A 48,124-nucleotide genomic window follows, 5' to 3' on the forward strand; every position below is an offset into this window, starting at 1 on the left:
TGCGCGATCCAGAGGCCTTTCGAGAACCAAAGATGTGCGAACTGCTCACGAAACGCAATTGGGGGCTGGTGGCTATACTTGCAGGGTTAGGGGCTGTAGCTGTTTATTGGATGGCCTTCGCCGACTGATCACGCCGCCGGAGTTCATTTATGATTTCCACTGTCCGAACTAGTTTTGAACGATCAAAACGAGTTGCGGTAAGTTGGCAGAACCCGCTGGCAACCGCCCGTTGCCATGGGGTATGGCGGCCCCAATTGCATCGCCAGGCGCGCTGGGGCCGCCGCCTTCGCGGCTAATACAAGACGCAGGCCCCGCCGCTTTTTCCCAACTTTCAGACTCGACTTTTGATGGAATGTGTCGATGGGCAGGCGCTGCACTGACGAAGATATTCGGGACCTAAAACAACTGGCGCAGCAACACTCTGTTCCGAAAATTGCTGAGATTATGGACCGAACGGTGGCCGGTATTGTTCTCAAGGCCCATAAACTGAAGGTCTCGATGAGAAGCCGCAATCAGGACAAATGCGAGAATTTCGTGCGTCGATCCAAGAGCCGCGGGCTTTGAGTTGGCCAACCAAGATTTAGCTGGGTCATCAGGAGAACGCATCCTTGGCCCGCAATAGGGCGGGAGAGGCGGGGTTTTTGACTTTCACCCAGTTAGGTGACCTGCCGGGCCGGTACGGTCGATCATCCAGCTTGGACACCAAACCCTCTAGGCCCATCATGCAGGCGTGCCGGAAGAGTTCGGGCCCGATCTCGCCGCGCTCGAAGTCGGATATGAAGATGCCGTCAACGCGCCGCGCCAGCAGCCTTGCAAGGTTAGCCTTCCTCATGGTGAGCGGTAGTTTCCCGATATCGTCACCGTCCGTCACCAGCATGTCGAAGGCGAAGAACTGCACCTCGTCATTGTGCTTGCGACTGTGCAGCTCGTCAAAGTCGGAGATGCCATCCACGCCAAGCAGGACCGCTTCGCCGTCGATCGCGAATGAGGTGTTCCGGATCCGGAGCGCAGCGTCTGTAATCAGCGGGTAACGGTCGCTCCAGTCGAAACCGTTCCGTGTGAACAGACGTACGCGCTTGCCCTCGCGAGGAACGATCAGCGGGTAGTTGCTTGACCTCATGGATTCAGCTTATGGAGGTCGGGACCTTGGTGGCGCGGGGCGGGATGCAGGGTTCGAACGTGGCGCTACGCATCAGCCTTTAGGGACTTTGGGCTGGATCTCGCCCGGGCCCGGACAATACACAGACGACCTCTAATCGCAAATCGGAGGCGGCATCTACGTGATTGTTCGTCATCGTACCAACATTCAACGGCTATTAGTGGGAACGGAGCCACGCCTAGGTCGAGGTCGCCCAGATACGAAAACGGAAGCGCAAGTCTAGCGAGTGTATTTTCCGGAGTTTCGACATCGCACGTGGGCCGCTTGTGGCACCTTTGAGACATGCCCGCCTATCCTGAGAGCGTCCGTTCACCGGCGTAGACCGGAAGTCGCCGTGGTCCGGTCAAACCGACGCGAATGACCCATTTCGGAAGTCAGGCCGAGCCGCCTATGAGACTGGCGCGTCTTTCTCTCTCGCTGGCGGTTCTAGGCTGCTGTATAGTCCTTCTGATTGCGGGACGGCACCTTTGCGGGGTGAGCCTCATGAGACGACGGGAGTTCATCGCGCTTATCGGTGGTGTGACCATCTGGCCTTTTGCGGCGCTCGCGCAGCAATCCGGCAAGCTTTGGCGGCTTGGCTACGTCGGCACGGGTGGAATAGGCGATCAACTGCTACAGGCCTTCACGCAAAAGCTGGAAGCTCTCGGTCATCTCCAGGGGAAGAGCGTTGTCCTGAGCCGCGTGAATGTGCTGCCGGAGCCAAAGGCAATCGAACTGGCCATCACGAGGCTGCTCCCTGACAGCGACGTTCTGGTTGTATGGGGAACGCTTGGTGGCGCAGTAGCAAAGCGCGTGAATTCCAGTATTCCCACCGTCTTTCTGTCGGTCGGCGCTCCCGTCGATATTGGATTAGCTCAGAGCCTGTCTCGCCCCGGCGGGAACATGACCGGGGTTACGTTTGAAGCGGCGACAGAAACGTATGCGAAGCGATTACAGATGCTGAAGGAGGTCGTACCGACCTTCGAGCGGATCGGCGTTTTAGCTGCGAAGGGTGATCCGAATGTTGAGTTCGCGCTGAGGTCAATTGAGAAGGCTGCCTCTGCGATGAATGTCGCATTGACCACAGTTTATGTCGAGACAGCGGATGACCTGCCCACAGCATTCGATCAGATGGAGCGAAATCGCGTCAACGGGTTGATCGTAATCGCGGGCATTCTCACCGCCATAAACGCAAAAACGATCGCCGAGCTCTCTCTCGCTCATCGTCTACCAAGTTGCCATGCGTTTCGGGAAACGGTCCTCGCGGGAGGTTTGATAAGCTTGGGCCCTGATCTTCTTGCGATAGCAAGACAGGGTGCGGTCTACGTTGATAAGATTATTAAAGGCGCAAAACCTGCCGATCTTCCGATCGAACAACCAGATCGATACGAAATCTACATCAACCTCAAGACTGCCAAAACATTGGGTCTCGAAATCCCAGCACATCTTCTTGCCGGCGCCGACAAGGTGATAGAATAGTTCAGGCCTTGCTGCATAGTCCGCTTGTGGCACAAAACGGACGTGCCTCGCAAATCCGCCGACGTCCGTTAATGGAGGTGGAGCGGACCACGTATGCGGCAGCGTGCTCGTCGATGTTGACGGCGTTGAGACGGATCGGCGGCGGCGCGCGCAGCAGCGCGAGCACGTCGGCCTCATTGCGGACGTCGGCGCGCAGCGCGACGACCGCGAGCCGGAAGGTACCGCGCGTCCAGTTCTCGTGGATCGCCACGAGGCGACCTTTCTTCCGGGTTAGCCGCGCTCGGCAATCGCGCGGGCTATCAGGATAAGCTGGGAAAAAACGGGGACCCGTCGACGGTAGTCTTCACCTGCGCACGAATAGCGCGCTCCAATCGTGCCGCTGCCGCCCACCACGGAGGGTCGCGGTCGGGACGACGAAAGGTGCTCCCTCATACGGGTTCGAGGGAGATAGGTTTAGCATTTGCTGATCGTATGCCTGCCGCACAGGTGGTGCGGGTTTCGGCTTCGGTAAGGCAGGAAGCGGTTCAAACAGATCGCGCTCGTTGCGCAGGGCGGCGGCGAGCGCGATAGCGGCGAGCTTTTAGACGTCGTTTGACCAATGCTCGCGCATCGCCTGACCGGCGCGTTTGATCATGCTCTGCTCGAAGCAGATCGCGCGACCTCCACCTGACTTGCTCGTGATCTCCTGAGGTTAGGGCCTCGGCTCGGAGAGGTGGCGCGGCGCGCGGGCCGATTTGTGGTGCTGCCAATGGTGCATGACTGCTTCGGGATGGTTCCAGCGTAGGAGCTGCGTCTCATCGAGGGTGCTACGCTATTGCTCGATAGCGTCGCAGTTCTCGACGCATTGAAGGAGGCGGTATCCCTGCAGTCGCTATCGGTTGAAGGTCCAATTTGGCGTTGAACTGGCGGAAGTCCCCATGCCCGCTGGTAACGGTGATCATGGCGCCGGATGGATAGATGCGTGGGCCCTTGACGATGCCCTCGTCGATGGCACTTTTGAGACCGAACGCCGGTCCACCAAGGTCGCGAACGGTGGTGAAACCGCGCATGAGTGTGTCAGTCGCCTCGGCGCCAGCCGTGAGATTGTTGTAGCCGACGTCACCGAACGCCTGTGCCGGTGTTGGCCGTATCAGCATGGTGTGCCAATGATTGTCGATCAGGCCGGGCATCAGCGTGCGCCCGCCGCCCGCGATGATGCGCGTGTCGGCGCGGCGATCAACCGCAATCGGGGCGATCGAGATACGTTCGATGACGTTCCCCCGAACAAGGACATTCGATGCTGCGGAAAGCGTGGCGCTCTTGCCGTCGAAGATGCGGACATTCTCGAACAGAGTTACTGATGATCCTTCCTGTGCATCAGCTGGATGACACAATCCGATTGCGAACATGCAGAACACTGAGGCAAGGAAGGTTTGTCGAAGCGTATTTTTCATCTTGTTTCCTTCGATCTCAATTTCGGTAGTTGGCGGGGCAGGGCGGCGAAGAGGCCGCGTCAAAGCCTGGATTTCCGGCAGGCGTGACTGGCTAAAGGGGTGTCGGTCAAAGATGTTCGGGCAACATGGGTCACCTCCAGGCTGGCCTACAACTCCGGCTTGACAGGATGCCGGTCGCCTTGACGTAACCAGAAGGTCATCGTAAGACCGATCAAAAAACACCGGCAGTTGCTTTTGTAAAAGGTCTGCCCTGCCGGAATCGGCGGGGTGATCTTTAGCTATTTCACCTGGTGGCGAATTAGGTTCATTCATGGCCGCGTTCTGTCAGCTATCTGCACGCCTATCCGTCCAACCGCGAATGTTAACTCCGCTTCAGATGGAGGGCGCGAAGCAGCATTTGCGTCGGATGCGCTGCGAGCGACGGAGGTAAGCAGAAGTCAGCGGCAATACCGGCTCGATACCTGATGCGATCTGCCGCTTGATGCACGGACCCAGCAACGACCCTGGCGCCAATAATAATGGCTGCGCGAATGCCGCCGATGGCTTCCCGCCGCCGCACCGGCGATTGCACCAACAGCTGCACCGCGGCGGCCACCTACGGCGCCTCCGATGATCGCTCCAGATACCGCGCCACGTGCTGTAGAACTCTGCGCGAGTGCGTCCTCCAACGGTATGGTCATCGCCATACCCAGCAAGAGCAGCGAAAATACAATCCGACGCATTGGGGCACTCCTCTGATGCTGGACTTTCCGATACGTGCTTTTCCGTCCCCGCTTCTCACAAATTGGCCGAGACTTTGCGATCTTGTTGCGCTGCAGCGCTTCCTCTTTGAGTTCCATTTTATTAACGCTGCTGTCGAAGCACAAGAAAAACTCGCTGCGACCCTGACCTGTTTACTCAACGAGTCGTCGACATTGATGTTGGTCGTGATGGGATCGTTAGCTACGTGCTTATGAGTCTCAACCCTAGAACGATCCAAAGGTAGATCCCAGAATGATGACCGCCACCAGGGCGAAGAGCGCGCCAACGATTCCAACCATTACGATATCGAGATAACTCTCGCGATGCGTCGATCCACAGACGGCGAGCAGCGTCACGACCGCGCCGTTATGCGGTAAGCTGTCGAGCGTGCCGGAGCCAATCACGGCCACGCGGTGCATCAAGCCGGGATCAATGCCCTGCTCCGCGGCAATACGCATATAGGTTGACCCCAGCGCATCGAGCGCGATGGTCATGCCGCCGGAGGCTGAGCCGGTCAGCGCCGCAAGGATGTTGGTTGCTACCGCGAGCGAGACCAGCGGTCCGCCGCCGATCGACAGTACCCAGTCGCGCACAACCGGAAATGCCGGCAGCATCGCGACGACGGCTCCAAATCCCACGAGGCTGGCGACGCTGAAGGCCGGCAATACCGACGCATTGGCGCCGGCATCCATACTCGCGCGCAAGGTCGGCAGCCGCTGCCAGTTCAGCACGATCAGCACCAGGATGGCGGTTGCCAGCGCTACTGCCACCGACCACACACCTGCCACTGCAGACAGCGAAGTCCCGCCCCAACGCTCCTCGGTCAGGAAGGAGAAATCGAGGCGCGGCAGGATGACCAGCGACATCGTGAGATTCATGGCCACGACAACAACGAGCGGCAGCATAGCCACGGCAATCGGTACCGCGGCATCGCTATGGCGTCCACGGCCCAGCTCCGCCGGATCGAATTCGCGCGCTGTGGTGGCGCGCTCGCGAATGATCTCGTTGTCCGCAATCGAACCGGGCGCAACATCGGCGCCGCCATAGCCTTCGCCCGCTTTTCGCGCGGCAGCTTCGGCCCGGTCAAGCCACCACAGTCCGAATCCGAACATGATAATCGAGGCGATGATACCAAGGCCGGGCGCCGCGAACGGCGTGGTTCCGAAGAACGGCATCGGGATCGCGTTCTGAATAGCGGGCGTCCCCGGAAACGCCGTCATGGTAAAGGTCGAGGTGCCCAACGCGATTGCCGCAGGCATCAACCGTCGTGGAATTTCAGCGGCGCGAAACAGCGCCTGCGCCATCGGAACCAATACAAAGAAGGCGACGAACAGGCTCACTCCGCCATAAGTCACCATCGCACCGGCAAGCACCACCGCCAGAATCGCGCGGCGCGGGCCCAGCTTCTCGGTCATGAAACGCGCAATGGCATCGACCGAGCCGCTGTCGTCCATCAGTTTGCCGAACAGCGCGCCGAGCAGAAACAGCGGAAAGAATTGCGCGATAAACTGCGCGGCGCTGTTCATGAAGGTTTGGGTCCAATGCGCCAGCAGCGGTTCGCGCGAAATCGCAGCCGCTATCAGCGCCGCCGCGGGCGCCAGCAAGAGTACGCTCCAGCCGCGATAGGCCAGCCAAATGAGCAGTCCGAGCGCGAGGAGAATTCCGAGAAGCCCCATGGATCACACGCCTTCGACCATGCGGTCGATATCGAGGGAGGAGCGTTTGCCGATGCTGCCTCCATGCTCGGTCAGGAACTCATCCGCGGCCTTGCGTCCCTCGTCGCGCAACATGGTGAGGAAGTCCCATTCGGCGTTCATCTTGGAGGAAGAGCCGAGCGTATCCATGATCTTGTTGCGCACCAGATGGACGCGCATCCTGGCCCATTGCGCGCCCTCGCCGTTGCCGGGATCCGCGGTCCGGCGCAGCAGCGCCATCATGCGCAATTCCTTGATCAGCACGGCGTTGAACGATACTTCATTCAGCCGATTGAGAATTTCGGAGGCGGATGTCGGCGTGCCGGGGCGTTCGACCGGGTTGATGGGGATGATGATGGTGTCGTCGGAAACCAGTTCGGTGACCAGCGGGGTCAAGGTCGGGTTGCCCGAATAGCCGCCATCCCAATAACTCTCGCCGTCGATCTCCACCGCCTGAAATAGTGTGGGCAGGCACGCCGAGGCGAGCAGCACGTCCGGCGTGATATCGGCATTACGAAACACGCGCGGTCGCCCGGTGCGCACGTTGGTGGCGGTGATGAACACCTTGATGGGAGAATTCCTCAGCCGCTCAAAATTGATTCCTTTCTCCAGGACCGGCAGCAGCGCATTAGAGCCGGACGGATTGAGATCATAAGGCGAAAATAATCGGGACATCGTATTGAGCATGAAGACCAGAGGCGAATTGTCCATGGTCCAGCGTCCCAGCATGCGGTCCACCGGACTGCGCTGGAACGGACTGAAGCGTGAGGCTTCGGACACATGCCGCCAATAGGTCTCAAGCGCCGCCTGCGCGCCTTTTGCTCCGCCCTCGGCAAAGCCGTCGGCCAGAACCGCGGCGTTCATCGCTCCGGCCGACGTGCCTGAGATGCCTTCGATCTTGAGCCACTGCTCTCCCAGGAGGCGTTCCAGCACGCCCCATGTGAAGGCGCCGTGAGAGCCGCCGCCTTGCAGGGCCAAGTCGACCAGAACGGTTTCGCGATCAGCATGGGAAGAGATCGTCTGCATCTCGGCTCCTGGATTGCGACAAGTGTTCACGTTCAACAGAGATGAGCTTTCGCCTCCATGAACCCTATCGCTTGTGGTCAAGCAGGCAAGCTGCCTCTCGAAGAATAATTTATCGTCTTCGTCACAACCCCTTTACTAATGCAGCGGCAGGAAGATCGGAACGAGGAGCACGCTCACGGCCGCGGCGATGACGGTAAACGGCACGCCCACCTTCACGAAATCGCCAAAACTGTATTGTCCGGGACCCACGACCAGCGTGTTCACCGGCGAGGAAATCGGTGTCATGAAAGCCGCGGACGCGGCCAGCGCGACGATCATCGCGAACGGATAGGGCGAGGCTCCGAGGTCTTTGGCGATGGCCAGCGCTACGGGCGCCATCAGCACGGCCGTGGCCGTATTGGAGATGAACAGGCCAAGCGCCGCGGTGATAACGAACAAGGTCGCCAATACGAGACGCGGCGCGGCACCTCCGACCAGGTTGACTACCGCGTCGGCAGCGAGGTCGACCCCGCCCGTCCGCTGTAAGGCAAGCGAGAACGGCAACAAGCCGACTATCAGGATGAGGCTCTTCCAATTGATGGAGCGGTAGGAGCTGTCGAATCAACGCAGCCCAAAAGCCCCATCAGCAAGCAGCCAATAAGCGCGGCCTGAACGTTTGGCACCAGACCGCTTATCATCAGCGCGACCACCAGCCCGAGTACTGCCAGTGCATGCGGCGCACGCCGCGCGGCTGGAAGAACCTCCTGCAGATCCGCTGGCATGTTCAGTACGACGATGTCGTCCATGTCGTACTGGAGATTGCGAATGTCGGACCAGAAGCCGATCAGCAGGAGAGTATCTCCGATCTTCAGCCTCTCCTCGAGCAGTCCGTGTGCGACCACTTTGCTGCCATGCCGCAACCCGATGACGGTGAGGCCGTATTCGGAGCGAACGCCGGCTTCAAGCACGGTCTGGCCGATCAATTTGGATTCGGCGGGCAGGAGGACCTCCGCCGCGCCGATCTCTTGAGAAAGGTCGGCGAAGTAGTTCCCGGTGTCGCTGAGCGGAAGCGGCTGAAGCTTCAGGGAATGCCACAGCTTGATGATGGCCTCGCTCGATATGTCCGCATCGGCAAGCAACACATCGTCAGCCTGCAATTCCGTCCGCGCCGTCGGACGGAATATCCTGGCTGCAACCCCTGTCCCGCGCTCGATGGCGAGAAGGTTGACGCCCGCGGAACGCAGCGACAATTCATCGAGGCGTTTTCCGACGAGCGATGAACCGGGACTGATGCGAGCCCGCTTTTCGCGTTCGGCGAGGCTGTATTGCTCGATCCACCGCCGCAGGCTCGGACGACGGTCCGCCACAGCCGGCAGGTCTGTCTTGGGAGCCAACAGGCCGCGCGCGAAAAGCATATAGACGATGCCGAGCGCGAGCACCGGCAGTCCGAACGGGGTAAAGCTGAAAAAGCCGAATCCCTGCGCACCCTGGCGGATCAGTTCGGCGTTCACGACCAGATTGGGCGCCGTTGCCACCAGCGTCAACATTCCGCTGATCAGTGCGGCAAAACTCAGGGGCATCATGAGCCGGCTCGGCGCCGTGCCGCGGTTCTGCGAGATGCGCAGCACCACCGGAATGAAGATGGCGACCACGGCGGTTGAACTCATCAGGGAGCCGAGGCCGCCAACCGCTGCCATCAGCAGGATCAGCAGGCGGTTCTCGCTGCTACCCGCCTGCCGATCGAGCCAATCGCCCAGCCGTCGTGCGACGCCGGTCCTCACCAAGCCTTCGCCGATCACGAATAGCGCGGCGATCAGTACGATCGACGGATCGGCAAACCCCGCCAGCGCTTCGTTGATGGTAATGATGCCGGTGAATGGCATCGCGACCATTACGAGGAGCGCGACCGCGTCCATACGGGGCCGGTTGATGACGAACATCACAATTGCGGCCGTCAGCGTGAGCAGGACGAGGGCAAGATCGAGGTTCATTGATGCTTTCCAGCGCCGCGAAGTCGGCTACTGTGCTCATTGGCAATAGGCGTGTCCAGTTCCCGGCAATTAAATTCGTTCCGCGCAATTAAAGGCAATCCGGGTGGAGGCGAGACGGACATGGCGAAGATCGGTATCGTGCACGTGACCGAATATACCTACCGCAATCCGGTAGGCTTGCTGCGCCACAAGCTGATGATCCGGCCGGACGAAAGCCACGATCTGCGCCTGCACAGCGCAGCGCTGAAGGTCGAACCTGAGCCGACTGGCATCTACTGGAAAAATGACGTCTTCAACAATTCAATCTGCTTCCTGGAATGGCCCGCCGCACTCAGGACCACGCGGCTCAGCATTATATCGACGCTCGATATCACGCATCATCCCGACGGTCAGTCGCTGCCGGTATACAGGCTCGATGCAACTGCCGAGTTGTTTCCGTTCTCCTACGCAGCTCATGAGATTCCCGACCTCGCGCCCCTTGCGGAACGCCAGATGCCGGACCCCGATCGAAAGGTCGACGCCTGGGCCCGCCGTGTCGTAGCCGACGCAGAAAGCAAGCAGACCTTGAATGTGCTGGAAGCGATGACGCATGCCATCAAGGAGGAATTCCGCTGCGGCGCGCGCCACGAGGAGGGTACCCAGACCGCAGCCCAGACGCTGGCGCTCGGTTCCGGCACCTGTCGCGACTTCGCGGTGCTGATGATGGAAGCGCTGCGCAGCTTCGGCCTCGCCACGCGTTTCGTCACCGGCTACTTGTACGACGACACCGCGGGTACGACCCGGGGCGGTGGCAGCACGCACGCGTGGTGCAGCGTCTATTTGCCCGGCGCAGGGTGGGTCGAATACGACCCGACCAACGGTCTGGTCGCCGGGGCGAACCTGGTTCGCGTGGGCGTGACGAGGGAAGCCGAGCAAGCGCTGCCGATATCAGGCGGCTTTATCGGTAATGCGGACGATCCGACCGGGTTGCACGTGGATGTATCGGTCCATGCCACACCGATAGTCTAAGCGCACACCACCGGCGCTGCCGCCCTTCGTCTTTATTCAGGCGCGGACGCGAAACGCTCAGACGGGTACCCGGAAGTGCCTGATCCTTAGGGCTGTGATGCTCGCTCACGGTGCATCTTGCGCCGTGTCCTACAGGGTATAGTATGCTGAGCGCAGCGTTGGTGAGGCATGCTTCCGGCGGATCCATAAGGATACGATCATGTCGAATTACGATCAAAATGCAGCCACCTCTTCCGCCGACCGCACTGTTGCGGCGCTTGATGCTGGCCTGCGTGCCTACATGCTCCGCGTATATAACTACATGGCCATCGGCGTTGCTCTGACAGGTCTCGTCGCGATGCTGACCTATCAGCTCGCCGGCCCTGCGCTGCTTCAAAGTCCGCTGATGTGGGTGTTCATGCTGGCACCGCTGGCGCTGGTGTTTTTTATCGGTGCACGCATCAACACACTGTCGGCGGAAACGGCGCGCGTGCTATTTTTCGCCTATGCGGCCCTGGTCGGATTGTCGCTCTCGACCATCTTCTTCGTCTACACTCAAGCTTCGATTACGCGTGTGTTCTTCATCTCGGCGGCGACCTTCGGAGCGCTAAGCCTCTGGGGTTACACCACCCGGCGCGACCTGTCGGGATTCGGCACCTTCTTGTTTATGGGTGTAATAGGCATCGTGATTGCAAGCCTGGTTAATCTGTTTTTGAGGTCGAGTGGTCTCGATTGGATAATCTCCGTCGTCGGCGTCGGCGTCTTCGCAGGCCTCACCGCCTACGATACCCAGCGCATCAAGGGGATGTACGACCGTAGTGACGACGCCGTTTCCACGGGCCGCAAGGCCGTCCTGGGCGCGTTGTCGCTGTATCTTGATTTCATCAACCTGTTCATGATGTTGCTGCGTCTGGTTGGCAACCGGCGCTAGAGCGATCCCGCTTGGGATGTTAAAATTTCGTAAGCCGGTTGTTTTGCATGGCCCTAAGGGCCATTTGGCGTTCGACCGCCGCGAAGCAAGCTGACGATGCGTGGTGGAAGTCCGGCACTCACGCCGCCAGCCCGCACCAGTCGGCCAATTCGAAGATCGCCCAGATAATGTTTAGATCCATCAAGACCTTTATGTCTTTTTTCGCCGAGGATGAGCAGTCGAACAATCAATCCCGGAACATCCGGTGCCAGCTCGCGACCGCGGCATTGCTCACGCGCGTAGCGACCGTTCACAGCGAAATGTCGGAGGCAAGGCGGAAGAAGCTTTACGCCGTTTTGAAATCGCATTTTGATCTAAGCGATGTCGCTACAGTCCAGTTGATCCAGGAATCCATCGAGGTCGACCGGACCGCCGCAGATCTCTACCATTTCACCCGTCAAATCCTTCAGTTCATGAACGACGAAAGCCGCCGCCGAATCGTCCAGATGATGTGGGAAGTCGTCTATGCCGACAGCAGAGTAAATGAATATGAGCACAATATTATCTGGCGTGCCGCCGATCTGCTCGGGGTATCCACGCGCCAGCGTGTCGAACTGCGCCAGCGAATTGCGGCCGATCATGCAGCGTCGCCGGCTGTTTGACGATTAGCACCATTCCCGCCGGTCGGTCGGAGCCGGTACGAAGGACGGCGGAGCGTTTCAGCGAGACATTGCTGGCAAGGATGCCCGAATGCGTTCCGGGAAATCGGATGCGCCATCGGCGGCCTGCACCGCGTCGTTGATGAGCGAGCGTTGCCGCAATTCGTCGAATGGCAGCGTCGAATTCATGCGGCCCGAACGGTAAAGGTAGCTGTCTGCCAAACCGTTGAGGACATGGCGGATGTCGAGCCGGCCAGTCCGGCCGGCAGCGTTTGCGTAGCGCACGATGTTGATCGTGCAGCTATTGGTCAGCAGGTGATAGGATTCCGGGTGATCGGCGAGTACGTTGATCCGCTCCAGATAGAGCAGCAGCAGCCGGCGCGCATCGTCGGCCGTGGTGTTGAGGCGATAAAGGTAGATCGGCTCATTCCGGTGGTTTGCGCGGACGCCGACGAGGTCGCGCTCTTCACCCACCACGTAGATCAGCTCGAATTGCTTGAACATGGAGGCGATGGGCGCAAAGCCTTCGCCCACTTCCGGCCGTGTTTCGATCGAGATACTCAGCGGCGGCGCGTTGTCGAAGATAAAGCTTACGAAGGTGTGTCCGACCGGCCCTTCCATGAAGTAGGACACGTAGAAATCCAGACCGGTAACGTGCGACAGCAATATCTCACGCTCTTTATAACGCACAGTGAAGTCGTTCCGGCTGCGATAATCAAAATCGCGTACCCCCGTGATGCGTACGCGGTCACCGTCAATGACCGCCCGCGGCATCAACGCGACTTCCGTCCGCCAATTGCGATTCTGCAAGGGAGGAATGAATATCCACCACGCCACCACGCCGAGAAACAGCACGACGAAGACAGCGGACATGCGCCGCCGACGCGAAAACCACAGCGCCCAGATCGCGAACGCCGCAAAGGCGGCGGCCAAACCCAGACGCAGTTCGGGCCATGGCAGATTGGAATAGTAGATGGCCAGGGTGACCCATGTGATGAGCAGGATCCGGCAAAGAAACCAGATCCCAACGATTAGCCAGCCGAGCAGTCTGCGCAGCAAACTCGGCGGCCTCCCCGGTGCCCGCAAATCCTGCATCCTTCATAACCACCAAAATTCGCTTCACGTCGTTGGCATCGATGAGTATGATGGAAGCGGACGGCGGCGAAAACCTAGGTCGATTATCTACGGCGGATCGTCAAATGACAACCAGCGACACCATCCGAAATCGGCCGGTATTGGTTCTGTATGGGCTGATGATTGTCACGCTCGCCGGATTGCTGCCGTTCCCGCCGCTATTGCAAAACCAGAACTATCATCAGTTCGCCGACCAACGCAATTTGTTCGGCATACCGAATTTCTGGAACGTAGTTTCGAATCTTCCCTTCATTGCAGTCGGCGCAGCCGGCTTGTTGCGATTGCGTCAGGCATTGCTCCCGGCTTACTGCACGCGCGCTTATGTGTTGGCACTTTTCGGACCTGGCGCTTCCGGTGATAGGGAGAGCACAAGTTCGCCGCGCTCGATTTTCTCGTTCGTCGTCCGTCGGAAAAGCGCTAGGCTAAGCGACACAAAGCTAGGCCGCGGCACCCCAACCAATCAGCGACGCGGCCTAAGGTAGAAGCGATCAGGGAGCGCGAAAATGGGCATGACCTATTTTGATCTCGGTCCGTATAGCCGCAAAGTCACCACGTCATCGCCCGATACCCAGCTTTGGTTCGACCGAGGGCTCAACTGGCTGTTTGGGTTCAACCATGGCGAGGCGATCAAATGCTTTCAGAAGGCGTTGAAGCACGACCCCGAATGCGCCATGGCGCACTGGGGCGTGAGTTATGCCTCGGGGCCCAACTATAACCTGCCCTGGGTTCGCTATGACCCGCATGGCCGACAGATGGCGCTGTCGGCATCTTACGATGCCCTGGAGGAAGCGCTTGCGCACGCCCGGAAGGCAAGTGCGCTCGAGCGGGCGATGATCCTGGCCCTCACCGCGCGCTATCCCCAGCGCGAGGTGATCGATGATATGGCGCCATGGGACAAAGCCTACACCAGGGTGATGCGCAAGGTCTTCGCTGCCTTTCCAGACGATCTCGAGGTCCGAGCGGTCTTTGCCGAGTCGCTCATGAACGAGACACCGTGGCAGATGTGGGACCTGCCCTCCGGCGCGCCTGCGGAAGGCGCGGGCACCGAGGAATGCAGGACGGTGCTGGAATACGCTTTCGAAAGACTTCCGGCTGCATGGGATCACCCGGGCCTGCTGCATCTCTACGTCCACCTGATGGAGATGTCGCCTTTTCCGCAGCGGGCACTGCGGGCCGGTGATCGCTTGCGCGAGATCGTCCCGAACTCCGGTCACCTCATCCACATGCCGACGCATCTCGATGTGTTGTGTGGGCACTACAATGACGTCCTTGTCCACAATCAGAAGGCGTTAGCGACTGACCGCAGGTTCCTCGCCTATTCGGATGACCCGGGTGTCTATCTGGTCTACGTCATCCACGACTTCCACTTCGCGATCTATGGCGCAATGTTTCTTGGCCAGTACAAACCGGCAATCTCGGCGGCCGAAGAACTGATCGCCACGATTCCGGAGGCGGTGTTGCGCATTGAGTCGCCACCGATGGCGGATTTCCTCGAGGGCTACCTGACGATGAAGCAGCACGTCCTCGTGCGCTTCGGTAAATGGCACAAAATCATCGCGCAAGGGCTAGCGGAAGATCGTGACCTTTACTGCTCGGTTGTCGCCATGTTGCACTACGCCAAGGTGGTCGCTCATTCGGCGCTTGGCAATGTCGCCGAAGCAGAGATCGAGAAGGCGTCGTTCATGGCGGCGAAGACCCGGGTGCCCGAGAGCCGCCGCGTACACAACAATACTGTCGTCAGTCTGCTGAGCGCGGCCGAGGCGATGCTGAACGGCGAACTGGAATATCGAAAGGGCAACCATGACGCAGCCTTCGCGCATCTGCACAAATCAGTGGAACTCAGCGACTCGCTGCCCTATGACGAGCCTTGGGGATGGATGCAGCCGACCCGTCATGCACTTGGGGCACTTCTCCTCGAACAGGGACGGATCGAGGAGGCCGAGGAGGTGTATCGCTCTGATCTCGGCCTTGACGGCAAACTGAGCCGGGCCTGCCTGCACCCCGATAATCTGTGGTCGTTGCACGGGCTGCACGAATGCCTGGTCCGTCGCGGAAAAAAGGTTGAGACGGCTCTGATCAAGCAGCGGCTCGACTTGGCGCAGGCGCGGGCGGAGAATCCAATAAGGGCGTCCTGCTTCTGCCGTCGGATGGAGATCGCGGCCGAGTAGTCGATCACGGCGTATGGGTGCGCTTCGCACGGGCGCTGTGGGGCCAAAGGGGCAACGTTGCCGCACCACTAGGCCTTGGCGGGCGGCCTTTTTGGTTACCCGCGGGGTACCCACGTACAAAAAATTCAAAGTAGAGCTGATGTAACTAATTGATTAATGGCCGCCTGTTTTGGTAACCGTTGGCCAAGCGTTAAAAAAGCTGGCGTCTTAACTCGTTGCGGCTAACCAAAGGCACTATTCGATGTCATCTGGGCCTCTCTGTTTTCAGACCAAGCGCACCTGTTCTCTGCGTCCATGTCCTCAACGTCTCCGAGGGTAATTGCCTTTCCGTTTGGTAGGAAAACGGGTTGGGCACGATACTTGGCGATTGCCTCTTCCAGCGTCGCGCTGGCTGCTTACCTGGAAGTGGGGGTTCGGGCGCCTCGAACAAAGGGAAGAAATTGGCCTGGTCGTCTATGCCAATCGGGAAGGTCAGCCTTGACAGCCATTCCGGCTTGTTCAATTCGGGGACCGGAAGAAGGCTGAACGCCTCTCTAAAGCTATCCTCGGCTTGTCTTGCAAAATCCCGTTCGAGTTCAATCAACGATGGCCCCCAAAGATAGCTTAATGCGTCCTCCGGAATTTCCAGCAACGTGGTCTGCCGCCTACCGTCCTTTTCATGAAGACCAATGATCTTAAAGATCCGCCCTGTTTGCCACACGCAAAGTCCCCAGCGAACGCCTCAAGGTTTCTAGCGTTCGCTGAGATGATCAAATATCGATGCTGCACTAGAAACCCCCAAACTTGTGGCTCGCGTCGCAAAAGGTCGGCTCGCGCGATAGTATCGGTAGGGGGTCTCGCACGGCAACTTAGGAGTGAGTGTGCTTCCTCAACCGCAACGCCAGCGCGACGAAGATCACGCCGATAACCACGGAATAAGCGCCGATCACCCAGACGAGCACGAGCGCACCGGCACCCGGAGCCAACATCATACTGACCCCGAATAGCACCGAGATGATTCCGCCGAGGATCAAGAGCCACTCGTTATCTATCTCCTTCCGGAGCTTGACCGCGCCTATGATTTGAAGCACTCCGGTCGCGATCGCCCATCCAGCAATAAAAAACAGAAGCACGATCGCGGTGAGACCGGGCATCATGAATGTGACGAGCCCGGCCGCAATACCAAGTAGGCCGATAATGGCCAACCACCAGCGCGATCCCGGAGCACCGCCGGTTATAGCCGCAACGACTGCGAGCGCACCATCGACAAGCGCGAATGCACCGTAGAACAGAATCAACGTGACAAGGGTCAAGCCAGGCCAGGCAAAGGCTAGCAAGCCGAAAATAATCGCCGCAACGCCGCGCAAGAACAGCAACCACCAGTTCTTTGCCAATGCGTGCACCATGGCCGACCCGAGACCTGGCCCCGGACGCCGATCGGTTTGTATCGTGCTCATGGAAACCCTCCCGATAGTCGGAAATGGTTACCTAGCGTAATCTGCGATCAGCCAAAAGCAACGATTTCTTCGAATTCGGAAGCGAGGCTAGCGCGGAGATACATGTAAAGGTGAACGACTGGAGGATGGGCTCCACATGTTGGACCTCGGGACGATAATCGCAGGAGCCGATCTAGAAGTGTTGAAAGATGGTCGAGCCGGAAAAGGGGCATGCAGGGCAAAAAAGCAGGATGCTCGCTTGTCGGGCTGTAATGGAACTTTGCAGAGCATGCTGCGTCGTCATTCGAGCGCCCCTCGAACCGTACAATAGAGACAGCGGTGTTTAGTTGGTTCAAGCCAAATAGGCAGCGAGAGCAGATCCAGAAGGATCGCAGACATCTTGAAGCCAGGGCTCGGCGGCTGTTGAAAAGCTACTTGTCTGCGGACGGCCCATCGAAAGCAGCAATATATGAATTGGTCGCTGGAGCAGTTGCAGGATGCCAGCCGGATGTTTCTGACGCGAAATTGGACGGTGTGCGGCTCGCTCAAGCCTCTGCCCAAGTAGCCCTCAGGGTCGTTCGGATGCGTGAACACAAAGCATTCGATGACAGCGATAAATTTGCGGCATTGATCACTGATGCCTACGCAACGGTAGCCATTGCATACCGCCGTGCCTCCGCCGCCTATACGGTTGATGAGGAGATGCAGAAGCTAGGGACTGCGGCTGTGCACCTTGTCACCATAGCAACCTCATACGTGGCCTCCCATTCGCATGACATACTGCAGAGCTAAGACTGTTCGGCTTAAAGAGCGTTGATCGTGTATAATGCTTCGTCCGCCTTACAAACTGGGATGTTATTTTGTTAGGCAGCAACGTACGGACACTTGTTGAGTTTGTAGAAGAGCCGAAGGCTAAGGGAAAAAGTTGATCCAGCGCAGCGCGTGTTCAAGTGAACGTTCACGCGCTAGAAACGATGTTTTAATCGTCGCAGTCCCAATGTGCCCCGTTCCAATGAACACGTTAGGCCGGAAAACCATAGGGGCTAACTGCCCTAGGTTGGCGCCTGTCTTTCAGACAGATAATGGGCGCGGACTTTCCGAAGTACCGCCGGAGGTCGCTGAGACGAGGACCGATCAACGCGACGGCTGCCCGGAGTTCGTACGGTTGAAGCTGCATATCCTTGGCCCAATGATGAACCTGGAGGTCGTTCGTAGGGTCGATCAGAACCGACGTGTATGGGACAGGCTTGTGCATGGCGTTACTCAACAAGGGGTCAGGCGATAACCTGCAAGCAAAATCCAGGTTCCTCCTTCACAATGGAAATGTACGGTGCGCCCCCGATGGAGACATCGCCGTCTTCAATCCCTGCTCATCGGCGGGTGCGAGGCAGGCATGGTTGCCGTTCTGCTGATGCCCAATACGCACACAAAGATAAGCCTCGGCTCACCAGAGACGAGCGTGCGGCAAAGATGAGAACGGCCCGACGGGACGCGGGTCCGCGTATAGCGAAGGCGATGTCAGCAGTCAGAGGCTGACACTTTTTCCGCCGCCGACGACCTGACGGTGGGACGATTGAACAGCTAAAGAAATCGCCTGCGTGGCATCGGAGCTCTTGAACGGCCCGTCCGGACATCCATATAACATCCATTCAGATGGTCAATGGATGGTGCAAATGTCCGCAGTTGTTCGAGAACTCAAACCAAAGCCCGCCGATACCGAAAAAATCACGATCAACCTCGGTTATGTCGACCTTGGGCATGTGGATCTGATGGTGCAGGAAGGGTTCTATTCAAATCGCACTGATTTCATTCGAACTGCGATCCGTAACCAACTCGAACGCCACGCGGATGTAGTCAAACAGTCAACGGCCCGAAAAAGCCTGGAACTCGGTTTGCGAAACTACAGCCGCGCGGATCTCGAACAGGCGCGCCGGACCGGTGAGATGCTGCACATCAATGTTCTCGGCCTTGCCAGCATCGCTCAAGACGTCACGGCCGATCTCGCCCGCGCCACCATTGGCTCAGTCTCCGTGCTCGGAGCTTTGCACGCCAGTCCCGCCGTCAAGGCCGCCCTCGCCGACAGAATAAGGTAAACCAGATGCTGAACCAGGACACACTTCGCGAAGCCACACGGCTGACGCAAGCAGGCCAACTTGCGGAAGCCACGGCGTTGCTTCAGCGCATGCTCCGCGGGGACCGCGCGCCCGACGCGCATTCGCGCACACCAGGGCGCATTGCCCTTCCAGGCAGCGAGCCGCCCACCGTCGATGCGAAGGCCAATGATAGAGAGGAGACTGGTGGCGCGCACCTGACGCAGGCTACACCCTTCTCATCCCCCAGGCTTCAACCATTATTCCGACGAGCAAAGGATGGCTCTTGGCTCGGAATGCGAGGCGCGAAGCGCACCCCGCCGTCCGCGCTGGACATCGCGCCCGAGGGCACGAAGTTCATGGAGGCTGTCTACAGCAACCCGGCGGGAAGCCGCGCTTACAAGCTCTTCATCCCGAGCGGATATCGGGGACAGCCGCTTCCTTTGATCGTGATGCTGCACGGCTGTACACAATCGCCCGACGAGTTCGCTGCCGGTACGCGCATGAACTTCATGGCAGAGGAACAAACGTGCTTCGTGGTCTATCCTGAACAGCGCAGCGACGCCAACCAGTCGAAATGCTGGAACTGGTTTCGCACAGCCGACCAGCAACGTGGCGGCGGCGAGCCCTCGCTTATCGCGGGCATCACCCGACAGGTCATGCGCGATTATTCGGTCGATCCAAAACGCGTCTATGTCGGCGGACTGTCGGCCGGAGCGGCCGCTGCGGCTATCATGGGAGCGGCCTACAACGATCTCTATGCGGCAGTCGGGATCCATTCTGGCCTCGCTTGCGGGGCCGCCACCGACATGCCTTCCGCATTTGCCGCCATGCGGCAAGGTGGAGGGCACGGTCGGAGAGTCATTTCCTGCAACGCGCCGCCTGTGCCCGCAATTATTTTTCACGGCGACCGCGACACCACCGTGCATCCAAGCAATGCCGGTCAAGTTGTTGAACAGGCCATCGGCCAAACGAGCACGCAAATAGCGCTGCATCGCGGCCAGATACCTGGAGGCCATGCATACAGCCGCACTACTCATACTGACGCGGACGCACGCAAAATCCTAGAGTACTGGAACATCCACGGCGCCGGACACGCATGGTCGGGCGGTAGCCCTGCAGGCTCGTACACCGATCCCCGGGGACCGGATGCAACGAGGGAAATGCTTCGTTTTTTCCTGGATCATTCGCTCCCAGCGAAGTAGAGCGCGCTTTGGAGATGCCGGGATTTATCGATGCGATCATGTGTGCAGGTGTCATTTTTCGGACCCTGACGCATCTGATCGGTGGCATTCGCTAATCGGGTAGCCTCAGGCGTAAACCCTGAGGTGACAACTTATGGCCCGCACTGGCTACGCCGCCCTCGTCAGCACAGCGATCAGGACCGGGACACGCAGCGTGTGATACGTTCCCCACGCCCTCTGGTACGACGCAGCTTGAGTCCGCGCGCTAGGGTGCTAGCGTATGCACGTCTATCGCGTGCATAATCAGCCTAACTCGGTTTTGCGTTGCTGTTTGATGATTGTTTTCGTTTCCTTTGCTGCGATACCACGCCGCTGGCGGCGGTCGATGAGACGCATCACCGGAGTAACCGACACACCATGCAATACGATTGAGATGAGTATAATGAACGTGGTTGTGCTCCAGACTACATCAACCTTATGGAAGGTCTCCTTCTGAAGGGCATACGCAAGATAGTAAATCGACCCTAGTCCGCGAATACCAAAGAAGCTGATGACCGCACGCTCGGTTGACGGACACGCCGTACCTGCCAAGCAAAACCATCCTGCCAGCGGTCGCACGATAAATATTGCCAATAAGGCATATCCGATAGAACTCCACGTGAGTGCATCTAGAAGCCCGCCGCTGGTGATGGCTCCCCCAAACAGAACGAGCAAGATCATCATCAATAGTCGTTCTAGTTGCTCGGAGAAATCATGAAGGGTTTGGTGGTACTTATGATTTCGTTCTGCGGCCCGGAGCGCCAAGCCTGCGACAAAAACTGAAACGAAGCCGTATCCATGCAGGGCTTCGGCAATGCCGTAGACAGCAACCGTTATTCCCAGCGCAACAAATCCGTCCCCCGTCCGCGAGAGTTTGGCCCGATTGGGCATTCGAAACACCAGCCATCCCAAAGCAAAACCAAGGAGAACACCAATGCCGACTCCTACCGCTAAACGCCAAACCACCTCCACGCCCAGCCAACGAAGAACCCACGGATCGCCGGTGCGTCCGGCTTCGGCTATAGCGATTGCGCACATGATGAAGGGGAATGCCAGTCCATCGTTCAAACCGGCCTCAGATGTAAGTGCAAACCGTGTGTCGTCTTCCTGACCGGATTTGGGCGGTCCAACTTGTACGTCGCTTGCTAATACAGGGTCTGTTGGAGCAAGGGAGGCGCCTAGTACCAATGCAGTTGCGGCGCCCAATCCCAACATCGTGTGACCAAGCCAAGCAAGTGCAAAAATCGTGATGGGCATGGCTATGGCCAGGAGGCGCCATGTCATCATCCAGGACCTCCAGCCGATCTTACGATCAATCTTAAGGGCAGCCCCCATTAGCGAAATGATGATGACGAGTTCTGTCAGCCGCTCCACAATTGGCAGGTGATTTGCGGGATGAGGAATTGAAGCATGCAAAGGAAGGGCGAAAACCGCTGCCCCAATCGCTACGCAAGAAATAGGAAGCGACAGCGGCGCTTCACTTAAAACCATCGGCAGCCATGCGGTCAAAAGGACCAAGGCGCCAAAGCCGATCAGCAGAAAAATGTAAGAGTCCAAAAATCTACCCGTCCTGCAGATATTATGCGCGTTGCTCCGCACTAAGCCGTAGCGACAATTGTTACGGCCGGAATAAGGTTCCCAATCATTGCGCTAATAGTTGCGCCTCGTGAGGGGCGATAACTTTTATCTGGCAGAGGCCCGGTCGGGGCTGATTTGCTCGTTCGGGCGCTTCCAACGAACCGAGGGGCTTCAGCCACCGCCATCGTCAGAATGACCTTGTCCTGGCTACGGGGACCGGGCCGCGGGGCCTAGCGGGCAAACTGATCGTCGTACCCTCGTGTGGCCAATTAATAGCAAAAGGGTTGGGGGGCAGGCGACACTTGGGCTTTTCGAGCATTCTGAATGCGTGAATCTAAAGCTGATTGGCCCGTAGGCCCGCGGCTAGTGCCACAGGCGTCACCGTGGAACCTTCGTTTGAAGCCGCGGTTAAGCCCTCAGGGATCAAGGAGGATTTGATGACTACAGAAGAACGAGAAACAGTCAGTTTAATCGGAAGCGACAAAGTCGAGGGCACTTCTGTTTTCGGAGCGGACGAAACGCAAATCGGTTCGATTGAGCGCGTGATGATCGACAAGCGGTCCGGCAAGGTCTCGTATGCGGTCCTGAGCTTTGGCGGCTTTCTTGGTATAGGCGACGATCATTATCCTCTGCCGTGGCAGTCACTCAAGTATGACACCAATTTAGGTGGCTACCGAACGGGCATCACCGAAAAGCAGTTGCAAGGCGCGCCGAAATACAGCAGCGACAACGATTGGAGTTGGGAAGATCGAACCCGTACTCGGGGCGTCGACGATTACTACGGTGTCATCCCTACCTGAGCCAGTAAAACGTGCTCCTGTCGCCTTCATTTGCATTTCGCTGGCATCCGACGATGACCGTTAAAGCGCGAGTTGTAGAGGCAGGATCGGTCGGATCTTCCGATCCTGCTTCCATCGAGCGGTCATTTTGCGCAAAAAGTCTTCGACGAATCCGTTCAGCGCGCGCTCCTCATTTAGTGGGATGATCCGGAGCGTGCATATGCCCCGAAGGGTGTTGTGGCGATGTGATCTACATCACTAACGATAGCACGGACCACGATGTCTGCCGAAGCTGACAGTCGATGCAAACTTTCGGCGGGATTGGTTCCGCTCATACCGGTATCCTGCGAGGAGTGGGACTGCCTCGGCCAAAGGCCAATGCGGTGCCACGCCCGGTTCCTCAAGCCTACCAACTGACAATCGCTTAGATTTGGACTTACCGAACCGAAGGCCAACTTGTAAGCGCGCCCAAAAACAGCGACCTCCGTTCGACCCATCTGACCCGCTATCTGTATTGGGCTTTGGCCCGCCATCACGAGTGCTCGAAGCTGCTCTTCTTCCAAAGCAGTCCAAGCTGGGATGAGAGGCGTCCGGACGCGGCTTAAACTAATCCCTAATCTACGCGCTGCCTTACGAATGGCACGCGGCGCTCGACCTGATTGACGACGCAACTATCTCCATGAAGCGGCGCTCCTCCTCAAACGACCACCGGCTCATCAAAGCATTCCTAAACTCGCCGCTTAGCTAACTTCCTTGAACATCCCTATCTTTCGTCCCAATTGCCATAGCTCGACGTCATGGCCGTCCACTAGCTGTTTGGCCTGCTTTTTGGCGGCCTCGTCATTCTCGCAGACTAGATCGATGCGGCTTTTGATGCGGCCGTCCGGACCTAAGAGATAGGCGCGGTAATCTTGCATTTGCTGTCCTCAGGGTTTGAAGACACCTAGCCCGTGATTCTACGGTCCCGTCTGTCCGGTTCTGTACACAATGCCAAACGGGCGCTGGACGGTGCAAAGTCCGCATGGCATTCGCGCCATGCGGTCAGGATCCGCCGATCGCTGCCGCCCTTATGGCGTGAATAGCTAACGAGGTGGAGTCGAAATTGTGGGCGTGATGCGACGAAACGACTGGTGTTACGGAGACGCGACATAAACGGCCGCAAAGCTGACGTTCATCGGAAGAAACGAAGCCGCCGGGCGCAATTGTTTGCCCGACGACTTCGCCACGCTGGAACCGGCTAGCGGCAATGCCGAATGATTGACCCTAAGAAAGTCTCGAACGCACGCCGGGAGGCTACTGTCTATTTTCGACGTAGATAATTTTTACGAGAAGGCTCTAAGGCCATGTTTGATCCGCTGACGGATGCTGGGGCACAGATTAAACGCGCTTAAGGATCAACAACGTGAGCAAGACAGCTCCCGAAGTCGCGGACACCAAAGCCATGTTGACCAAGCTGCGAGTGACCACCGAGATAGCTGAAGCTCGATCGGGTGAAACCAAGATACTCCCGCGTCGCTTAGATCGATCAGTTGCCTTGCTTTTTTTTTGACATTTCAATCCGAAAAATTAGCGGGTCAGGCCGCGTTTTGCGTGCCTGACCCTGACGCGTTCCCTGTCGAGTTTGTCCCGATCTGCAGCAACATTCGCACGTGCGGCGACAAGAAAGCTTAAGTGGTCTGGTAAACCAAACCTGAGCGTCGCGTATGGTTTACGAAGTTGGGAGCTTGCTAAGTGATGTGCCGTTCCCGCGCCCTGCAGCCCGCACTAGACTGAACCTGCGAACACGGCGGGTTGCGACCGTATGGGATTGTCTCGCCCGCCGCATACCCTCCTTACGGCCTTGTCGAAAGAGATACTCCGAGCTTTGCGGCCATCACGCTCGTCGCGCCGGGGGTCCGCTTTAGTGTTTTTGCGATTTTTGTGACGCCTGCCTTCGACTTAGCCATCGTTTTCATTTGTCTTATGTCGTCCTTACTCCAGGCGCGACGAACGATCTTCTTCGCTTTGGCCATTTATTCTCCGAGCGGTTTTGTGGCGAGGGTGGCTTTTATCACGATGAAAGGCGTTGGCAACTGACAAGCTATTCAATGTGAGCGTCGGGTAGCTGCGCTGCGTTAATAAGGTTCAGTGCCGGTCCAAAGCCGATGCGAAGAGATGATGCCGCCTTCGCCTTTAGGTCCCGGAGAGCGCGGGGCAGCGAAAGTGATGAATTATCGATGATTATTCTGGAATGGTCCCGAAGATGTAGACGGCTGCGCGTAGTAGATCGGGACGCTCTCCTAGCGCAGCGAACCATTTCCGATAAATGTCGAGGATGGGGGCTGCTGTAGAGCTGCGAGAGGGCCTTATTGACTGCGGCGCGAAGTCTCCAGTCCCCTCTGGGTAGCACGAGGGCATACGGCTCGCTGGAAAGGTTTTCCGGGAGCATCTTGTAGGTCGATCCGTCGGCATTACGCGCAAAATTGCCAGCATCTCAACGGCACCGGTGTGGACGATCGGGAAAGCGTTGGATGCGCGCCCTACTCGACTCGTTCGTAGGTCACCACAAAAACGATGTCTTGGCCTGCCAGGTCTTTGGTCGGCGCCGATGTCAACGTCAGCTTATTTCCCACTATCTCGAAATGGCGCTTTGAAGTAATGCCGGTCCACGTCTGATTCCATGACGCCGCGTAGCTCGCGATTATGGTATTGCCTTCGACCTTATAGGTCCCACTGGCGGCGGCCATCGTGTTGAACAAGTTGATACGTTCGGCGTCCGTGGCCCTGGCCCCCGCGGGAGCTTTGCGGGTGTCGCCGACAAGGACAAACGCAATGTGTCCGCCCTTCGTGTATACGGCATGGCCAGTCGGCTTCTCCCCATAGGGGTGGCTGATCTTGCCTGTCGCTACTTCCTTGGTGCTTTGGCTGGTGAACTTCCACACTCCAACGAGTTGAGAAGCCAAATCCTTCGCTGGCACTGGCTTAGCCCACGTCAGAACGAGAGCGATTCCTATTGCGGAGATCAAAGTGCGCTTCATAGGGTCCTCCCCAAGTAGATAAGTTGAAGGCGCAGCAACGCCCCACTTATTGCGCGCCAATGGCTGCATTTTCGGAGAACATGAGACCGACAAAAAGGCGCGGCCTCCTCAAGAACAATGCCTGACGACGGCACTCGCGTTGTACCGCACGGTGATTTCGACATATCCGGGCATGATGCCCGACCCTACCGCTTTGGGCATACTGAAGCAATATTGGGTTGTCGTCCTATTAGGATTTACCGCGTTAGCTTTCCTCTTCCGTCGGATCATTCTCACAGCACTTGCGGGATGGCTTTCGAGTGTCACCCGCTCGTGGCACGGGGGTCCGCTGTGATGACGGCTCATGGCGGATAGTGTTGCAAAAGTCTCTTTGGGGCATGGGACTCAAATACTCCGGGTCGTGAGATCGGCGAGTCTAGAACACCAAATCTGGAACATGTCCGTTGTTGGTGTTGGTACCTTTGAGACATGCCCGCATATCCTGAGAATGTCCGTTCACGGGGGTAGACCGGAAGTCGCCGTGGTCTGGCCAAACCGACGCGAATGACCCAAAGCGGAAGTCGGCCTCCGCATACGTTAATTACTGAACCAACACCGAATCGGCTCACTTCCTACAATTAGCTGGGACAGCGCGGATGGAAAGGAACGCTGAAATGCAAGCTCTCTTTGGCACTTCTGCTCAACCAAGTACACAACGGATATCACTAAGATGATCGATGCAATAGCGGCGAAGTACGGCCAACGTTCGTCAGTCACTGAGCACTCCGTAGGCTGGAGGGTAGTGCGCTTTTACGCTTCGATTTTGCCCTGCCCCGGGATGCACTGGTGTGAACATGTTCACATTTGAGGCGGATGACGAACTCCACCTATGTCAGCGTTGGGTACCCTAATCGTCTTCCACACCGGAACATCGACGGCGGATCTAACTAGAATTTGCGGCTTACTAACTGAGGGGCTTTTCTTGAGCCTCAGTTGGTTCTGCAGGACATCGCGCGCGGTGCATTGAGCTCTGGCTTCGCTCGAGAATGGGAGGACGCACGCGGTGCAGACCATCACAATAAGGAACGTGCGGATGCCTCGCGGGTCGATACCTCGGTTCGAGGCGACGTAATCGATTTCGCTGCGGGTAATACCGATATCCATTAGCTCCCTGTTACTTAGGTCGCACAAGTTGGCCAATCTCTGGCGTTTTCGCCACTCCTGAAATGCATTCCAATATGTTTCGAGAGGCCTTGCGGTTACCGGCCCCAGCTCAGTGGTCTCGCGGATCGTGCTCATTAGGATGTGTCCTGTCTGGACTGTTCACTAGGCAATGCCGCAAGATGCGCGGGCGCGCTTAACTGGTGGCTTACATTTCTCTTACCGGCGGCTTACTCTTCCTTCGCTAGTACAGAGGCAACCCCGGGAAGGAATGGCAGTTGCGCTATCTTTTCGAGGAATACGCATTCGACACTAACCTGCGCGAGCTGCATCGGGGGACCGGTGCGGTGTCGATCATACCGCAGGTTTTTGACCTGCTCGAATACCTGATCCGCAACAGGGAGCGGGTTGTCAGCAAGGACGACCTCATCAAAGCCATTTGGAATGGGCGCAGCGTATCTGACGCGGCGCTGACGACCCGCCTGAATGCCGCCGGGATGCAATCGGCGATTCCGGCGAGGAACAACGCTTCATCAAAACACTACGGCGCAAGGGCTTCCGCTTCGTCGGACAGGTACGGGAGGCGCGAAAGGTTGCAGGTTTAAACCCTGGCGATGCGCCCGAGAGCGTTCCTGCACTTCCCGACAAGCCCTCCATCGCCGTGCTGCCGTTCGCGAACATGTCTGGCGATCCCGAGCAGGAGTACTTCGCGGACGGGATGGTTGAGGAGATCACTACCGCACTTTCGCGATTCAGATGGTTGTTCGTGATCGCTCGCAATTCGAGTTTCACCTTTAAGGGCAAAGCCGTCGATATCAAGGAAGTCGGGCGCAGGCTTGGCGTGCGCTATGTTCTTCAGGGGGGCGGTGCGCAAGGCGTCGGAGAAAGTTCGCATCACGGGCCAGTTGATTGAAGCGGCTACGGGCGCTCACATTTGGGCGGACAAGTTCGAGCGTGACATGAAAGATATTTTCGCGTTGCAGGATGAAGTCACGCTCGCCGTTGTCTCAGCTATTCAACCAAGGATATTTCAAGCAGAAATTGCACTGGCGTCGCGGCGGCGGCCTGAAGACCTCACCGCATATGATCTTTGTCTCCGGGCTATGCAGCAGATTGGCCCATCGACCCGCGAAGGGTTGGCCGAGGGACTCCGACTGGTCCAGCGCGCCCTGGAGCTTGACCCCGGGTTTGCTGGTGCCGCCGCTCTGGCAGGTGCCTGTCACCTGGAAAACGTGGTTAGGAACTATGCCATCGACCCTCAATTCGAACGCAAGGAAGCCGTTCGGCTCATGCGCTTGGCATTGAACCTCGACGATGGTGATCCAAACAAACTAGCAAGGGCTGCCCTGACCTCGGCACTTTTGGTCGGCGATTGTGAGACCGAGATCGAGATGGCCGACCGGGCGGTTAAGCTCAACCCGAATTCATATCACACGTGGCTCTGCAGAGGCTGGGTCCATAAGATTGCGGGGCGGAGGAAGCGATCCGGAGCTTTGAACGTGCCATGCGAATGAGCCCGGTAGACCCGCAAACATTCACAGCGCTGACCGAGATTGGATTTGCCCTTATCGAGCTTCGTCGCTTTGACGAGGCCATCATTGCAGCGAAGAAAGCCCAGCGTGTAAACCCGTGCTATCCAGGACCATACCGCTGCCTCGCGTCCGCTTTCGCCCATCTCGGACGCGACGCTGAGGCCCGTGAGGCCGCGGCTCGTATGCTTGAGATCGATCCCGCTTTCACAATATCGGCGTGGATCGCCCGGAGCCAGCTATCAAAAACTGCGAAGCTGATGATTGAGGGTTTTCGGAATGCGGGATTGACCGAGTAGCTCTCCAATGTCCACGAGTTGATCGAATCGCGGCACTCTTCTGCGGTCCATGAGTCCGGAGTTGGCACCTTTGAGACATGCCTGCCTATCCTGAGAATGTCCGTTGACGGGGGTAGACCGGAAGTCTCCGTGGTCCGGCCAAACCGACGCGGATGACCCAACTCGGACATATGCCGCGCCACTATGTCCCAAACGGTCGGGAAAATGTGTTAGGCTGTCGGCCCCACAGGCGTTGGAGGGGCACATGCGAAGGGGAGAATTCGTCGCGGGCGCGGCAGTGGCCGCCTTAGCCTTAGTTAGACAGGCTCGCGCTCAGACCGATAGATCGACACCACGAAAGCGGATCGCGATAATCTCACCCGCTCGTCCTGTTGAGCAGCTCAAAACTCATCCTTATTTTCGATCATTCCTCGACGAATTGAGCCGCCGCGGCTTTGTCGAGGGAGAACACCTGATTGTTGATCGCTATTCAGGAGGTGGCCGTACAGGCAGTTATGCCGATCTCGCGCGAACTGTGGTGGCCACTAACCCAGACGCCATATTCACGAGCGGCTATCCGATGATAGCAGGACTCAAAGCCACGACAACAACCGTTCCGATTGTTGCGACAATAGATGATCCGGTCGCCGCTGGGCTCGCGTCGAGCTTGGCTCGACCCGGGACCAATTTTACGGGCGTAACCGTTGACGCTGGTTTGGAGCTTTATGGAAAACGTTTGGCTTTGCTGGTCGAAGCGCGGCCGAACGTATCTGTAGTTGGGTATCTCTCATCGTCCGACAATTGGAGCAGACCGACGGGCGCGGCAGTGCGAGAGGCGGCGCAACAGGCAAAGGTTGCGATAACTCATGTGGACATCGGAAATTCGTTTAACGAAGCGACCTATGCAGCGGCGTTCGCCTCGATGAGAAACGCTCGAATAGATGCACTTCTAGTCTCCGACGAACCGGACCATAATGTGAATGCCAAAACATTGACCAGCCTTGCCGCGAGCGCTCGAATACCGACAATGTATCCGTTCCGCGATCTCGCCGTAGCGGGTGGGCTTATGACCTACTGTATCGATTTACTCGATGCGTTTCGATACGCGGCAGGCCAGGTCGCCGAAATACTGCGAGGCAAAAATCCCGCCGAAATTCCCTTTTATCAGCCCACTAAGTTTCAGCTTATCATCAACACAAAGGCCGCCCAACAAATCGGGCTTGATTCTGCCGCCGACACTCGTTGCCCGCGCCGACGAGGTGATCGAATGAGGGGACCGACTTCCGTTGATGGCACGAACCAGACCAACGGGACCGGTCTGTCGATGTCCGTTCTTGAAGGCAAAGCCGACTTCCCGGTGGCCAACCCGGACTTCTCAGTTTGACCCAAAGCGGACATTGAAGAGCCTGCATCGACTTGCCCCTTCTCGACGGGATCGTTAACGTGAGGCGGTCTACCACGTACAGGCATCACATCTAGAGCATTGCATCGGCTAGGCGGTTTTATAGTTTGCGCAGTGGGGTGAGTGATGGAGTGCCCGGCCTGTAAGGCGAACCTAACCGCGGAAAGCAAATTCTGTAACCAATGCGGCATCCCGCTGGCGCAAGCGTGCCCCGCTTGCGGGCATGGCAATACCGCACGATCCAAGTTCTGCAATGAATGCGGCGCCACCTTGACGCCAGGGGCACCGACCCTCCTGGAGACCGTTCCGCAAGCGACTTCATCCGCTCCATCAGGCCCCGCCGCGGAGCGCCGGCAGCTTAGTGTGATGTTTTGTGACTTGGTGGGTTCAGTGGCACTTGCTGAGCGTCTCGATCCCGAAGATCTCCATGATCTCCTCGCTAAATACCAGCGTCTAGGGACGAAAATTGTGGAATCGGGTGGCGGCCTGGTCGCCCGATATCAAGGTGACGGCATTTTGGCCTACTTCGGATATCCGGTGGCACACGAGCACGACGCCGAGCAGGCCGTCAACACGGGGCTAGAACTGGTTGACGCCGTTGGCGAGTTGGGACCGGCACACGAGACGCTTCAGGTACGGATCGGAATTGCCACGGGCGTAGTGATCGTTGGTGAGCTTGTTCAGTCCGCTCAGATGGATGAAGTTCCCATCGTAGGCGAAACGCCCAACCTGGCGGCTCGGCTGCAGGCAATTGCCGAACCGAATACCATCGTGATCGATGACCGCACACATCGTCTGACAGGGCGCCTGTTCGAATATGACGATCTCGGCCTGCTGAAGTTCAAGGGGTTTACCAAGCCGCTCCGTGCTTGGCGGGTGATCGAGAGGAGCGATGTCGAAAGCCGCTTCGAAGCGCTGCACTCATCTGATCAGCCGCTGGCTGGACGGCAGGAAGAGCTTGAATTGCTGATCCGCCGATGGAGTCGCGCAAAATCCGGCGAAGGTCAGGTTGTGCTGCTGTCCGGCCAGGCCGGCATTGGCAAGTCGCGACTGGCTGCCGCGTTGGAAGCGCAGCTACTCGATCAGCCCTATGCTAGAATGCGCTACTTCTGCTCACCGCAGCATCAGGGCAGTGGCCTCTATCCCGTGATCAGTCAGCTCACGACCGTAGCGGGCATTGCACGCCTGGACAGCGACGATCAGAAATTTGACAAGCTTTGTTCACTGCTTGCGCCTTCCATCAAGGACCCGCTCGATCTGGCTTTGATCGCCGAATTACTCTCGATCTCGACCAAAGGCCGCTTTCCTCAAGTTGAGTTGAGTCCGCAAGTCCGCAAGCTACGAACGTTTGCCGCGCTACAGTCGATCATCAGGGAAATCTCCTCGCACCAGCCCCTGCTGATCGTTTTCGAGGATGCGCATTGGATCGATCCAACTTCGCTGGAATTGACCGAGCATTGCATAGATGCCGCGGAACATCAGAAGCTTCTTTTGATCATGACTTCCCGGACGGCCTTCTCACCGCCCTGGGCCGACCGACCTTATGTTACTCATCTGTCTCTAAACAGACTCCCCCGGTCGCATGCTTTGGCTATGATCAAGAACATCGCAGGGTCGATGCCGCTGCGTGAAGAGATTTTCGAGCAGATACTCGATCGGACAGACGGCGTTCCGCTATTCGTTGAGGAACTGACAAAGACGGTGATCGAGAGTGAACTCGCGAAGGGCCGAGGAGAGGTCGCGACGATGTCGCCGGGTGCTCAAGCGATCCCCAGCACGCTGCAAGCGTCTCTCTTGGCGCGGCTAGATCGCTTGTCGCCGGTTCGAGATGTGGTGCAGATCGGTGCGGCTATTGGCCGTGAGTTTTCCTTTGAGTTGCTCAGTGCCGTCTACCGATTTTCCGTTGATCAGCTCAAGGAAACTCTTCGCCAACTGGTTTCGGCCGAGCTGATCTACCGTCGAACCGACCCACCCAACGAGTCATATAAATTCAAGCACGCGCTGGTCCAGGACGCGGCCTACAGCACCTTGCTCAGACCCCAACGCAAGGAGCTCCATGCGCGTATCGCAAAGGCGCTGGAAGAGGGGTTTCCCGACCGTGCTTCAACCGAGCCCGAAGTGCTGGCCTACCACTTCTCGCAAGCAGATCTCATTCAGCTGGCGATAAAGTACTGGCAGGCGGCCGCTAAGCGAGCTGCGGAGCGTGCGGGCAACGTCGAGGCGGTCGATTATTACGACAAGGCGCTTGCAATACTTCAGACGATACCCGAAACGCCGGCGCGCGATCAACAGGAACTGATGCTACTGGTCGGGCGGGGCCTTCCGTTGACCGCTATTGGAAGTTATGCCGCACCCGACGTAGGCGAAAATTACCGTCGTGCGCACGCACTCTGCAATCGTATGGGCACTGCCCCACAGATTTTCCCGGTCCTGCAGGGACTCTATCGATTCTATCTTGTCGGTGCCGAACTGCAGAACGCATTGGACACAACCAGACAGCTGCTCGATATCGCCAACAAAGTCAGCGATCAAAGCCTGCTGATGGAGGCCCATCAAGCGCAGGCGTTCTCGCTGGGCTTCCGAGGAGAACTGCCGGCGGCGCAGGAGCACTTTGACAAATGCATGGCTTTGTTCGACCCCGACCACTTTCGGGGTCGAATGCACCTTTACTCGACCGATACCGCAACGAGCGCGTTATGTCTCGGCGCTTTGATCGCTTGGCTCACGGGCTACCCGGATCGCTCGGCGGCAACGACAGGGCAAGCGTTGGCGCGAGCCCGCGAGGTGGACCATCCGTATACGCTGGCGTGGGCGTTGAGTTTTTCCGCCGTACTTTACCAGCTACGTGGCGAAGTAAGCATGACGCGTGATCTTGCCGAGGAATGCGTGGCCCTTTGCCAGCAGCACGATTTTCCATTCTGGCTGGCAAGTGGCCGTATCATGCGCGGATGGGCGCTCGCAGATGAGGGTGAGCAAGCAGCGGTCGGAATAGCGGAGTTGCGTGAAGGTCTCGACGGTTGGCACAAGACCGGGGCCCGCGTCTATGCTCCCTATTTCACATGCTGCTTCGCGGAGGCATGCATCTCGGCTGGGCAGCCCGCCGATGGGCTGGGCCCGCTCGCGGAGATGATTGCGGTTGTTGAACGTACGGGCGAAGGCTGGTGGCAGCCCGAGCTTTATCGACTGACCGGAGAGTTGTTGAGTAGGCAAGCCCAAGTCGCCGAGAGTAACGCGCGTCCAGAGTATTTTTTTCGCAAGGCATTGGAACTCGCGATACGTCAGAATGCCAAATCACTTGCTCTCCGTGCGACCATGAGTCTCTGCCGATCCTGGCTGCGTCAAGGATTGGAGCGCACGAAAGCTCGTGAAGAGCTTGCTGCCATTTACCGTACGTTTGACGAAGGTTCATCGACTCGCGATCTGCGCATGGCCCGTCAAATGCTGGACGAGCTTTCCTGAACCTCTTCAGCAGATCGATCGGTCGCATGAAAACTCTCACGGAAAGGGCCGCCTTCCACCGGCTGAGCAATGAGGGTCCTTTGCTTTAGCTGTGCAGACCAAATGCTGTTGCGCAGAGATAAGGGACTCTTGAACCACCGCGCCTTGATCAATCTTTGAACAGAACCTGGAGCGACCACACTGTTGACGATTTGGTGCTGGCGCAGCCCAAGGGGCAAAGATTCATCTTTCGCCATCCGGAAGCGCCTTATGTCAGCCCAAGAGGTACAAAGGACCCTTTCCGCGAGGACGCCTACGTTGCGCCAGCGAAAGCGTCTGAGAAGTGGAGGCCCGATCAGTGCCGTCGTAATCGCAAACGTGTTCCAAACCCGCAATGAGCCAAGCAATGTTTGGCTGCGTTGAGACCGTCCGTCCGGCAGCTTTATGCTTGAGAGATTCCAATCATGATAGAACATATCCTTGCCGACGGCGCCGCGTTTGCTGAGGTCTATAAACAGTGCGCTGCCCTTGGTGGCGACAAGATCGGCAGTGTAGTGGGCATCACACACGACACCGTCTGCGCCACGTCCCGAAACCTGGCCATTGGCCGCCTCAGGCGGTGTAATGAACAACCCGATGACAAAAACACCGTTGCGCCGCAGGACGCCATAAACGTTCTTGTACATCGATACAGCATCGTCAGCCCGTACCCCCTTTCGATGGCTCTTGAGCCATTCTGGATCAAGCGTCTCGATACCCATGAGACAGAAAGACAATCCCGCCCGAGCAGCCAATTCAACGAGCTCGGGATTCCTGTTGACGGTGTCGCCGCGCATGAAAGAGCCAAAGCGCATGCGAAGGTCGCGGCGAATCATTTCTTCGAACAGTCGTTTGGTGTGTCGATGATCTTGGGCAAAGTTATCATCTGTAAAAATGAACTCTCTCACGCCGAGACCATGCAGCTTTGCTAATTCATCGCAAACCCGCTCGACGGACTTGTAATCCTGCCGATAGTTCCAGAAAGTGTTGATATTGCAGAAGTCGCAGCGGTGCGGGCAACCACGCGAGACTTCGACAGCAGCCGTCAAGCCGCCGGACTGCAATCCTAAACCATAGGGACGCAAATCAAACAGATCCCATCGCGGCACCGGCACACGGTTCAGGTCAATTTTAGGTGCTTTGACGCCCGTTGCCTTGGCGCGACCGTGATCGCGGTAAACAAGATTCGGAAGGTGATTAAAGGTGCTGCTGCGCGAGACGATGGCCTGCATAAGCTCGCGAAATGCCACTTCGCCCTCCCCAACAACGACAAAATCAACTCCACACTCAATCCAGCGTTCGGGGAAGGCCGAAGCATGATTGCCGCCAAGGATGATCACGACGTTCGGATTGAGCGCCTTGGCCAGACGGATGGTCAGCTCGGTATCCAGCGCTTTCAGGGGAGACATCATGGAAATTGCGATCACGTCCGCCTGTCGCAGTCTCCGTTTGTAGTTTACGAAGCTCTCCCTCGTTACGTAACCGTCGAACATTTCGATTTGCAGCGGCAGATCAGAGACGACACTCGCCAGAATCGGGTATACCGCGCTGGGAGCTTTAACGATCTCACCCAAGGTGTCGACTGTGAACGGCCACGAATCGACCAGGGTCTTCGGGTGCAAAAATAGCAGTCTGGGCTTGTCATAACTTCGTGACAGAAGGGGTTCGGGCTGCGCCGGCGATGCATTAGCTGAATTTAGCAGATGGTGGAGTGTGGTCGAAGCAAGCTTGAGCAACGCGCTTCCGCGTGAGAGCATGAGAAAACCTCACTCTGGTCAAGATCGCCCTTGATATCCCCAGTATCACCGACAAACGCAAACGGTACAATCTACTTTGAGAACATACGCGCTGCGTTCAAACGGCTGAAATACTAATTCGACATTCAATGAAGGATACCGCGGCCGCGGCGTTGCCGTGTGTGAGCCAGTTCACATCCGCCAAGCGTGTTTCTTCTTGCCGGTATGTCGCTTGTTGGCACGTATGAGACATGCCGACCGGCCCTAACGGTGTCCGCTTCCGGGGGAATAACGGAAGTAGTCTGCCAACGACCAAAGTGACGCATTGACCCGAAGCGGACATCAGGGTTGGACGACCGCCGACCGACGCTTGATCTAGATCAATTCGATTACCAGCAACAGACCCATTGTTGCTCAGTGAGGATCATCCAGCCGGTCCCGGAATAAAGCAGCGCCACAGCGGGGTCATACTTCCATCGCGGCTGTCGAAAGATGGCGCCCACCAGACCATCGCGGTGCCGCTTAGGTTCGGCTGCTGGATAACAACCGAGTCTGGCACGTCGAACCAATGCCCCGGTTCGGTGGGCCGATGCGGATGCTTGAGCCGGACCCGATAGCCACCCTTGGCCATATCCCATTCGGCCTCGACGTGATGGCCATCTCCGCTGTCACAACAGCGCTCGCCCGCCTTATTCTTGAGACTCTTGAACCACGTGTTGAGTTCGGGTCGCATCGGGTCATGTGAATAGGCTGTGCTGATCCCGAGAAAAGCAACCGCACCCAATCCTGCAATGCGAGCTACGATCAACCGATAGAGACGCAACGGGCGTCCATTCGGACTGGTCATAGGAACCTCCGTTCCCCCGAGACCCGCCGGTGTGGATTAGCGGAATTGCGCGAAGGTTCAACCGGAAGCTGAGACCCGCCGGAGGTACTCCATCGGGCTGACCGTAGTGGCCCGGATATGAATTGCACTCAGCGGCTTGCTAGCCCAGTGATTAAGGAGTCCAGGCGATTTCCGTAAATGCACTCAAAGCGACTTAAGCGGCGACGCTGCAGCAGTGGACAAAGCTCGCCACCGAGCCGGCAATCTTAGTTTGACCGTAATGCGCCGCAGTCCTATCGGCATCAAGGGAGTTGGGGCGATGTCCGAAAAATTGGCGCTCTTTGTCGACGGCCTGAACCTCCACTACACGGCGAAAGCCTTGGACTTCAGCATTGATTTCAGGAGGCTTCTTGCCGAGTTCGGGGCGCGCGGCGTGCTAGTGCGTGCTTATTACTATACGATCATCGCTGAAGAATTTGAAACGACCCGGCCCCTCATCGATTGGCTCGACTATAACGGTTTCGCAGTGCGTACGACACCGGTTAAGGAGTTCGATGATGTTCAAGGCCGGCGGAAATACAAGCGCAATATTGGAGTTGAACTCGCAGTCGATGCGCTCGAGATTGCGAAGTACGTAGACCACATATTGTTGTTTTCCGGGGACGGCGATTTTCGTCGCCTTGTCGAAGCAATCCAGCGCCTCGGTCCTCTCGTCACAGTCGTATCAAGCATGCGAACGAAACCTGCGATGGCCGCTGACGAACTGCGTCGGCAGGCGGATACGTTCATCGAATTGGATTACCTTAAGGCTGCGATAGGGCGGACAAAGGAGGAGAGCAGGCGCAACCCGAGGGATGAGTTTTCGTAGGGACAACATTCCCCACCGGCTTTCTCGGCATGCCTCGAAGCTGATAAACCGAATTGAGCATTGGTCTTTCATGTCCGTGACTGGCACTTTTCGGACCTGACGGCCCGGCTGACGATGTCCGATCTTGAGGGTAAAGCCGACTTCCCGGTTGCACGTCCGGACTTCTCAGTTTGACCCACAGCAGACATTGCTTCCGCGACGCACGGGAATACTACCGTTCCGGTTTCGACTTCCACTCAACCGCCAGCTTCTGCGCTTCGGCGATCTGTGCCGGGGTCATCTGCTGCGCGACGCGATTTCGATTGCTGATCGCATCTTGGTCACTTCGCGCAGCCGCCAAACTGAGCCACATGTATGCTTGAATATTGTCTTGCGGCACGCCTAGTCCCGTAGCGTAACAGAGGCCAAGATATACCTGCGCTCCAATATGACCTTGGTCTGCAGCGCGGCGAAACCACTTCGCAGCCTCGATCCGGTTCTCGGACACGGCCACGCCCGCGAAATGCAGGACCCCGACGTTGAACTGCGCACCATCGTTACCGCGCTCGGCGGCAAGGTGATACCACTTCAATGCTTCAGCTTTGTTCTGGGGCACCCCATTGCCGTTGTCGTACAAGGTCCCCAGGTTGTACTGGGCGAAGGTGTGGCCTTGATCGGCTGCGAGGCGCCACCACTTTGCAGCCCTAGCGTAATTTTTCGGTACACCTTGGCCGCCGTCGTACATGAACCCGAGTGCGTACTGCGCCTCGGCATTGCCTTGGTCGGCGAGCGGACGCCAGAGCCGTAGCGCGGTTGCGTAGTCGCGTCTGCCATGCGCCGCCTGCGCATCCTCAAACGGCCCCGCAACAGCGCCTCCCGCCATCGACAGCGGCGAAGCGAGCGCGAGAAGGACCAGGAGGATTCGGACGATTGGCATGGGAAACCTCAATTGGCGGCTTGTTTGTCGCGGGCCGCCCGCGAAAGGTTCACCGCCGATGGCCTCTTGCGGACACAAACGAACGACCATTGCGCATTAGCCCGGTCCGCCTTTGCAAGCATGTCGCCTATTGGCACTTAAGAGACATGTCGATCGGCCCTGGCATGTCCGCTTCCGGGGGAAAACCGGAAGTAGTCTGCCGACGACCAAAGTGACGCGTTTGACCCAAAGCAGAAATTGATCCTAGCTAGAGCCATCTCCCAAAGGTTGTCAGCAGGGCTGCACAGACCAGGAAGTGGAACAAGGTCCGACCATCAAAGGAACAGCATCAAAAGGTTATGGCCAACGTGAGCGGTTCGGAGCTACGGGTTTTTGTTTCCCAGCAATCGGTTGAACCCGCCGGCAAACCCTTGAGCGCGGCCCCAGCATCTCTTCCCGAGGCTGGGGCCGTTTCGTTTTTTTTTGACCAGTAGAAAAAACCAGCCGGTTGCATCATAAAATGGGAGCGGAGCCGCTCGTTTCCGAATTGCCTCGTCAACTTTCATTATATGCAGTTTGTGCCATCCCGATTTGTGCTGAATCGCCGGCTGGTTCTGTTGTTATTAAAGCTACACTGGGCCTTTTGACCTTGGGAGCGCGTTGTTCGAGAAGCGCAAGGGCTCGTTTCAAGGTCTCGAACCAGCCTTAATCTAAATTAGTATACTCCGCTTTCAGCCTTAGGCTCAGGTAGCCATCCTCAGAACTTGCATCGTGCCCGGATCATGGCCGCGATCTTGTGGGTTTCCTAAAACGATCTCGAGCTGCGACATCACTGGCGCAATCGTAAGGCGCCCGCTACTGTCGATAGAAGGCCACCGATGTTGACATTTTGAACGGGAGAAAATTGCGATGATGGGTGTGAAGCAAGTGATACCACGGCACGGAATTTTGATCGGGGCCGCGCTCATGGTGAGTGTTTCCGTAATGCCCGCTGCCCGTGCCCAGAACGGCGAAGCCGAGAAGCTTCTAAAGGGAATGGCGGACTATGTTTCCGGCCAGAAGACTCTCGCCGTAACTTACGACTCCGATATCGAGGTGATTACGTCAAAGTTACAGAAAATCCAGTTCACAAGCTCCGGACAGGTGCAATTGAGCCGTCCGGACAAGCTTCGTGCCACCCGAACGGGTGGTTACCGCGACGTCGAGATTGTGTTTGACGGCAAAATGCTGACCGTCAACAACAAGGACGGCAAGGACTACGCCCAGATCGAAGCCCCCGGCACTGCAGAGGAATTGATTGATGTACTCCGAGATAAGCATGGAGTGGTAGCGCCTGGTGCCGATTTGCTGCTTTCCAACGTCTTCAATGTCTTGATGACCGACGTGGTTGAGGCCGCCGTCATTGGCAAGGGCGTCATCGACGGCGTCGAATGCGACCACCTTGCATTCCGTAACGTGGAAACAGACTGGCAGATCTGGATCGAATCCGGCGCGAAGCCGATCCCGCGCAAGTACGTGATTACCAGCAAGGGCATCGGCGAAGCGCCGCAATACACCCTGCGGATCAAGGACTGGAAGACCGATGTGGCGGCCGACGCCTTCGCGTTCAAGGCGGATCCTTCCTTCAAGAAGATCGCGCTCGGCGATCTCTCCGATATCGACGAAGTCCCGCAGGGCACCACCACCAAGACAGGAGACAAGCGATGACCCGAACAACCTTATTCCGACTGTGGTTCGCGACCGTTCTCGGCGTCGGCGCCTTTTTCTGGGGAGGTCAACTGCCCCACAATGGACAGTCATCGCTGGTTTCGTCAGCCGAAGCCAGGATCGGCCGTCCGCTGACGCCGATGAGTTACGCCGGCGTTGCCCGACGCACCACGCGCCGGGCCATAGTCGGCGGAGCCGTAGTAGGTGGCGCCGTTGCGGCCGGAGCCTACTATGGGGCTGCGGGAGCATGCTCGCAGGTCGCGGACGCCTACGGACGGATCGTCACGGTCTGCCAGTAAGTCGTTTCTTAACGACGAGAAGAGCCGCAGCGCTTCGGAGCGCTGCGGCTTCCTAACCAGCATCCGGCTCAGCGAAACGCTCAGCGTTTCCGATTTCGTTGTCAACGCTGCTGATCGCGGGTTCATGGTCGCAAGCAGTGAACCCGCCAGTGATCGGGCCGCTGAAAATTAATGTGTGAAAATGCTAGAAAGAAACATTGAAATGATCGCAAAGAAACTGATTTTGGGTTGCGCAGGCATCGTTTTTGCGGGCCATGCCTTTGCCCAGGTCGAACTCAAGACATACGCCGACCGCGACGGCTATCTCGACGTTCAGAAGCTGACCTGCGCTCAACTGGCGAATACGTTTCAGGAAGACGCGGATTACTTGGCTGCCTGGTATAGCGGTTGGTACAACGGCCTTGGCAAGAAGCACATGATGCAGGTCTCGCGCGCCAAAGCTCTGCAACACGAAGTCATCGTCCATTGCAAGGCCAATCCGGGCAAGAAGGTCATCGAGGCGATCGACGTCGTCTTCAAAGACTATAGAACCGACCAGGGCATCAAGATGAAGAAGTGATCTCCGGTCGGGCAAGTTGCGAGGCAGGGGGAGCAGATGATGCATGTTGAATTGGTCTAGAGACAGAAACGGGCGATACCCTGGTCGATTCCGGGCTGGCGCTGATCGCCAATGACGTGTCTTCGGCGGAGGACATCGACAAGACCTGGATGATCTGCTTGAAGTCGCTCGGTCCTTGCGCGTTGATGGACATCGTCGGATTGGAGACCATGTACCACGTCGCTGCAGCGACGTGAGGGGTATGCGCAACTGAAGAAGAACGCAGAATACAGGCACACTTCCTCGACAAGAAAAACCTGGGCGTAAAAACCGGAGGAGGCTTTTACAAGTATCCGAACGCGGCCTTTGCGGAGCCGGATTTTCTACGTTGAATGTAAACAGCATCGAATGCCGAATAGTCGGCGTCTCATCGCGTCTCTTCAAAGGAAAAAGTCATGAAAAAATTAGGCATAAACGTCGCTCTGGTTGCCTTGCTGGCAGGCTTAGCTAGTTTTAGTACGCCCTCGCGGGCCGAAACCGGTCAAGTTGCCGTCGTGTTCACGAAAGGTGGCTTCATTGTCGGAGCTGGCGGCGGTGAGGGCGTACTGACCTTCCGAGGCAAGCGCTATCCGTTCACCGTATCGGGCATGAGCATCGGCTTCACGATCGGAGCCTCGACAACCAAGCTGGTCGGACGGGCCGTCAATCTGAATAGCCCGGCTGCGTTTGAAGGCAGTTACAGCGCGATCGGAGCCGGCGGTGCGGTTGCGGCCGGGGCTGCAGGCGTTCAATTGCAGAATGCCAATGGCGTGATACTGCAGCTCAGCGGCCCGAAGGTCGGCGCTGAAGTGTCGGCTGCAGTGGGCGGGGTAACGGTCCGATTTAAATAGTCGCGGGCCGCATCGTGTGATGACCGATGTTGATTTTAATTCGGATGGAGTAACTCCGTGAACGAGCCACCGCACCCGGCTGCGCCCCATCACCTTCCAGGTTTCATCACCGCGCCGGGTGACACCGACGTTTTGATGATCGTTATGGGCATCCTCCTGATCGGCGCCGTTCTCGGGGTCGGCAATCTCTACCTGCACTTGCACACCTTGCCGGAGCGGATGGCGCACTGAACTCACAAGCTGCAATTCGAGATCGTTGCTGTGCTCGGTCTACTGGCACTTTTTACGCACAACCATTTGTTCTGGGTGATCGGCCTGTTCCTCGCGATGATCGACTTGCCGGACTTCATCACACCGCTACGCAGGATTGCCGGATCGGTCGAAAAGCTGGCCGGCGTTCCGGCTGGACCGGACCCAACCGAGCCGCCGGCTGAAGCTGCAGCCCACGCGGCCGGCACGAACAGGCCCGCCGCCAAGAGTGAGGCACAGGTTCATGCTTGAGATCATCCTTTGTTCGCTCGTGACAATCTTGCCGGACTATCTCTATCGCCGCTATCGGCAAGGAAAGCGCTTCGGCCACGAAATCACGCTCTATTCGGTCTGGTTCGAGCTGAGATTTGGCATCATCGGCTGCCTGATGCTCACCGTCGCGCTGATCACGATGATCTTCTACTATCATCCGTCGACCACTTCGGCGACGTTGTACTACCGTACCGTCCCGCTAATGTCCGAAGTAGCCGGCCGGGTGGCAGAGGTTAACATCGATGTCAGCGCATCCGTCAAACAAGGTGAGGTGATTTTCAGACTGGACAGCGCCAAACAGGAGGCAGCGCTGCTGACGGCCAAACGCAAGATCGCCGAAGTCGATGCCGCCATGCTGTCGGCGCAGGCCGATGTTCTCAAGGCCGAAGGGCAGATCCTGCAGGCGCAGGGCGATTATCAGCAAGCGACCGATGAGCTGAACACCAAGCGGGACCTCCAACAACGCAATCCCGGTATCGTCCCGCAGCGTGACATCGAAAAACTCACGGTGCTGCAAGCCGGCCGGCAGGGCTCGCTCGATGCCGCCAACGCTTCAAAGCAATCCGCGGCGGTCCGCGTCACCGCTCTTCTCCCCGCCGAGAAAGCTAGCGCAGAGGCGGCGTTGGCCGAAGCGCAGGTCGATCTGGACAAGACCTTCATTCGTGCAGGGTTCGACGGGCGGGTCGAGCAGTTCGGGCTGAGGCCGGGCGATATCGTCAATCCAATGATACGGACGGCCGGCGTCCTGATTCCGGACGGTGCGGGTCGGCGTGCCCTCTCGGCGGGGTTTGGGCAGATCGAGGCTCAGGTCATGAAGGTCGGAATGGTGGCCGAGGCCACCTGCATTTCCAAGCCGTGGACGATCATTCCGATGGTGGTGACCAATGTGCAGGACTACATCGCGGCCGGCCAGTTCAGGGGCGGCGAACAGCTGATCGAGGCGCAGAGCACCGTGCGTCCTGGCACCATTCTCGTTTTCATGGAGCCGATCTACAAGGGCGGGCTGGAGGGCGTGACGCCCGGCAGCAGCTGTATCGCCAACGCCTACACCAGCAATCACGAATTGATTTCGTCCGGGAAACTGGGTTCATTCAAGAAATTCGCGCTGCACGTCGTTGACGCCACTGGCCTCGTGCACGCAATTCTATTGCGGATTCAGGCCTTGCTGCTGCCCATCAAGACGCTGGTGCTGAGCGGACACTAACCACATGGTCACCGCACGCCGTTGGCCCAAGAGCAATAGTATTAATGCGCATTGGGTGGGGAGTCAGTTGCTATGTCGATGTGGAGTAGCGGTTGCACGATAGGCAGGTCAGTCGCCGTTCTACTTTCCTTCCTTTTGGTCGGTTGCGCAGCCAGACTTGGGCCAGAAGTGCTGACGCCCGTGGCGGCCTCGGGAGGCGGGAAGACGCTGCAAATCTATGTGGCGACTACGCGTGATCGCGAGGTTTCGTCAGGAAACGTATTCACCGCGAACCGCGCCAATGCGCTCAACTTTGCAAAGTTTGCCGTCTCGGTACCCCCTAACCACAAGCCCGGCAATATCGAAATGCCGACCGCAACTCCCGATCCAGGGAGCAGCTTTGCTGTAGTGGATCAGGCCGCACTGAGCGAAGCCGATTTTCGCAAAGCCGTCGCTCCGCAAGGCAACACTCGGCGGAAAAAGCACAAAGCCTTTGTGTTCGTGCACGGGTTCAACAACACCTTCCAAGAGTCGCTGTTCCGGATCGCGCAATTGCAAGCGGACATCAACATCGACGGAATTCCGATCCTGTTCGCGTAGCCATCGCAAGGTCGGGTCGGTGCTTATGAAATGGACAAGCAATCGGCAAACTATTCTCGTGATCATCTGATGGCTTTGTTGACGATGCTAAGCAACAGTTCCGAGGTCAGCGACATTATGGTGGTGGCGCACAGCATGGGTGCCATGTTGACAGTCGAGACCCTGCGCCAACTTCGCCTCGAAGGCAAAGACCGAGTGATTGCCCGGCTAGGCCGTGTTGTGCTGGCGGCGCCCGACATCAATGCCAAGACGTTCCGTGCTCAGGCACAAGCCATCGGTCCACTCAAGCCGCCATTGCCGGCTCGAGAGTCGGCCGAACGAGGATGGCTTACTCCAGCCAGATGAGCCCGGCCCTAACGCTGTCGGTACTTCCGATTTTGTTCTCTAATTCCGGGTCTGGGTGTCAAGCTCTCCAACGATCATCCTCGCCGGGCCCAAGACGCACCTCGGCGCGGGGGAATCGATACCTATTAGCAGAAAAAAATGGGCCGATGTCCGGCCAGAACCAATGTCCGAGATGGGAGAGCGGACATTGCTCAATGCAGCCTGCCAATACCTTCCGATTCCGAAAGACTTGAGTTTCGGTTGCGGTTCAGAGTTAGTTGTTCTCGTTGAAGCAGAGGCGTACAGTGGGATCGTCAACAGCGTGATCGGGAGGCAGCCGTGCGTCCTACGAGAATCGCGTTCGCAATCGTCACGGCTTTGATAGTGTTTCTGGCAGGCGGCTCGCCCGAGGCGCAGCAAGCCACCAAAGTCCCGCGGGTTGGGTTTCTCAATCCTGTGGACCGGTCAGCGCCCCACTTCGAGGCATTCCGACAAGGACTTGCCGACCTCGGTTATGTCGAAGGCCACAACATCGCAATCGAGCCACGATTCGCGGAAGGGCAGTACGAGCGATTTCCCGATCTTCTTGCCGAACTGGTCCGTCTCAACTTGGACATCATCGCCGTGACGGGTGCCGTAACGGCGCGGGCCGCAAAGAAGGCGGTCAAGAATATCCCGATTGTCTTCGCCGTCGTAGTCGATCCGGTGGCAGACAATGTTGTCGCGAATCTGGAGCGGCCTGGCGGAAACCTCACAGGCACGACGAGCTTTGACCCGCAGCAAGCTAAGAAGCAGCTCGAGCTCCTCAAGGAGGCGATTCCTGGGTTCAAGCGCGTGGCTCTGCTGGGCGATCAAGGCGTCTCCGAGGCCTTGATTAAGGCCAGCGAGGCAGAGGCACAAGCAATGGGCCTCCAGACTCTGCGCCTCAGAGTGGCAGCGCCGAATCCGGACCTGGAAGGAGCGTTCGCTGTATTCAGGCAAGAGCACGCCGACGCTCTGCTGATACTGGAAGAACCGGTAGTAGGGGTTCATGCGAAGAGGATCGCCGAGCTAGCAGCCAGGGATCGGCTTCCCACCATCTTTGCACCGTCCCGGGTCGGCGCTGGGGGCCTCCTCGCCTATGGAACGAGCCAAGTCGAGTCGATCCGCCGCATGGCGGTGTACGTCGATAAAGTTTTGAAGGGAGCCAACCCGGGCGAGCTGCCGGTGGAAAGGGTTACGCCCTACGAGCTAATCGTGAACCTCAATACGGCGCGGGACATCGGCATCACGATGCCGCCCGAGGTGCTCAAGCGGGCGGACCGCGTGATCCAGTAGATCGGTGAGGGCCCGTAAGGCCGGAATCGAAGTGCAGCAAAGAGACACACCACAACGGACTGCAACTCCGCCAGTCCCATTTGCCCGCCTGAGCTGATGAGACGAGTGCGGTGTTTCGCTGCATGTCTCTTATACGTCCTTCCGATCATGTTCCCAGCACGTACCGCTTTAGCGCGCGGCGAATGGACATCAACAAGCTGACCGATCAGGTCCGAAAAATGCCAAGCCTTATGCACCCGCAACAGAAACAGAATTCCTATTCGATCACCTCGTCAGCCCTGGCAAGTAGAGCAGGAGAAATATTGAGGCCGAGCGCCTTCGCAGTCTTGAGGTTGACGCACAGGGTAAAATGCGTCGGCTCCTCGACCGGCAAATCAGCCGGACGCGCGCCTTTGAGAACGCGGTCGGCGAGCGCCGCAGCACGCCGATAGTTCTCAGCCAAGTCGGGGCCGTACGACATTAATGCACCATCCCTGGCTTCAGGTGCAAACGAATGGATTGATGGCAGCTGGTGAGAAAGTGCCAACGCTGCGATTTCCTTGCGCCGCCCAAACATCAAATTGTCGGTAAGGAAGATGAGAGCCTGCGCACCCGAGCCTTTGGCGTCATCGAAGGCAGGCGCGAGGTCTTGCGCACCCTCCACCTCCCGGGAGAAAACCTCGACCCCCCGAGCCTGCCCCGCCTGCCGGATGACGTCGAAAATGGCGGCGTTCTCGGAAAATGCTCGGCTCCATATTACGGCGACACGCCGCGTGCCTGGAAGGGCATCGAGCAGCAGCTCCAGCCTTTTACCGCCGAGCGTCGCCTCGCTGTAAGTGACGCCCGTGAAATTGCCGCTCGGCCGGGAAAGGCTCGAAACGATCCCCTGCCTCACGGGGTCAGTGACGAATGCGAAGACGACGGGCGTTCCGACACCGGCCCGCTTCAACGCGAGGACGGCTGGCGAGGTAAGCGCTACGATCACATCCGGCTTTTTGGAAGCAAGGCCCGCTACCAGCGCGTCTAGCCGTTTGGCGTCTCCTTCCCCGCCAAGTAGTTCAATCGCTGCCGTATTGCCGTCCTCATAACCGAGCGCGAGCAATGCCTCAATCAGAAGGTGGATAGGCGTGCGATTTGGAAAGCCGCTGTGCAAGATGCTTATTTGCTTTACCGCGGCCAAAGCTGGCGTCCCGAGCAACGCCAAAAGCAATCCTGCGATCAGATAAGGCCGTCTCATTGGATCAACTCACCGCGCCCCAGGGGCCGCGTCCCGCCGCACTATGGGCCAGCAAATAGGAGATTGGAACGGGGTTGAGTAACGAAATTGCCGACCCCGTCATCGACGGGCGACGTCCGTTGGGTCCTGACAGCCCCGAAACGCCACTCCGAACTGATGAAGATCTGGGCGATCGTCATCACGGTGAAGAAACGCACCCCCAGTCCGCTCGCCCAGATATTCATCAGTTCGGCGCGCGCCGTCGCAAAATCGATCTCGGATGCAATATATAGTAATGTCTGTGTTTGCCCGCGGCAGTCTGCTCGCTCATCAATCAGTATGGCATTCGCCGCGTTGAGCTGTCGCATACTGCGCAGGTCGAATATTCGCAAATGCACCTCGGGCGTTGCTTTTTCCGGACGGGCTTTTAGTCGCTCATGGAGGCTTTCCTCTGACGGACCTTCACGCAAAGCAAGAAACCGGTGATTGGAATGATGCTTCATGCTCGTCGGACTTTGTATGGCAAGAGCCCATCCGACGCTGCCAAGAGCGGACATCAGCTCCTTTGATAGTATCCCTTCGGGCAGTGCGATCCTTAACTCCTGCAGCGTCGCGAACGGTATGTTGAATGAGAGACCATACTGACGCAATTTGACTTTCAACATATGCGGCCGATGAGGGGCTGCCATAAGGTTCTTTTCGCAGTCAGGAGTCATGCCCACGACTCCGCAACCGACGAACTACCGCATCAATCACGGGCCCTAAGCTGGTCTAAGCGCACCGATGGAACCGTCAACCCTGGCCGAAGTTGATTGATAGGCCAAGCTCGGTGATTCTGCAGGGATGGCTATTGAGGCTTATAGTTGAGTGTATTCGTAATTGACGCCGACCAGGACGTAAATGAGCTGATCCGCACGCTTCAGGCGCGCGAGTCGGAGCTCGCTCTCATTCATCGGATTGCTGGCATTGGTGGAGTTGAAGTTGACCTGAGGGACGGATATCGCAATCGGAGATCTCCAGAATACCTAGCGATCCACGGCCTCCCCCCAACAGCCACTAATGAGTCTCATGAGAGTTGGGTTGCGCGTATACATCCCGAAGATCGGATACCGACAGAACAGCAATTTCTGGATGCTTTGGCCGGTGCGACCCAACTCTACTCGGCGGAATACCGCATCGTTAGGCCAAGTGACGGTCAGACGCGATGGGTACGCGTTGCGGCTCAAATAGAACGTGATTCGGATGGTCGGCCCGTTCGCTTAATTGGCGCGCATTTCGATGTGACGGACTCGAAACTTGCGGAACGGATTCTGAGGGAGAGCGAGGAGCGATTTCGGTCAATAGCTAATAGTGCACCTATTCCAATGTGGGTTACTCAGCTCAACGGCGAACGCTCCTTCGTGAACCATGCTTATTCTGACTTCTTCGCACTCAGCCACGACGAGGCGCTAAAGCTCGATTGGCGCAGCCGTGTGCACCCGGACGACGCTGCCCAATTAGCAGAGCCCGAGCAATTGCGGACACTGGTACCGAACTCCAATTCTGCATCCGGCAACCCCTTCTCAGTACAAATAAGAATCGCTCGGGGAAATGGCGATTGGCGATGGGTAAACGCCGTCTCTCGGCCCAGGTTCGATGAGCATGGGCATCACATAGGATTTATCGGCGTAGCACACGACATCACCGCAGAGAAGCAGGCTGAGATCGAACTTCGCGCGTCCGAAGAACGTTTTCGGCTAATGGCCGAGAACGCACCTGTGATGATTTGGATCAGTGACGAGAAGGGTAGCTGCGTTCATCTCAATCAGATGCTTCGCGAATTCTGGGGCGTTTCCGAAAAGGAGGTTCCAGCATTCGAGTGGAGCAGCACGCTGCATCCTGAAGACAAAGCCATCGTGATCGATGAAGTCGCGTCCGCTATAGAAAAGCAGAGTACGGTGTCGCTGAAAGCTCGTTA

General features: G+C 57.7%; 46 protein-coding genes and 4 pseudogenes. 28 read left to right on the top strand and 22 right to left on the bottom strand.

Translation table 11 applies throughout. From position 1 onward, the window contains the following. Positions 1 to 592 precede the first annotated feature (592 nt). The gene (locus JQ629_RS30950; protein ID WP_249135394.1) at positions 593 to 1,120 is read right to left on the bottom strand and encodes an ATP-dependent DNA ligase; all 528 of its coding nucleotides are present in this window, start codon (positions 1,118 to 1,120) and stop codon (positions 593 to 595) included. 142 nt (positions 1,121 to 1,262) lie between these two features. Between JQ629_RS30950 and JQ629_RS37320 the strand changes: the two are divergent. Together JQ629_RS37320 and JQ629_RS30955 are read left to right on the top strand one after the other, a co-directional pair. Beyond that, positions 1,263 to 1,382, top strand: a pseudogene (locus JQ629_RS37320) (glycerol-3-phosphate 1-O-acyltransferase PlsY); the annotation flags it as partial. A 260-nt stretch (positions 1,383 to 1,642) separates the two neighbouring features. Further along, a complete protein-coding gene (locus JQ629_RS30955) occupies positions 1,643 to 2,617 on the top strand; it encodes an ABC transporter substrate-binding protein (protein WP_212415835.1) in 975 nt (324 codons plus the stop codon). 1 nt (position 2,618) lies between these two features. Here the strand turns inward: JQ629_RS30955 and JQ629_RS30960 are convergent, their stop codons facing one another. From JQ629_RS30960 to JQ629_RS30990, 7 genes and pseudogenes are all read right to left on the bottom strand, one after another. Then, on the bottom strand, positions 2,619 to 2,867 hold the full coding sequence (locus tag JQ629_RS30960; RefSeq protein WP_212415836.1) for a hypothetical protein: 249 nt from the start codon (positions 2,865 to 2,867) through the stop codon (positions 2,619 to 2,621). Between the two features lie 598 nt (positions 2,868 to 3,465). Then, positions 3,466 to 4,005: pseudogene (locus JQ629_RS30965) on the bottom strand (amidohydrolase family protein); the annotation flags it as partial. Positions 4,006 to 4,487: 482 nt separating this feature from the next. Continuing rightward, entirely contained in the window at positions 4,488 to 4,889 is a 402-nt protein-coding gene (locus JQ629_RS37805; RefSeq protein ID WP_349631353.1) for a YMGG-like glycine zipper-containing protein, read from the bottom strand. Between the two features lie 126 nt (positions 4,890 to 5,015). After that, entirely contained in the window at positions 5,016 to 6,467 is a 1,452-nt protein-coding gene (locus tag JQ629_RS30975; protein WP_212415838.1) for a GntP family permease, read from the bottom strand. A 3-nt stretch (positions 6,468 to 6,470) separates the two neighbouring features. Continuing rightward, positions 6,471 to 7,511, bottom strand: a complete 1,041-nt coding sequence (locus JQ629_RS30980) for a patatin-like phospholipase family protein (protein ID WP_212415839.1) — start codon at positions 7,509 to 7,511, stop codon at positions 6,471 to 6,473. A gap of 135 nt (positions 7,512 to 7,646) precedes the next feature. Continuing rightward, the gene (locus JQ629_RS30985) at positions 7,647 to 8,057 is read right to left on the bottom strand and encodes an SLC13 family permease (RefSeq protein ID WP_212415840.1); all 411 of its coding nucleotides are present in this window, start codon (positions 8,055 to 8,057) and stop codon (positions 7,647 to 7,649) included. Between the two features lie 8 nt (positions 8,058 to 8,065). Continuing rightward, positions 8,066 to 9,481: an SLC13 family permease gene (locus JQ629_RS30990; RefSeq protein WP_212415841.1), complete on the bottom strand. Its 1,416-nt coding sequence runs from the start codon at positions 9,479 to 9,481 to the stop codon at positions 8,066 to 8,068. A 51-nt stretch (positions 9,482 to 9,532) separates the two neighbouring features. Between JQ629_RS30990 and JQ629_RS30995 the strand changes: the two genes are divergently transcribed. The 3 genes from JQ629_RS30995 (at position 9,533) to JQ629_RS31005 (ending at position 12,040) form a co-directional block, all read left to right on the top strand. Beyond that, positions 9,533 to 10,489 carry a transglutaminase family protein gene (locus JQ629_RS30995; RefSeq protein ID WP_349631352.1) on the top strand — a complete coding sequence of 319 codons (957 nt, stop codon included), beginning with the start codon at positions 9,533 to 9,535 and terminating at the stop codon, positions 10,487 to 10,489. A 199-nt stretch (positions 10,490 to 10,688) separates the two neighbouring features. Beyond that, a complete protein-coding gene (locus JQ629_RS31000; RefSeq protein WP_212415842.1) occupies positions 10,689 to 11,399 on the top strand; it encodes a Bax inhibitor-1/YccA family protein in 711 nt (236 codons plus the stop codon). 47 nt (positions 11,400 to 11,446) lie between these two features. Further along, complete coding sequence (locus tag JQ629_RS31005) at positions 11,447 to 12,040, top strand: tellurite resistance TerB family protein (protein WP_212415843.1); 594 nt, start codon at positions 11,447 to 11,449, stop codon at positions 12,038 to 12,040. 57 nt (positions 12,041 to 12,097) lie between these two features. Here the strand turns inward: JQ629_RS31005 and JQ629_RS31010 are convergent, their stop codons facing one another. Beyond that, complete coding sequence (locus JQ629_RS31010; RefSeq protein WP_249135395.1) at positions 12,098 to 13,096, bottom strand: lipoprotein N-acyltransferase Lnb domain-containing protein; 999 nt, start codon at positions 13,094 to 13,096, stop codon at positions 12,098 to 12,100. 140 nt (positions 13,097 to 13,236) lie between these two features. On the opposite strand from JQ629_RS31010, the gene JQ629_RS31015 reads away from it, so the two are divergent. Then, positions 13,237 to 13,653, top strand: coding sequence for a hypothetical protein (locus JQ629_RS31015; protein WP_212415845.1), 417 nt, complete (start codon positions 13,237 to 13,239; stop codon positions 13,651 to 13,653). Between the two features lie 21 nt (positions 13,654 to 13,674). Beyond that, positions 13,675 to 15,339, top strand: a complete 1,665-nt coding sequence (locus JQ629_RS31020) for a tetratricopeptide repeat protein (protein WP_212415846.1) — start codon at positions 13,675 to 13,677, stop codon at positions 15,337 to 15,339. A 244-nt stretch (positions 15,340 to 15,583) separates the two neighbouring features. On the opposite strand, the gene JQ629_RS31025 is transcribed toward JQ629_RS31020, so the two are convergent. Continuing rightward, positions 15,584 to 16,039, bottom strand: a complete 456-nt coding sequence (locus JQ629_RS31025) for a hypothetical protein (protein WP_212415847.1) — start codon at positions 16,037 to 16,039, stop codon at positions 15,584 to 15,586. A gap of 148 nt (positions 16,040 to 16,187) precedes the next feature. After that, positions 16,188 to 16,775 carry an HdeD family acid-resistance protein gene (locus JQ629_RS31030; protein WP_212415848.1) on the bottom strand — a complete coding sequence of 196 codons (588 nt, stop codon included), beginning with the start codon at positions 16,773 to 16,775 and terminating at the stop codon, positions 16,188 to 16,190. A gap of 318 nt (positions 16,776 to 17,093) precedes the next feature. Here JQ629_RS31030 and JQ629_RS31035 point away from each other — a divergent pair, with 318 nt between their 5' ends. Beyond that, positions 17,094 to 17,546, top strand: coding sequence for a hypothetical protein (locus JQ629_RS31035; protein ID WP_212415849.1), 453 nt, complete (start codon positions 17,094 to 17,096; stop codon positions 17,544 to 17,546). 229 nt (positions 17,547 to 17,775) lie between these two features. On the opposite strand, the gene JQ629_RS37990 is transcribed toward JQ629_RS31035, so the two are convergent. Beyond that, on the bottom strand, positions 17,776 to 18,009 hold the full coding sequence (locus JQ629_RS37990) for a DUF3606 domain-containing protein (protein WP_212415850.1): 234 nt from the start codon (positions 18,007 to 18,009) through the stop codon (positions 17,776 to 17,778). Positions 18,010 to 18,427: 418 nt separating this feature from the next. Between JQ629_RS37990 and JQ629_RS31045 the strand changes: the two genes are divergently transcribed. Beyond that, a complete protein-coding gene (locus tag JQ629_RS31045; protein WP_212415851.1) occupies positions 18,428 to 18,847 on the top strand; it encodes a ribbon-helix-helix domain-containing protein in 420 nt (139 codons plus the stop codon). A gap of 5 nt (positions 18,848 to 18,852) precedes the next feature. Further along, positions 18,853 to 20,049 (top strand): extracellular catalytic domain type 1 short-chain-length polyhydroxyalkanoate depolymerase, encoded by a 1,197-nt coding sequence (locus tag JQ629_RS31050; RefSeq protein ID WP_212415852.1) that lies wholly within the window; start codon positions 18,853 to 18,855, stop codon positions 20,047 to 20,049. Between the two features lie 282 nt (positions 20,050 to 20,331). On the opposite strand, the gene JQ629_RS31055 is transcribed toward JQ629_RS31050, so the two are convergent. Then, the gene (locus JQ629_RS31055; RefSeq protein ID WP_212415853.1) at positions 20,332 to 21,624 is read right to left on the bottom strand and encodes a cation:proton antiporter; all 1,293 of its coding nucleotides are present in this window, start codon (positions 21,622 to 21,624) and stop codon (positions 20,332 to 20,334) included. 458 nt (positions 21,625 to 22,082) lie between these two features. Here JQ629_RS31055 and JQ629_RS31060 point away from each other — a divergent pair, with 458 nt between their 5' ends. Continuing rightward, positions 22,083 to 22,445 carry a PRC-barrel domain-containing protein gene (locus tag JQ629_RS31060; RefSeq protein ID WP_212002082.1) on the top strand — a complete coding sequence of 121 codons (363 nt, stop codon included), beginning with the start codon at positions 22,083 to 22,085 and terminating at the stop codon, positions 22,443 to 22,445. 719 nt (positions 22,446 to 23,164) lie between these two features. On the opposite strand, the gene JQ629_RS31065 is transcribed toward JQ629_RS31060, so the two are convergent. The 4 genes from JQ629_RS31065 to JQ629_RS37325 form a co-directional block, all read right to left on the bottom strand. Next, positions 23,165 to 23,341, bottom strand: a complete 177-nt coding sequence (locus tag JQ629_RS31065) for a hypothetical protein (protein ID WP_212415854.1) — start codon at positions 23,339 to 23,341, stop codon at positions 23,165 to 23,167. A gap of 915 nt (positions 23,342 to 24,256) precedes the next feature. Then, complete coding sequence (locus tag JQ629_RS31070) at positions 24,257 to 24,436, bottom strand: hypothetical protein (RefSeq protein WP_212415855.1); 180 nt, start codon at positions 24,434 to 24,436, stop codon at positions 24,257 to 24,259. Between the two features lie 507 nt (positions 24,437 to 24,943). Continuing rightward, positions 24,944 to 25,441: a lipocalin-like domain-containing protein gene (locus JQ629_RS31075; protein WP_212415856.1), complete on the bottom strand. Its 498-nt coding sequence runs from the start codon at positions 25,439 to 25,441 to the stop codon at positions 24,944 to 24,946. A gap of 837 nt (positions 25,442 to 26,278) precedes the next feature. Further along, complete coding sequence (locus JQ629_RS37325) at positions 26,279 to 26,719, bottom strand: DUF1127 domain-containing protein (RefSeq protein ID WP_249135396.1); 441 nt, start codon at positions 26,717 to 26,719, stop codon at positions 26,279 to 26,281. A 140-nt stretch (positions 26,720 to 26,859) separates the two neighbouring features. Here JQ629_RS37325 and JQ629_RS37330 point away from each other — a divergent pair, with 140 nt between their 5' ends. From JQ629_RS37330 to JQ629_RS31095, 6 genes are all read left to right on the top strand, one after another. Continuing rightward, positions 26,860 to 27,186: a winged helix-turn-helix domain-containing protein gene (locus JQ629_RS37330; protein ID WP_249135397.1), complete on the top strand. Its 327-nt coding sequence runs from the start codon at positions 26,860 to 26,862 to the stop codon at positions 27,184 to 27,186. Positions 27,187 to 27,260: 74 nt separating this feature from the next. Further along, positions 27,261 to 27,494 (top strand): hypothetical protein, encoded by a 234-nt coding sequence (locus JQ629_RS37335; RefSeq protein WP_249135398.1) that lies wholly within the window; start codon positions 27,261 to 27,263, stop codon positions 27,492 to 27,494. Positions 27,495 to 27,540: 46 nt separating this feature from the next. Continuing rightward, entirely contained in the window at positions 27,541 to 28,095 is a 555-nt protein-coding gene (locus JQ629_RS37340; RefSeq protein ID WP_249135399.1) for a hypothetical protein, read from the top strand. Beyond that, positions 28,092 to 28,409, top strand: a complete 318-nt coding sequence (locus JQ629_RS37345; protein WP_249135400.1) for a tetratricopeptide repeat protein — start codon at positions 28,092 to 28,094, stop codon at positions 28,407 to 28,409. Before JQ629_RS37340 ends, JQ629_RS37345 begins: the two co-directional genes overlap by 4 nt. Before the next feature lie 244 nt (positions 28,410 to 28,653). Beyond that, positions 28,654 to 29,772 carry an ABC transporter substrate-binding protein gene (locus tag JQ629_RS31090; protein WP_212415857.1) on the top strand — a complete coding sequence of 373 codons (1,119 nt, stop codon included), beginning with the start codon at positions 28,654 to 28,656 and terminating at the stop codon, positions 29,770 to 29,772. 144 nt (positions 29,773 to 29,916) lie between these two features. Then, on the top strand, positions 29,917 to 33,249 hold the full coding sequence (locus JQ629_RS31095) for an adenylate/guanylate cyclase domain-containing protein (RefSeq protein WP_212415858.1): 3,333 nt from the start codon (positions 29,917 to 29,919) through the stop codon (positions 33,247 to 33,249). Here JQ629_RS31095 and JQ629_RS31100 read toward each other — a convergent pair. Both JQ629_RS31100 and JQ629_RS31105 read right to left on the bottom strand, forming a co-directional pair. After that, positions 33,225 to 35,003: a B12-binding domain-containing radical SAM protein gene (locus JQ629_RS31100; protein WP_212415859.1), complete on the bottom strand. Its 1,779-nt coding sequence runs from the start codon at positions 35,001 to 35,003 to the stop codon at positions 33,225 to 33,227. The genes JQ629_RS31095 and JQ629_RS31100 overlap by 25 nt on opposite strands. Positions 35,004 to 35,427: 424 nt before the next feature. Then, positions 35,428 to 35,850: a hypothetical protein gene (locus tag JQ629_RS31105; RefSeq protein WP_212415860.1), complete on the bottom strand. Its 423-nt coding sequence runs from the start codon at positions 35,848 to 35,850 to the stop codon at positions 35,428 to 35,430. A 298-nt stretch (positions 35,851 to 36,148) separates the two neighbouring features. Between JQ629_RS31105 and JQ629_RS31110 the strand changes: the two genes are divergently transcribed. Next, positions 36,149 to 36,697, top strand: a complete 549-nt coding sequence (locus tag JQ629_RS31110) for a LabA-like NYN domain-containing protein (RefSeq protein WP_212415861.1) — start codon at positions 36,149 to 36,151, stop codon at positions 36,695 to 36,697. A 211-nt stretch (positions 36,698 to 36,908) separates the two neighbouring features. Here the strand turns inward: JQ629_RS31110 and JQ629_RS31115 are convergent, their stop codons facing one another. Then, positions 36,909 to 37,613 carry a tetratricopeptide repeat protein gene (locus JQ629_RS31115; RefSeq protein WP_212415862.1) on the bottom strand — a complete coding sequence of 235 codons (705 nt, stop codon included), beginning with the start codon at positions 37,611 to 37,613 and terminating at the stop codon, positions 36,909 to 36,911. Positions 37,614 to 38,501: 888 nt separating this feature from the next. On the opposite strand from JQ629_RS31115, the gene JQ629_RS31120 reads away from it, so the two are divergent. From JQ629_RS31120 to JQ629_RS31165, 9 genes and pseudogenes are all read left to right on the top strand, one after another. Further along, a complete protein-coding gene (locus JQ629_RS31120) occupies positions 38,502 to 39,299 on the top strand; it encodes a DUF2092 domain-containing protein (protein WP_212415863.1) in 798 nt (265 codons plus the stop codon). Continuing rightward, positions 39,296 to 39,598 carry a hypothetical protein gene (locus JQ629_RS31125; RefSeq protein WP_249135404.1) on the top strand — a complete coding sequence of 101 codons (303 nt, stop codon included), beginning with the start codon at positions 39,296 to 39,298 and terminating at the stop codon, positions 39,596 to 39,598. The genes JQ629_RS31120 and JQ629_RS31125 overlap by 4 nt, the downstream gene beginning before the upstream one ends. 202 nt (positions 39,599 to 39,800) lie before the next feature. Next, positions 39,801 to 40,157: an HdeA/HdeB family chaperone gene (locus JQ629_RS31130; protein WP_212415864.1), complete on the top strand. Its 357-nt coding sequence runs from the start codon at positions 39,801 to 39,803 to the stop codon at positions 40,155 to 40,157. 80 nt (positions 40,158 to 40,237) lie between these two features. After that, a complete protein-coding gene (locus JQ629_RS37995; protein WP_502753519.1) occupies positions 40,238 to 40,393 on the top strand; it encodes a 3-hydroxyacyl-CoA dehydrogenase family protein in 156 nt (51 codons plus the stop codon). 198 nt (positions 40,394 to 40,591) lie between these two features. Next, entirely contained in the window at positions 40,592 to 41,026 is a 435-nt protein-coding gene (locus JQ629_RS31140; protein WP_212415866.1) for a hypothetical protein, read from the top strand. Between the two features lie 57 nt (positions 41,027 to 41,083). After that, a pseudogene (locus tag JQ629_RS31145) lies at positions 41,084 to 41,527 on the top strand (hypothetical protein). Continuing rightward, positions 41,520 to 42,752 (top strand): HlyD family secretion protein, encoded by a 1,233-nt coding sequence (locus tag JQ629_RS31150; protein ID WP_212415867.1) that lies wholly within the window; start codon positions 41,520 to 41,522, stop codon positions 42,750 to 42,752. Before JQ629_RS31145 ends, JQ629_RS31150 begins: the two are co-directional and overlap by 8 nt. Positions 42,753 to 43,097: 345 nt before the next feature. Continuing rightward, positions 43,098 to 43,676, top strand: a pseudogene (locus JQ629_RS37350) (alpha/beta hydrolase). 318 nt (positions 43,677 to 43,994) lie between these two features. Beyond that, a complete protein-coding gene (locus tag JQ629_RS31165) occupies positions 43,995 to 44,972 on the top strand; it encodes an ABC transporter substrate-binding protein (RefSeq protein ID WP_212415870.1) in 978 nt (325 codons plus the stop codon). A 256-nt stretch (positions 44,973 to 45,228) separates the two neighbouring features. On the opposite strand, the gene JQ629_RS31170 is transcribed toward JQ629_RS31165, so the two are convergent. Together JQ629_RS31170 and JQ629_RS31175 are read right to left on the bottom strand one after the other, a co-directional pair. Then, a complete protein-coding gene (locus JQ629_RS31170) occupies positions 45,229 to 46,188 on the bottom strand; it encodes an ABC transporter substrate-binding protein (RefSeq protein ID WP_212415871.1) in 960 nt (319 codons plus the stop codon). A 41-nt stretch (positions 46,189 to 46,229) separates the two neighbouring features. Further along, complete coding sequence (locus JQ629_RS31175) at positions 46,230 to 46,883, bottom strand: hypothetical protein (protein ID WP_212415872.1); 654 nt, start codon at positions 46,881 to 46,883, stop codon at positions 46,230 to 46,232. A 147-nt stretch (positions 46,884 to 47,030) separates the two neighbouring features. On the opposite strand from JQ629_RS31175, the gene JQ629_RS31180 reads away from it, so the two are divergent. Then, positions 47,031 to 48,124 (top strand): PAS domain-containing protein (locus tag JQ629_RS31180; protein ID WP_212415873.1); only part of this gene is annotated, 1,094 nt, incomplete at its 3' end.

Origin of the sequence: Bradyrhizobium sp. AUGA SZCCT0222, assembly GCF_018130205.1 — a bacterium.
In the GTDB taxonomy this organism is placed as follows: domain Bacteria; phylum Pseudomonadota; class Alphaproteobacteria; order Rhizobiales; family Xanthobacteraceae; genus Bradyrhizobium.

Coding starts and splice junctions, on each gene's coding strand:
- JQ629_RS31125 (WP_249135404.1), top strand. CDS start 39,296: ATGACCCGAACAACCTTATTCCGACTGTGGTTCGCGACCGTTCTCGGC.
- JQ629_RS31140 (WP_212415866.1), top strand. CDS start 40,592: ATGAAAAAATTAGGCATAAACGTCGCTCTGGTTGCCTTGCTGGCAGGC.
- JQ629_RS31115 (WP_212415862.1), bottom strand. CDS start 37,613: ATGCCAATCGTCCGAATCCTCCTGGTCCTTCTCGCGCTCGCTTCGCCG.
- JQ629_RS30950 (WP_249135394.1), bottom strand. CDS start 1,120: ATGAGGTCAAGCAACTACCCGCTGATCGTTCCTCGCGAGGGCAAGCGC.
- JQ629_RS31015 (WP_212415845.1), top strand. CDS start 13,237: ATGACAACCAGCGACACCATCCGAAATCGGCCGGTATTGGTTCTGTAT.
- JQ629_RS31105 (WP_212415860.1), bottom strand. CDS start 35,850: ATGACCAGTCCGAATGGACGCCCGTTGCGTCTCTATCGGTTGATCGTA.
- JQ629_RS31050 (WP_212415852.1), top strand. CDS start 18,853: ATGCTGAACCAGGACACACTTCGCGAAGCCACACGGCTGACGCAAGCA.
- JQ629_RS37335 (WP_249135398.1), top strand. CDS start 27,261: ATGTCTGGCGATCCCGAGCAGGAGTACTTCGCGGACGGGATGGTTGAG.
- JQ629_RS31130 (WP_212415864.1), top strand. CDS start 39,801: ATGATCGCAAAGAAACTGATTTTGGGTTGCGCAGGCATCGTTTTTGCG.
- JQ629_RS31045 (WP_212415851.1), top strand. CDS start 18,428: ATGTCCGCAGTTGTTCGAGAACTCAAACCAAAGCCCGCCGATACCGAA.
- JQ629_RS37325 (WP_249135396.1), bottom strand. CDS start 26,719: ATGAGCACGATCCGCGAGACCACTGAGCTGGGGCCGGTAACCGCAAGG.
- JQ629_RS31170 (WP_212415871.1), bottom strand. CDS start 46,188: ATGAGACGGCCTTATCTGATCGCAGGATTGCTTTTGGCGTTGCTCGGG.
- JQ629_RS31030 (WP_212415848.1), bottom strand. CDS start 16,775: ATGAGCACGATACAAACCGATCGGCGTCCGGGGCCAGGTCTCGGGTCG.
- JQ629_RS37345 (WP_249135400.1), top strand. CDS start 28,092: ATGAGCCCGGTAGACCCGCAAACATTCACAGCGCTGACCGAGATTGGA.
- JQ629_RS31090 (WP_212415857.1), top strand. CDS start 28,654: ATGCGAAGGGGAGAATTCGTCGCGGGCGCGGCAGTGGCCGCCTTAGCC.
- JQ629_RS31005 (WP_212415843.1), top strand. CDS start 11,447: ATGGCCCTAAGGGCCATTTGGCGTTCGACCGCCGCGAAGCAAGCTGAC.
- JQ629_RS31060 (WP_212002082.1), top strand. CDS start 22,083: ATGACTACAGAAGAACGAGAAACAGTCAGTTTAATCGGAAGCGACAAA.
- JQ629_RS30955 (WP_212415835.1), top strand. CDS start 1,643: ATGAGACGACGGGAGTTCATCGCGCTTATCGGTGGTGTGACCATCTGG.
- JQ629_RS31095 (WP_212415858.1), top strand. CDS start 29,917: ATGGAGTGCCCGGCCTGTAAGGCGAACCTAACCGCGGAAAGCAAATTC.
- JQ629_RS31110 (WP_212415861.1), top strand. CDS start 36,149: ATGTCCGAAAAATTGGCGCTCTTTGTCGACGGCCTGAACCTCCACTAC.
- JQ629_RS31070 (WP_212415855.1), bottom strand. CDS start 24,436: ATGGCCAAAGCGAAGAAGATCGTTCGTCGCGCCTGGAGTAAGGACGAC.
- JQ629_RS31175 (WP_212415872.1), bottom strand. CDS start 46,883: ATGACTCCTGACTGCGAAAAGAACCTTATGGCAGCCCCTCATCGGCCG.
- JQ629_RS31000 (WP_212415842.1), top strand. CDS start 10,689: ATGTCGAATTACGATCAAAATGCAGCCACCTCTTCCGCCGACCGCACT.
- JQ629_RS31120 (WP_212415863.1), top strand. CDS start 38,502: ATGATGGGTGTGAAGCAAGTGATACCACGGCACGGAATTTTGATCGGG.
- JQ629_RS31020 (WP_212415846.1), top strand. CDS start 13,675: ATGGGCATGACCTATTTTGATCTCGGTCCGTATAGCCGCAAAGTCACC.
- JQ629_RS37805 (WP_349631353.1), bottom strand. CDS start 4,889: ATGGAACTCAAAGAGGAAGCGCTGCAGCGCAACAAGATCGCAAAGTCT.
- JQ629_RS30990 (WP_212415841.1), bottom strand. CDS start 9,481: ATGAACCTCGATCTTGCCCTCGTCCTGCTCACGCTGACGGCCGCAATT.
- JQ629_RS30980 (WP_212415839.1), bottom strand. CDS start 7,511: ATGCAGACGATCTCTTCCCATGCTGATCGCGAAACCGTTCTGGTCGAC.
- JQ629_RS31150 (WP_212415867.1), top strand. CDS start 41,520: ATGCTTGAGATCATCCTTTGTTCGCTCGTGACAATCTTGCCGGACTAT.
- JQ629_RS31075 (WP_212415856.1), bottom strand. CDS start 25,441: ATGAAGCGCACTTTGATCTCCGCAATAGGAATCGCTCTCGTTCTGACG.
- JQ629_RS30975 (WP_212415838.1), bottom strand. CDS start 6,467: ATGGGGCTTCTCGGAATTCTCCTCGCGCTCGGACTGCTCATTTGGCTG.
- JQ629_RS31065 (WP_212415854.1), bottom strand. CDS start 23,341: ATGCAAGATTACCGCGCCTATCTCTTAGGTCCGGACGGCCGCATCAAA.
- JQ629_RS37990 (WP_212415850.1), bottom strand. CDS start 18,009: ATGCACAAGCCTGTCCCATACACGTCGGTTCTGATCGACCCTACGAAC.
- JQ629_RS37340 (WP_249135399.1), top strand. CDS start 27,541: ATGAAAGATATTTTCGCGTTGCAGGATGAAGTCACGCTCGCCGTTGTC.